Origin of the sequence: Kordiimonas sp. (assembly GCF_048264555.1) — a bacterium.
Classification (GTDB): domain Bacteria; phylum Pseudomonadota; class Alphaproteobacteria; order Sphingomonadales; family Kordiimonadaceae; genus Kordiimonas.
Genome location: NZ_JBLXCX010000004.1, coordinates 55,862 through 111,061 on the forward strand (window position 1 = coordinate 55,862; position 55,200 = coordinate 111,061).

Consider the following 55,200-nt stretch of genomic DNA (forward strand, 5'->3'; position numbering starts at 1 on the left):
GGTCGTCAAAGTCCATTTGGTATCTCCCTCCTCATGACGGCGTTTCCATGATGCCCAAGAAGCGACCCCTTGTCACGCGTGCCCTAACGCCCCACCTTGTGTGAAAGCGTGAGGAGAGACATGTGAAAGCGATTGAGATTAAAACACCCGGCGGACCTGAGGTCCTGACCCCTAGCGAACGTGACCGGCCGGAGGCTGGGCCAGATGAGGTGCTTATTCGTGTGCGCGCGGCGGGCATTAACCGGCCAGATATCGTGCAGCGTGAAGGCCGGTATCCGCCACCCCCGGGGGCGTCTGATATACCGGGCCTTGAAGTTGCGGGGGAGATTGCGGCACTTGGCGCTCAGGTCTCAGGTCTTGCCGTTGGTGACAAGGTGTGCGCGCTAGTACCCGGTGGTGGGTACGCGGAATATTGCGTTGCGCCAGCAGCCACGATCCTCCCGCTGCCGGAAGGGTTTGATTTCATCAAGGCGGCAGCTATTCCAGAAACATTTTTCACCGTGTGGTCCAACCTCTTTGACCGGGCAGGGCTGAAACCCGGGGAAAGCCTGTTGGTGCATGGTGGCTCAAGCGGTATTGGCTCAACAGCGATCCAGCTCGCGAAAGCATTTGGGGTTCAGGTTTTCACCACCGTTGGCAGTGATGAGAAAGCTAAATTCTGTATTGAGCTGGGCGCTGACTGTGCCATCAACTACCGCGCGGAAGATTTTGAGGAACGTATCCTCAAGGAGACGGACGGCGCGGGTGTGAATGTGGTGCTGGACATGGTGGGCGGTGACTATATCGCCAAAAACATCAGCTGCCTGGCGCCTGACGGGCGGCACGTGTCGATCGCGTTCCTGAACGGTCCACAGGTCAGCCTCAATATGTTGCCGGTGATGTTGAAGCGGCTGGCGCTGACGGGAAGCACCCTTCGGCCTCGCGATAATGCTTTTAAGGGGGCGATAGCAGCCGCGCTCAAGGAAAAGGTTTGGCCGATGATGGCATCTGGCGGGTTAGCACCGGTTATCAGTGCGGTCTTCCCGCTTGATAGGGCGTCGGATGCCCATGCAATGATGGAAGCGAGCACGCACATGGGCAAAATCGTTCTTGAAGTGCCGGAATCAGCATAAAAACGCCTGTTCCAGCCTGCCAGCGCGCATTATTCGCGGTGACAGGCGCAATCTGACCTGTTAAAGAGAGGTATGGGAGAAATTCCTCCCGCCCCTTTCAGGAACATTTTGATCTTTCCGGGAGGGCAGGTGAACGAGACGTTTACCTGGGCGGAGAAGAATTCTGTAATTTGTAGGGATACTGGGATGACACAACCTTTGATGCCGATGGCCACAGCCGTGTGGCTCGTAGACAATACAGCGCTGACCTTCAAGCAGATCGCCCTGTTTTGCCAGATGCATGAACTTGAAGTGCAGGGCATTGCAGATGGCACGGTTGGCACTAACATTGTTGGGCAGGACCCGACCGCAAGTGGCCAACTGACCTGGGACGAGATCAACCGCTGTCAAGCAGACCCAAGCGGTGTGCTGAAGCTGAGTGTTGATGACGTGAAAGCGATGCCGCGCACAAAAGGGCCCCGGTATACGCCGGTTTCCAAACGTCAGGACAAGCCGGACGCGATTGCATGGCTCGTGCGTCATCATCCTGAGCTGAGCGACCTGCAGATCAGCCGCCTTGTGGGCACCACAAAGCCAACGATTTCTGCTATTCGTGACCGCAGCCACTGGAACATCCAGAACATCAAGCCGCAAGACCCGGTTGGCCTTGGCCTGTGCCGTCAAACCGAGCTTGATGAAGCGGTTCGCAGCGCGGCAGAGCGCCGCCGCAAAGCTGACGAGAAAGCCGGTATCGTAACGGAAGAAGTGGCTGATGAAGCTTCTGTTGTACTGGTTGACCCACCTGCACCAGAACAGGCTGAAGACGACAAATAAACCGGGCGACAGCCCAAACAAAAAGCGCGAGGCAAATACCTCGCGCTTTTTTTGTCATCTGGAAATCCGGTTAATGCTTAATAAACCGGGACATTTCCTCTTTGATCCGGAGCTTCTGCTTTTTAAGCTCTGCTAACCGTATCGTGTCGGGACACGGTCGATGTTCTTCACGGGCGATGATCTCTTCAATTTCAGCATGTTTGGCGTTGAGTGAATTAACATGCGATTCTAGGTTCATACCCGTCACTCCTTTTCTTTGATAGTTGGACTGGATATTTCATCATTCTGTAACGCGGTTGTCACGGAAAAGATTGGCCTCATCCGACTATGCCTGTATCTTCGGGCACTTAGCAAACCCGGCTTTGAGGCCCTTTGAAGGATTATTGCGCGGAATGTCAGAGACTCGAAAAAACAGACTGGTGATTGCCATAACAGGAGCGAGCGGTGCCGCCTATGGCGTGCGGCTTTTGGAGCTTCTGGGCCCCCAGGATGTTGAGACACATCTGGTGGTCTCGAAGGCCGGGGAGCGTACGATTTCAGAAGAATTGGATAAAACCTCCAAGGAAATCAAAGCGTTGGCGGATGTGGTTTACCCTGCGGCGGATATTGGCGCCGCGATCGCGAGTGGTAGTTTCAAGACCATGGGCATGATTGTTGCGCCGTGTTCGGTCAAAACCATGGGCGAGATTCGCACCGGGATTACCTCCTCCCTCATCAGTCGCGCGGCAGATGTTATGCTGAAAGAACGCCGCAGGCTTGTGTTGATGGTGCGGGAAACTCCCTTTCATCTCGGGCACTTACGCACCATGACAAGTTTGTCTGAAATGGGCGCTGTCATCATGCCGCCCATGCCAGCCCTTTATGCCAAACCCAAAACCATTGATGAGATGGTGACCTATACGGCCGCGCGCGCGCTTGACCTGTTTGGGCTGGACGCAGGCGATATCAACCGCTGGGGTGAGGAAAAATAACGCCACACCCGCCACACATCTGTGGCGAAAGTGTGCGCTAAACTGCGGCGGGTATGAGGCGTATGTGTGGCGTAAAGTGTGGCGCAGTATGTGGCGCAGCCCGCCTCACCGGGGTTGATCTCATTTCGGCGTCAGAAGCTGCATGCAATAGTCGGGCACCTTAATCTCGTCATCACCCGTGCGGCTGAACATCAGGTCACTGAAGTGGCCCGTGTTAACCAGTTTACTGCCTTCATAAATTTCAAAGCGGTATGGCCACATCACACCGTCGATCCGGCGGTAGTCCAGCTCGCGCCCATATGACTTGCCGCCAAACCACAGCCCGCCGATCAGGCCGGTCTCCGTGTCCACACCGATGTGGAACCCCTTCCAGCCTGGGCGATAGATATTATACCACGCAAGGCCCGCATAGGGCGCAGTGGTGGGTGCACCAGGCTCTGCGGGGGCGAGGATCGTCTGGCTATCGCTGAGGAGAAACAGGAAGTTACTATAGAGCGAGCGCATCATCTTGTTTTCTTCCGCTTCGGGAAGCGGCGCACAGTGCCCGTCAATATAGCTATACCCGCGCCCGGCACCGGCGATCTTGCGCTCAAGTCCGGCCTCGCTGGTTTCTTCCTTGGCTATGGCCGTGTTGCGGAAATCATAATGCATGTCGGTCACGTGGGGCAGTTTGGCGCCCGGTTCACGGGTATAGAGCCGCATGCGTGCGGAGGTGAGGGTCATCAGGGCATCACCACCGTGTGCCGCCCGCATCTCGGCCAGCATTTCACTGGGCGTTGGAGCCGCAAATGCCAGCGGGCCGGTTAGCATGCTTGAAAGGGCCAAAAGGCCCGCAAAAATCCGAACAGAAATCATCTTCACCTCAACAAAATACCATGAGGCTTATCGAACTGCTGATCGGTGGTTGGCTCAAGTACTGTGCGACAAACGGGGGCTAGGACACGCCGGACCGCGCCACCTGTTGCGCGGCGTCCCTGAGGGGGAGGCGAATTTCGTCGGGCAACCCAAGGGCATCGGCATGGTTTATAAAGCCTGAGGTGAAAGCCTCTCTGCTTGTAGCGCCGGGGGCGCCACTCAGGCAGGCGATCAGCGCTTTTTGCGCCCGCTTTTCTATCTCAAGCTCCTGCGCCAGAAACTCCCGGTAGCCGCCGCTGTCTTTCATGCCCCGCCGTATCTCCCGCAGTGGCCCCAAAATCTCTGTTTGCCAGAGGTTTGAGGTGCCATGAAGCGCCGCTGTGGTCTCGGCAGAGAGCGCCAAAGCTTCACCGTCGCACCACAGATAAAGGAGCAGCAGGTTCACATCGGCACCAAAGCGGTCCTGCGCTTCAAGGCACGCTTCCTTGACCAGCGGTTTCCCATAAACCGCCACGGCAAAGCGCCAGAAAATATCCGGGTCATGCACCAGCTTCTGAATAATATCAGGGGCTTGCACGTCAGCCCTCTCTTCCTTGTGATGATCGGTCATGCTATAACGGCGTACTTTGGGCAAATCGGGTTTTGAGGCAGTTGATGGAAGAGGATGACATCCGGGGGCAGATGGCGGTTCTCATGCAGGAACACAGGGATCTGGACGATGCGATCACAGCGGTGACGCGCGCAGGCACCTTTGATCTGTTGCAGGTGCAGCGGCTCAAGAAGCGCAAGCTGATGCTGAAGGATGAGATCGCCAAGCTCAAGAATATGCTGGTACCGGATATCATTGCTTAAACGGGTAATTTCCAAAAGGTGCGGTGGCGTCTAGCGCACACCGTCCTCGCCCTTCTGTTCTTTTTTGTTCTCATACATGGCTTTATCAGCTTTATCGAGCGCATCATCCGGCTGGTCGCCGGAGCGGAAGGTGTAGGTGCCGTAAGCAAGGCTCATCTCGATCGTCTCACTACCAAGCGGCAGCGGATGGGACGCAATAAGCTTCGCAAGCGATGCGGCTTTTTCAGCTCCCACCGTTTCATCAGCCTGCGCGAGGATCACACCAAACTCGTCACCGCCAAGCCGGCCAATTACATCGGTGCCGCGCACATTTTCAGTGAGCAGCCGCGCCACATGAAAGAGCGCCTTGTCGCCCGCTTCGTGGCCGTAACGGTCGTTGATCTGTTTCATGTCATTGAGGTCAATGAACATGAGGGTGGACGGGGCACCGTACCGTTCCGCGAAAGAGATCATGCGGTTCAGCTCACGCACAAAAGCCCGCCTGTTGGGTACAGGCAAAAGGGCGTCTGTGTCGGCCACATCTTCCATCTCACGCAGGCGGCGCTGGGTGTGGTCAAGCTCACGCCTCAGTTTATCCACCTCTTCCATCAGGGACATGATCGCCCGCTGCACGCGCGGGGTCATTTCCTCAGGGGGGATGGTGCTTACGTTAACGGTGTCGTCAATTTGCCGTGGGGCACTGGCGCTTGTTGCGCTACCGGTCGCTGATGTCCGCCGGACCTCCCGAGTGGGTGCAGTACCTGTAACACCGGGTGTATTGGTAATCTTCATAAATAACCTGTGGTCCGTGGCAAATAATACTCTTCTAAAGCATTATGCCGCTATTGGGAATCGACTTGCAAGCTTGGGCTTGAAAATCATGGCCCAACGCCCCTTGCAATCGCAATCCGCCTGCCTATAATGCGCGCTCCGCAAGCCGGTGCCGTATAGATTGGCACAACAAGAGTGCCCGGCCCCTTGCATACTCGTGAGCGTGAGGACAGGCATGACGAGCGACAGCCCCCTTGTTGGTATCATTATGGGTAGCCAGTCTGACTGGCCGACAATGAAACACGCTGCGGAGGCGCTTGACAGCCTTGGTGTTGCGTATGAGACCAAGATTGTCTCTGCCCACCGTACGCCGGACCGCCTTGTGGAATATGCCAAAACTGCCAAGGGCCGTGGCCTTAAGTGTATTATCGCGGGCGCGGGCGGTGCGGCGCACCTGCCTGGTATGGCTGCCGCGATGACCCCACTGCCGGTTTTTGGTGTGCCTGTACAGTCCAGCATGCTTTCAGGTAAAGACAGCCTGCTTTCTATCGTGCAGATGCCCGGCGGTGTGCCGGTTGGCACCCTTGCAATTGGCAAGGCAGGGGCAAAAAACGCAGGGCTTCTTGCGGGCGCGGTTATTGCGCTGATGGATGACGCGGTTGCCGCCAAGCTGGATGACTTCCGCGCGGCGCAAACCGAGAGCGTCGCCATAGACCCGGTGGATGAGGGCTAGACGCCGCGAGCGCTAGCGATAGAGATTTAACATAGAGGCAAAGAGCGTCGACATGACCCAGATCGCACCCGGCGGTACTATTGGTATTCTAGGCGGTGGCCAGCTCGGCCGTATGCTTGCGCTTGCAGCGGCCAACTTTGGCTATCGCTGCCATATCTTTTGCCCGGATGAGCGCAGCCCGGCGTTTCAGGTTGCCCATAAGGTTACGGTGGCTGACTATGAGGATGAGGAAGCACTTGAAGCTTTCTCGCGCGATGTTGATGTGGCCACCTATGAGTTTGAAAATGTGCCTGCCGTAACGGCGGAACTGGTGGCGCGTGATACGCTCTTGCGCCCCGGTGTGAAAGCGCTCAAGACCACGCAAGACCGGTTGCTTGAGAAAGATTTCCTCAATGCGTCTGGCGTGAAAACCGCGCCCTACAAGGCGTTTGAGACCGAAGAAGAGCTCAAGCTCGCCATGAAAGAGATCGGCCGCCCGGCTGTCGCCAAAACCCGGCGGTTTGGCTATGACGGCAAAGGGCAGGTGATGATCAAGTCACGCTCTGACCTTGACCGGGTGATGGAAGTCACTGGTGGTGCACCGGCAATCCTTGAAGGGTTTGTCACCTTCGACCGGGAGGTAAGTGTTGTGGTGGCCCGCTCGGCCTCAGGTGACGTGGCCGCGTTCCCGGTGTCTGAGAATGTGCATACAAATCACATCCTCGATACAACGACCGTGCCCGCAGCTATTTCAGAAATGCTGGAAGCCAAGGCCAAGGTGATGGCAACACGGGTTGCCAATGCGCTTGAATATGTGGGTGTGATGGCGGTTGAGATGTTCATCAACGATGGCCAAGGCGATATTGTGGTGAACGAGATTGCGCCCCGCGTGCACAACAGCGGCCACTGGACGATTGAGGGGGCTGTCACCAGCCAGTTTGAGCAGCATATCCGTGCCATATGTGACCTGCCGCTTGGCCCAACCGATGCCAGAGGCAAGGTGCGGATGAAAAACCTGCTGGGGCCTGACATTCTGGATTTCGAGCCGTATCTGCAAGACCCGCTTGCCCACTTCCATCACTATGGCAAGCAGGAACCCCGCCCCGGCCGCAAGATGGGCCATGTGACATGGGTTGAGACAGACTAGAACCCAAAAAAGGAGGCTTTCGCCTCCTTTTCTTTTTGCTGCTATGGGCTGCCTGCGGTCCTATCCGTCACGCGGTTGCTGTACCTCAACTAAAGGTGTATAGTACGCAAAGCTTGGATGGCCTGATGGGGGACAAATGCGGCCCATTCTTTCTCTCTTTATATGCATGCTGGTTGCTGCCTGTGCGGCGCAGCGAACGGATATGGGCCCATGGCCCGACCGGGCGCATGAGAGGAAACTGCTGGAGCGGGTGTCACTTGGCGGGCGCATCATTGCCATTGAGCAGGTGCCGCGTTTCCTCGTTTCCACCGGCAAGGGCAGCGCGATCAATTATAGCTCATCGTTTGACCATTATATGTTCTGGGACTGGTGCCGGGGCGGTGGTTTTGAATGGCAGATGGTGACCCTGAGGCCGGACGGGCGCGCCACATCAGGCTGGTCCTACACCCACACGCTGATGACGAGGGAAACTGCCGAAGGGCGCGATATCAAGGTAACCGAAGGCTACCTGAAGGGGGTGATCATCGACTATCAGGCGCTTAAAGCGGCGGGGCTTTCGTTTTTCAAGCCCGGTGCGTTCAGGTGTGATATCAGGACAGCGGACGCGGTTGCCGCCTAGGGGCGATGAAGCACCCATGTGGCGTGGTCAGCCTCAACCGTGAAGCCGTATTTCTCAGCAAAGGCATAAACGACTTTTCGCATGGGGTAGCCCTTGGTGCGGCCCCAGTGCCAGTCATCCCCGGTGATCTGGGCATCGGGCCACAGGGCAAGGCAAACCTCAAGGTCAACCGCCTGTTTGTTCGCATCAATATAAATCAGCTCAGGCTCCAGCCCTATATCCTTCAGCCCATAAAGTGCGTCTGGTGACAGGCCACGAACGGGTACAAAGCGCCCTTCAAAGCCGCGCAGGTTAGCAAGCGCAGTGGGGAAGGGGCCCTGGCGTGCAATGTCTGCTGCGAAGCGTTCCTGCATCTCTCGCTCCGGGTAAGCGCGGGTGAGGGCCGGGCGGCCTACATAACGCGCGCACTGCTCAATCAGGCCATCATCCCATGGGTCCACACCAACAACCTTGAGGTCAGGGTCGAGCGAGAGCCAGCGTTTTGTGCTTGCGCACAGGAAACAGCCGATCTCCAGCATCAAGGCGGGTTTTTGCTCAAGGATGATCGCATCCACCAGATGCCGCCCGCCGCCGCCGAGCGTATAGTCCCACGCGGTAACGCCGGTGGTATTGGGCCAGGGGTGTTTGGCAGCCAAGGTTTCAAATGCGGTGGTCATCGGCAAAGTATTCCAGATAGAAAAAGGGCGCGAACTGCCGCCGCGCCCTAACCGTTCAAATCCTTAAAGGATCGAGAAGCCTGTTGCTGCCCAGTCTTTATCAAACGCCGCGAGACCGTTTGCAGTCAGCGGGTGGTTGAACAGCTTCCGAAGTACATCGATCGGGAAGGTGGCGACATCAGCGCCGATGCGGGCTGATTCGAGGATATGCGCCGGGTGGCGTACGGAAGCCACAAGAATCTGCGTATCGAACTGATAGTTGTCGTAGATTGTGCGGATATCGTCGATCAGTTCCATGCCGTTAAAACCAACATCGTCATGACGGCCAACAAAAGGCGAGATGAAAGTAGCGCCGGCTTTTGCTGCCAGAAGCGCCTGGTTTGCCGTGAAACAAAGCGTCACGTTTACCATGATGCCTTCTGCGCGCAGGGCTTTACATGTTTTAAGCCCTTCGATGGTGAGCGGCACTTTAACCGCAATATTGTCTGCGATCTTGGCGCACTTGAGGCCTTCCTTGAGCATGGTTTCATGGTCGTGGGCAACAGTTTCAGCCGACACGGGGCCGTCTACTTCGCTCGCGATTTCCTTGATCACTTCAAAAAACTCGCGGCCAGCTTTCTTGATGAGTGACGGGTTGGTTGTCACGCCGTCGAGAAGGCCGGTGGCATTCGCTTCGCGGATTTCGTCGATATTGGCGGTGTCGAGGAAGAATTTCATCTTATGCTCCTTGGGTCCCTGAAGGGCGCTGGGTCGTAGGCTTTGGTTGGCCGCAATTGGTTGAGAATGCTCTAGGCGGCACCATAAAACGGTTTTCCCGGCTTGCCTAATGAATGTTTGCTATCTTTGCAACCTGTCTTTTACCGTGTTTGCCGCCAGAAATGCCTCGGTTCCTAGGCTTCGACGGGATGTTCGCCCTCACTCTCACCGCTCAACTGTTTTGGTTTGACGAGAAGAGCGGCGAGCATCACCGAAGAGGCGGCGATGAGAAGCGCCATATAGGCATTATTATAGGCAATCATCGCCGCTTGCTGCGAGACTATCAGGTTGCTGATCTCAAGCTGCTGGGGTGTGCTTGAGCTCGCTGAAATAACGCCTTGGGGCGCGAATGCGCGAAGGGGTGTCAGGCGCTCAACCAGTTCCGAGTGGTTGATTTGGCTGTAGCGGCTGACAAGGGCCACAACCACAGAGATTGATGCCGCTTGCCCAAGGCCGCGGGTAAGCGAGAACACGGAGGAAGCCTCAACCTGCAAATGATTGGGGATGGTGGCATACGCGATGGTGGAGGCAAGCACGAACAGCACGCCAAGGCCAAAACCATGAAAAATGGGCGGAATGGCAAGGAGATATGCAGGGGTTTCCGTTGTAAGATGCACAAACGGATACAGGCCGCACGCGATCGCAACACCACCTGAGATCAGCAGGATACGCGGGTTAACGATCTGGGTCAGGCGGGGCGTTAACATCATGCCAGCCATAATGCCCACACCGCGCCACATCAGAAGGATGCCGGTATCCAGCACCGGGTAACCCATCAGGTTTTGCATCATGGGAGGTTGCAGCACGACGGAGGCTGTCATGTTGCCCGCTGTTATGAGCACCAAAATCATGCCGACGACAAAGTTACGGTCCCTGAACAGGGCGCCGGGTATGAAGGCTTGTCGGGAGAACCAACTGTTAACGACATAAACCCATAGAGCGATCCCGCAAATCAGGAAGTAGGCAATGATCTCATAACTTTCCAGCCAGTCTTCAGTCTCGCCGCGATCGAGTGCCAGTTGAAGCGCACCCACAACAAAGGCAAGTGAGAAAAAACCAATGCCGTTGAGTTCATGGCCTGGCGTCCTCATGCCGGGTTTCATGGTGGCAGCAATGCCGATGATAGCCAGAATGCCAACCGGCAGGTTGATAAAGAAAACCCAGCGCCATGAGGCCACATCCGTAATATACCCCCCGAGAGAGGGGCCAAGGACAGGCCCGACCATGGTCCCGAGACCAAAAAGCGCCATCATACGGGCACGTTCTTTGCTGTTTGATGATAGCCTGTTCAGGGTAGCCACTGCGAGTGGGATAAGCGGTGCGCCTGCCGCTCCCTGCAGTAGTCGGCTTGCGAGCATTGCCTCAAGCGTGAGCGAGAGCCCGCACAGTACAGATGACAGCGTGAAGAGGATCATGGAAAGCATGATCAAGCGTTTTACGCCGAAACGGCTGGCGGCCCAGCCAACGAGCGGCGTTAGCACCACGGCTGCGATAATATAGCTGGTCACAACCCAGGAGATTTGGTCAAACGTGGCCTGCAGGCTGCCTTGCATATGGGGCAAGGCCACATTGACGATGGTGGCGTCGATGGTGTGCAGCGACACGGCAAGCATCAGGCAAAACACCAGCCCGTTCCGGTGGTGTGCAATATCGGGCGCTACAGGTGTGCCTGGGCTTGGGCTCATGGCAGATTAGAGACCCACAAGGGCCTTGAGGTCCTTGAAGCTGCGCTGGTGACCCGTATCGATTGAGACTTCCACGCTCAGCCCGGAGCGGAGTGCTGACGTGTCTTGCCCATCGTTGAGCTTGATCTGAACCGGCACGCGCTGGGTCACTTTCACCCAGTTGCCCGTGGCATTCTGGGCAGGCAGCACGGCAAACTCGGCGCCTGTCGCAGGGTCAATTGATGCAACAACGCCTTGGAACTGCACCCCCGGCAGGGCATCAACCGTCACGTCAACAGGTTGTCCTACTTTCACGAATGTAAGTTCTGTTTCTTTTGGGTTGGCTTCGATGCGCAGGTCGCTATCGACAGTCATGCCATAGATTGGATATCCCGCGCTGACATACTCGCCCGGGTGCAGGTCGATCTGTGTGATCGTGCCAGCTGTCCGGCTGCGTACCTCAAGGCGTTCCAGATCAACCTTCGCTGCCTCAACGGCGGCAAGCGCCTGAAGGACAATGGGGTGCCGGTCTGCGGGTAGCAGGGCGTTGCCTCCAAGCTGGGTGAGCGCTACTTTCGTGGCCTCGTCCAGTACGGCAATTTCACGTCGGGATTCTTCAACCTTATGGCGTTGGCTATCAAGCGCTGATTCGGAGATATTGTGATCGGTCGCTAGTTGTTGTGCCCGGCTCAGTTCACGTTCTTCAAAGGCGAGGGTTTCTCTCTCCTTTTCAAGGAGCGCCAGACTTTTCCTGTAGTTTGCCTTCAACGCCTCGACGATATTTTCGGCGCGAACAACCCCAACCTTTGCTTCAGCCAGTTTGATCTTGGCTTCACTGTCATCGAGGAGGGCGATAAGCTGCCCTGCTTCAACGCGCTGATTGCGCTTGATATCAACACGGACAACTTCGCCGGACACGCGCGCAGCACCAGTGAGGATGCCGACACGCACATACGCATTGTCCGTTGTGACCATTCTGCCGCTGTTCAGATAAGCGTAGCAGACAATCAGGATGATTGCGGCGGGCACGCTGATATAGAGGGCGAGGCGTTTGATCATTGTTTCCCTCCGGCCTTGCGGTTGCTGGCGTCGGTGATAATGCGGTCAAGAAGGTTGAGGAGTGTTGAACGTTCCTCACCAGATAAAGGTGCCAGATACATCTCGGACACCTCGTGGATATGATCCATCACGCTTGAAATGATGGGGGCGGTTTTCTCTGTGACATACAGGCATTTTACGCGTCGGTCTGTCTGGCTCGCGCGACGTTCCAGCATGCCCCGTTCTTCAAGGGTATCAATCTGGCGGCAGACAGACATGGTGGCGATATCGAGCCGCTGCGCCAGTGCTTGTTGATTGATGCCAGGGGTACGCCACACGGCAATCAGCATCTTCGCCTGTGCGCGTGTGACATCGGGCCCATCTTCCGCATCAAAGGTTGCCCTGAGCAGGCGGAAGAGATCGCCGATCTGAAAAACAAAAGAATGGTCTTTGGAAGAGTTGGGCATGAAATACTCAGATTCGGGTATTTTATAAGTTATGCCTATTATAAGGTAAGCTTATTATTATGCAATATCGGAAATTGCCGTGACGTTGCGAACTGCTTATGGTGGCCTGAAGCAGACCACGCTGGTGGTTGGAAACTTCTTGAACGAGGCGCAATTTCGTGCGGCAGGCCCAACTTTTTGACATGCCAGACCCAAAACCGTCTTCCGCCGGTAAATCGGCAAAAGACGCGGGGCCAGAAGGGCCGCGCGTGCGGGTGCTGCTGCCGGTGCCTGCGCTGGGTGTGCTTGATTATGGGGTGCCGAAGCATCTTGCAGGCGAGCTTGAGCCCGGCGCGGTGGTTGAAGTGCCGCTTGCTGGGCGCACAGCAACGGGCGTGGTGTGGGACAGCGCCGAGGATGGTGGCCCTGCGGAGAGCGGTAAAAAGCTCCCTTACGCCAAACTGAAGGCTGTCGAGGCTGTCCTCGACCTGCCGCCCATGCGGCGTGACCTCCGGCGTTTCATTGACTGGGTTTCAGCTTATACGCTGTCTGCCCCCGGCCCGGTGCTGAGGATGAGCTTGCCTGCGTCTGCCGCTTTGCAGGCTGTGCCCGTTAAGCGGCACTACCGCACAACAGGCGCGACACCGGAGGGTGTGCGCATGACCCCCGCCCGGGACGCGGTACTGAAGGTGCTATCTGACGGAAAGCCAAGAATGGCACCTGAGATTGCTGCGCTTGCAGGGGTTTCTGATTCCGTGGTCCGCAGCCTTGAGAAAACAGGCTTGGTGCAAGGCATGGATATCTCTGTTGACCTTCCGTACCCGCAACCGGACACCAGCCTTGAAGGCCCGACACTGTCGGGCGAGCAGAGTGCGGCAGCCCGTGCGATCCGCGACAAGGTTTGGGAGGGTGGTTTTGCGCCTTTCCTGCTGGACGGCATCACAGGATCCGGCAAAACAGAGGTTTATTTTGAAGGTCTGGCTGAGGCTCTGAAAACAAAAGGCGCACAGGTGCTTGTTCTTGTACCTGAAATCGCGCTCACAAGCCAGTGGCTGGACCGTTTTGAAGCCCGGTTTGGAGTGGCGCCTGTGGTGTGGCACTCGGAAGTGGGGCAAGCGGAGCGGCGGCGGGCATGGCGCGCGGTGGCCTCAGGCGAGGCCCGCGTGGTGGTGGGCGCGCGCTCAGCCCTGTTTCTGCCGTTCAAGCATCTGGCTTTCATTACCGTAGATGAAGAACATGACCCATCCTTCAAGCAGGAAGAGGGGGTGATGTATCACGCGCGGGATATGGCTATTGTACGCGCCAAGCTGGCTGAATGCCCGATTGTGCTCGCGAGTGCTACGCCTTCGCTTGAGACGCTGGTGAACGCAGACGAGGGGCGTTTTGAAAAGTTGGTCTTGCGAGAGCGTCACGGCAATGCGGTTTTGCCTGAGATGCGCGCCATTGACATGCGAAGCGAACCACCTGAGGCGGGCACATGGCTTTCCCCCATATTGGTGCGCGAGATTGAGGCAGCGCTTGCGGCAGGGGAGCAGACCATGCTGTTCCTGAACCGCAGGGGCTATGCACCGCTCACACTGTGCCGCACCTGTGGTTTCAGGATTGAATGCCCAAGCTGTTCGGCATGGCTTGTTGAGCACCGGTTCCGGCGTGAGCTGCAGTGCCATCATTGCGGCCATGTTGAGCCTATCCCTGAAGCGTGCCCGGAATGTAAAAGCGAGGACAGCCTTGTGGCGTGCGGGCCCGGTGTTGAGCGGCTGTTTGAGGAAGTAAACCACAGGTTCCCGACCGCACGAACCTCTGTCATGACCTCTGACACAATGATGAGCCCAAGTGCCACGGCACAGATGGTGGGGCAGATCGCAAGCGGTCACCTTGATATCGTGATTGGCACCCAGATTGTGACCAAGGGCTATCATTTCCCGAACTTGACCCTCGTGGGTGTGGTGGATGCTGATCTGGGCTTAAGGGGCGGTGACCTACGGGCGGGGGAGCGCACCTACCAGCAGATGGTGCAGGTTGCAGGCCGGGCGGGCCGGGCGGAAAAGCCGGGCCGGGTGTTCCTGCAGTCCTATGAGCCGGAGCATCCGGTGGTGCAGGCCCTGTTGTCGGGTGACGGGGACGCCTTTATGGCGGCGGAGAAGGAGGCACGGGCACGGCATCATATGCCGCCTTTCGGCCGGCTTGTTGGGGTCATTCTTTCTGGCCCGGATATGAAAGACGTGCTGGATACGGGCCGTATGTTGGCGGCTAAAGCACCGATTGAGCATGGTGTGGCGGTTGTGGGCCCTGCGCCCGCACCAATGGCCCGCGTGAGAGGGCACCACCGTTTCCGTATGCTGGTGCATACAAAAAAAGAAGTGCGGGTACAGAAACTCATCTATGAGTGGCTGATGGCGGTAAAGCCCAAAAAGGGTGTGCGTATCAAGGTGGATATCGACCCCTATAGTTTTATGTGAGGTATCTTTTAACTGCTGCCATCTTCAGTATGGCAGATAGATGGAAATGGCAGTGTAGGTTTATATGGTCTGGATTATTTGTGGCCCCAGTTCTGGTGGAAAGAGTACATATTTTCACAGCACAGCAAAGAAACCCTTCGATAAGAATGAACCCGTGGACCTTATCTTCCCTTCCGGTGGGACAACCGGCCCTGTGGATGGGGTAATACACTATAATGTCTTGCAAAATATAAGCGTAGAAAGAGGCGAGTGCGGGAACGTTCAGGTGGTGCTGCCGCCATATGGGTCATGTGAGTTCTGGTCCAAGTTGGTTGAGGATTACGGAACCGATATCAATGCCATAGTATTGGTTTGTAGCCAGAAGGAGCTGCTAAGGCGCGTTGAAAAACGCACGGTAATTGAGCTTTACGCCGATGGCTCGAGCAAACATCCTGCCTACGATAGCGAATTCTGGGATTTTATATATAGAACGGTCGATATGAAGAGGGTCTACGACAGGTGGCTGAGGGAGTTGGAGCGCCGAGGCGTCGCGTACCGTTTGATTGACAGCAGTAATCAGTCCTACACCAACATTACATCAAAAGATGATGCGTTTGATTTGATAGATAGTGCTTGATAACCGACCTTTCTGTGATGGAGTTTGATTATGCCTATAAGCGAAGTGGGTGTTGGCCCCGTTTTTTGTTGCTACGCCGGTTGATTGCCGTCATCTCCAGCTGGGTTATCTAGCCCGATCCCAGCCTTTGATGATGCCCCGCGGCGAAGCAGCGATTCTTGTTAGCCTTGGTATTCGGCTTTCAACGCTTCCAATTCTTCCTGGTGACGCTGTTTCATTTCCTGCTTTTCATCAGCGTGGCGGTCCATCACTTCCTTCTGCTCGTCTGGTGATTTTTCACCCATCTGAGCAATCTCGGACCGTTGCTGGTCCATCAGTTGGTTCCACTCCTGATGTTGGCGGTCTTTCAACTCACGAAGTTTCTGAGCAAACTCTTTATCCTTCGCAACTTGATTTTGCACAGTGCCAGCCACAGGCGTTGTTGCTGTTGCAGAAACTGCAGGGGCAACAAAGCCTGAAAGAGCAATCGTGGCCGCGAGTACGGTTTTGGTCATCATATGTTTCATAGTTCACACTCCCTTGAATTAGCCCCCTTGAGTTAGTTTATGCTGCTGTAAATTGTAAAAAATAGGGCGGCAAGGTGCCCAAAATGAGGTCGTGTCAGATTGTCTGCCACGCGCTGGAGTGCTAAGAGCGGACAGTTATTTGGAAATCGAAGTCTGGAGGGGGTATGTCGGTAGACGTCAAAGACAAGGCTGCTGAGGTCTATAAGGACGTGACATGTTTGCCTGTTTTTTGCCCCGTGCCGCGCAGGCCAGGCAAGGGCGGCATATTTGATCGTGACAAAAAACTTATCCCCTCGACGCTCTTGTTTCGGCACAATTTCCCAGCCGGTATGACGCCGGAGGACCGGCCCGACTTGGTGACTGACCCAGCGGTGCGGACTGAAAGAATAGTGGGCGAGGGCGTTTTGGGAGAGACCAAAAATACTCTCAAGGGGCACTATATTTTTGGTGGTTATTTTTTCTATCACTATGGCCACTTCCTTTTAGAGACCTTGACCCGGCTTTGGTATTTCAAGCAGCACCCCGATGTGCCTGTAATCTGGATCACCTTTGAAGGGGACGATTTTGCTGACTGGCATATCGATCTCCTACGGCAACTCGGCGCACGGAACGAAATCATCTGCCTTAAGCAGCAAACCGAGGTTGAGAGCCTCGCTATTGCCGAGCCCGGCTATGTTATCTCCAGCCGGTACTGGGATTGTCAGGTGGATGCGCTGGCGCTCGTGCGGGGCTACACGCCTACGCCGGGTAAAAAAGTGTGGTTGTCTCGCAGCAAGCTGAAAAAGGGCGTTATTCTAAACGAGACGATACTTGAGAAGAATCTGAAAGCGTGTGGATGGACCATCTACCAACCAGAGGCACATTCCATATCGGATCAGGTTGCCATGCTGGCGGATGCAGAAGAGATCGCTGGCGTTGAAGGTTCTGCTTTGCACACGCTTGTGCTGATGCCGGACTTTCGAGGAAAAGTGACCATATTCGATAGGGTCCATGTCTCTGATTTTGAGATGATTGCAGACAAGCTTGGTGTGTCTCAACGCATGCTACAGGTGAACCGTATGTCGCTGCATTCCATCGCCAATACCTGGTCCAACGAGATAAACAGCTGGTGGAAAGACCTTGATGAGGTCTTGGCGCACCTGAATGCGAAGCGTGCGCCCGATGAGCAAACCGAGACACCTCCTCGCCTGGCCGCTATCGTCAAATCTGTGACTGATTACTTTGGGCTGAAAAATCTGATGGAGCTGTGGCCGGTCCATAATACGGTTACCTCCACCCTTGAGGGTGTGCAGCGCTATTCGGTTTCAGACAAGGCGCGATTCGATGTTCCCGCCGCCAAAAGCAATGGGGTGACCCATTTTGACATACGGCCCGATATTTTTTTCGCGACCGCATGCCTTCGTGCACCCATTGATCTCTATGTTTTCAGGGAAGCCGGGGCAGACGATAACTTTGAGCAGACTTTTTACAGCAGTCTCGATTGCAGCCAGGTCAATTCGCTCTGGATTATCGAAGTTCCTTCATCAGATAACCCTGGATACGGTGTGCTTGATGATATCCTCGAACGAAACCCTGCACTGACAGCGGTCCGCATCAGAGGCTCAAACTACGTGTTGTTGTGGCGTGCCATGCGGTCGCTGGCTGTCGCAAGCCTTGAGTGGCTAAGACGTGAAGATCTTGGGCAGAGCCGAACGTGGCAGATTGAGGAGCTTTCCCTCAATGATGCGGCCAAGCTGATTGTGGCAAACCGGAAACGCAATCGTTCCAACGCGCTGTAGATATTGATTCGACCAGAAGGGCTGGTGCGCAGCTCCGGTTTGACACCAAGAAGGTCGTTTTGTTGGAAGAGGCAAGACGATGGCAGTGTGGGCTCTTTAGCGCCTATAATATAATAGTGTTGTCACCCGGTATCAGAACGGGCGTCAAAGGTGCTTAACACCTGCATTTCGGGCGGTTATTTTGGTCCAACAACAGATAGATGGAGAATTGCTGTACTAGGCGGCTTGCAAGCACGAATTCTCTATGCTAGAGGGAGCACGCATTTCGGCTGGCCATAGCCGTGGCGGGTATGAATTTCATACCAACCAGAACAGGCCAAAATTGAGCGTAGGTGAGCCAATACTCGGCCATCTGCAAAGGTTCAACAGGTTCAGACCTAACCTAGGGGAACGTCTGACGTGACCTCGCACAAAGCGATAGTCTCTGGGATTTCCGGCCGCTATGCGGTAGCGCTTTTTGACCTCGCCATTGAGGAAAAGGCGCTCGATGCTGTCGAATCCGATCTCTCCAAGCTGAAAGCGATGATGGAAGATAGCGCTGACCTGCGTGATCTGGTGTCGTCGCCACTCTTCAGCCGGGAACAACAGTCAAAAGGCATTATTGGTGTTGCACAAGCGGCAAAACTGAATGCGATGACCGAAAAGTTCCTGGGTGTGCTCGCAGCGAATCGCCGCCTTGGCGCACTTGGTGCAACAATTTCTTCCTTCGAGAAACTTCTTGCGCATCACCGCGGCGAAGTTCGGGCAGAAGTTGTCAGCGCCCGCAAGCTCACGAAGAAGCAGCTCGGTGATCTTGAGAAAAAATTGAAACTGGCTGTCGGCCATGATGTGGCCATCGACGCTTCCGTTGATGAAACACTGCTCGGCGGTCTGACTGTACAGGTTGGCTCCCGCATGGTGGATGACAGCCTTAAGACGAAACTCGATAACCTCGCAATCGCCATGAAAGGGGTTCAGTGATGGATATCCGTGCAGCGGAAATTTCCAAGGTCCTGAAGGACCAGATCGCAAACTTTGGCAATGAAGCTGAAGTTTCTGAAGTTGGTACCGTTCTCTCAGTGGGTGACGGTATTGCTCGTGTATACGGCCTCGATCAAGTGCAAGCTGGTGAGATGGTTGAATTCCCGGGCGGCGTTAAGGGTATGGCCCTGAACCTCGAGACAGATAACGTCGGTATCGTTATTTTCGGTAACGACCGTGGCATTAAAGAAGGCGACACCGTTAAGCGGACAGGCGCCATCGTGGATGTGCCGGTTGGTAAAGGTCTGCTGGGCCGCGTTGTTGATGGTCTTGGTAACCCGATCGACGGGAAAGGCCCGCTCAAAGACGTTCAGCGTATGCGAGTGGAAACCAAGGCGCCGGGCATTATCCCACGTCAGTCGGTTTCTGAGCCAATGCAGTCTGGCCTTAAGGCTATTGACGCGCTCGTACCTGTTGGTCGTGGCCAGCGTGAGCTGATCATCGGTGACCGTCAGACCGGTAAAACCGCTGTGGCGATTGACACCTTCATCAACCAGAAAAGCATCAACGACGCCGCAAAAGACGACAGCGAGAAGCTGTTCTGTATCTATGTTGCTGTTGGTCAGAAGCGTTCAACGGTTGCACAGATTGTTAAGTCGCTCGAAGAAAACGGTGCGCTTGAATACTCCATCGTTGTTGCAGCTACGGCTTCCGAGCCTGCACCGATGCAGTTCCTGGCACCATACACCGGTACAGCGATGGGTGAGTTCTTCCGCGACAATGGCATGCACGCTGTTATCGTACACGATGACCTGACCAAACAAGCTGTTGCTTACCGTCAGATGTCCCTGCTTCTTCGTCGTCCTCCAGGGCGTGAAGCTTATCCAGGTGACGTATTCTACCTGCACTCACGCCTTCTCGAGCGTGCAGCGAAGATGTCTGACGCGCGTGGCGGTGGCTCACTGACAGCTCTGCCGGTTATTGAAACACAGGCTGGTGACGTATCTGCGTACATCCCAACCAACGTGATCTCGATCACCGACGGCCAGATCTTCCTTGAGACTGAACTGTTCTACAAAGGTATCCGTCCTGCTATTAACGTGGGTCTGTCGGTATCTCGTGTAGGTTCAGCCGCGCAGATCAAAGCCATGAAACAGGTTGCGGGTTCCATTAAGCTTGAGCTTGCTCAGTATCGTGAGATGGAAGCTTTCGCACAGTTTGGTTCTGACCTTGACGCTGCGACACAGAAACTTCTCAACCGTGGTGCGCGCCTGACCGAGCTTCTGAAGCAAGGCCAGTACAGCCCGCTGCCGGTTGAAGAGCAGGTTGTGTCCATCTTCGCAGGTGTGAACGGCTATCTCGACAAGATCGCAACAACAGACGTTACGCGCTTTGAAGAGCAGTTCCTCGCTGAGGTTCGCGCCAAGCACGCTGACGTTCTCGCGACGATCCGCAAAGAAGCTAAACTGTCTGATGATACGATTTCCAAGCTGAAATCCATCCTCGACGCTTTTGCGAAGTCTTTTAGCTAAGAACCCGGATAGGAGAGGCTGAGCAATGCCAAGCCTTAAAGATCTAAAAGTCCGCATCAACTCGGTTAAGTCGACGCAGAAGATTACCAAAGCCATGAAAATGGTTGCTGCGTCGAAACTCCGCCGTGCGCAAGAAGCTGCGGAGGCCGCCCGGCCTTATGCAGAGCGGATGGAAAAAGTGCTCACGGGCCTTGGCGTTGCCGTCAAGGACCAGCCGGGTGCTTCACCGCTTCTTGTTGGCACGGGGAAAGACGATGTGGAACTGGTGATTGTTGCAACATCTGAGCGTGGTCTCTGTGGTGGCTTCAATACCAATATCGTGAAAGCTGCGCGCATTCACATTCGTGCTCTTATTGCTGCTGGCAAGACGGTGAAAATCCTCTGCATCGGCAAAAAGGGTTATGGTGTGCTGCGCCGTGAGTTCAGCGCAAATATCATCGACGTCAAAGATATGTCAGCGGTTAAACGCCTTGGTTTTGCGGATGCACAGCCAATCGCGACCGAAGTGCTGGCCATGTTCGAGCGCGGTGAATTTGACGTAGCGACGCTGTTTTATGCGAAGTTCCAGTCTGCTCTTGTGCAGATCACAACCAAGCAACAGCTTATCCCGACCCCAATGCCGGAAGCTGCCAATGAAAATGCTGGCGGCGATGATTTGGGTGGTGCTGTGTATGAATACGAGCCGGACGAGGGCGCAATCCTTGAGGATCTGCTGCCTCGGAACGTAGCTGTACAGCTTTATCGCGGCCTTCTGGAAAACGCTGCCTCCGAGCAGGGTTCACGGATGACAGCGATGGATAACGCAACGCGTAATGCTGGCGACATGATTGATAGCCTGTCCATCACGTACAACCGTACGCGTCAGGCAAACATCACCAAAGAACTGATCGAAATTATTTCAGGCGCTGAAGCGCTTTGAGTTGGTTACACGAAGGAGTGTAAAAAATGGCTAAGAATACTGGCCGCGTAACACAGGTAATCGGTGCTGTTGTCGACGTACAGTTCGACGATGCCCTGCCGGCAATCCTGTCAGCGCTGGAAACAACAAACAACGGCGAGCGTCTGGTTCTTGAGGTTGCATCGCACCTCGGTGAGAACACCGTTCGTACAATCGCGATGGACGCAACAGACGGTCTCGTGCGCGGCGCTGAAGTGCTTGACACTGGCGCGCCTATTTCGGTGCCGGTTGGCCCTGAAACGCTTGGTCGTATCCTCAACGTGATCGGTGAGCCGATCGACGAGCGCGGCCCTGTTGGCCACAAGCAAGTTGCTCCGATCCACGCTGAAGCACCTGCGTTTGAAGATCAAAGCACGGAAGCTGAAGTTCTGGTGACCGGCATCAAGGTTGTTGACCTTCTCGCGCCTTACGCTAAAGGCGGTAAGATTGGTCTCTTCGGTGGTGCGGGCGTTGGTAAAACCGTTCTCATCATGGAGCTTATCAACAACATCGCGAAAGGCCACGGTGGTTACTCCGTATTCGCAGGTGTGGGTGAGCGTACTCGTGAAGGTAACGACCTTTACCACGAGATGATCGAATCGAAAGTTATCAACCTTGACGGCGAATCCAAAGCAGCCCTCGTATATGGTCAGATGAACGAGCCTCCAGGAGCCCGTGCACGTGTGGCTCTGACAGGTCTGACACTGGCAGAATACTTCCGTGACCAGGAAGGTCAGGACGTTCTGTTCTTCGTTGATAACATCTTCCGCTTCACGCAAGCGGGTGCTGAGGTGTCAGCGCTTCTTGGCCGTATCCCATCTGCTGTGGGTTACCAGCCTACGCTCGCAACCGACATGGGTGCGCTGCAGGAGCGTATTACATCCACGAAGAAGGGCTCGATCACGTCCGTACAAGCGGTATACGTACCTGCGGATGACTTGACTGACCCTGCACCGGCTACATCGTTCGCGCACCTTGATGCGACAACGGTTCTTAGCCGTCAGATCGCTGAGCTTGGTATTTACCCGGCTGTGGATCCGCTCGACAGTACATCGCGTATTCTTGACCCACGCGTACTTGGTGATGATCACTACGCTGTTGCGCGTTCCGTTCAGGAAGTGCTGCAGAAGTATAAGTCGCTGCAAGACATCATCGCGATCCTTGGTATGGACGAGCTTTCAGAGGACGATAAACTGGTTGTGGCACGTGCCCGTAAGATCCAGCGTTTCCTCTCACAGCCGTTCCACGTGGCAGAGATCTTCACCGGTATTGCTGGTGAGTTCGTATCTCTCGAAGACACGATCAAGGGCTTTAAAGCGATTGTTGCTGGTGAATACGACCACCTGCCTGAAGCTGCCTTCTACCTCGTAGGCAACATCGAGCAAGCTGTCGCTAAAGCAGAAAAACTGGCTGCTGAAGCCGCATAAGCAAACGGGACAAGGACATCATGACCGATACCCTTCACTATGAAATCGTCTCTCCTGAGCGCCTTCTCAAGGACGCCGAGGCAGCGATGATTGTGGTCCCAGGCGCGGACGGTGACTTCGCCGCTCTGCCTGACCACTCGCCCATGATGTCCACCATCCGTCCTGGTGTAGTTGAGATTTTTGAGAGCGAAGGCGCTACGCCTGAACGCCTTTTTGTGAAAGGCGGCCTTGCACAGATCAGCCCAGAGGGTTTGACCATCCTCGCGGAAGAGACCATTGCGCTTGATAGCGTAGACACGGGCGAGCTGACGCAGAAAATCTCCGACACCCGCGAAGACATCGAAGACGCAAAAGACGATGTTGAGCGTGCCCGCCTTGAAAAAGAGCTGGCCTGGATGGTGGCGCTTGCGGATGTTGTTGCCGCCTAATAAGGCAGCACTCTAACGAATGAGAAAAGGCAGCTGTTTAGCTGCCTTTTTTATTTGATCTGGGATGGGTCATCATGGGCCCTCAACCAAACCTTCATTTTGGGGAATACGCACTCATCGCTGTTGGTGTTCTGCCCCGGCACAGCCGTGAGGCCATACCACGCGAGCAGAGGCAGGCCCGCGAAACACTCATCACTTTCATAGTGCTCCTTGAGCCACGTGGCCGCACCTTTGTAACCGTTGGAATGAAAAACAACTTCAGCAGGGATGCCACAGGTCAACGCCGCCGCATAAGACCAGGCGTGAGCGGCAATCTCTTCGCCCATATCATCCCCGGCGTTGTCGAAAGCTTTAGCCCTGATTGAGGGCGCCATTGCTGCAATATGTCCCGCTTCATGCAGCATGTCACCGGGATATGCGAGCTTGTCTGGGTCTATGGCGAGGCTGCCGTACTCAATTCGAACGCCGGGAAGGAAGGTATTATCCGGTAACGGTTTCTCATGCACGGGAATGCCGATAGACGTTAGAAAAGCGCTAATGCGCTGCGTGATTTCTGCTTCGGTCATATCGGCCTCGAATATATCTATACAGAGTAGTATTTAATATATTTATGAGGGTATTGGTTGCCGTTGACAAGAAGCTAGTCTCGATGGGGTAAAAGTTCCGCTAAAACCTTTCGGTAAACCGGGCGCTTAAACGGCACGATCTCGGTCAGGATGTTTGCGTGGTCTGTCCATTTCCAGCGCGCAAACTCAGGGTGCTCGGTGGCGATATTGATCGCGGTATCGGCGCTTTTGAGGCGCATCAGGAACCACTTTTGCTTCTGACCGCGATACTTGCCACCCCATACCTTGCCAAGGAGATGTTGGGGCAGGTCATAGGTCACCCAGTCTTCCGTGCAACTAAGTACATCGACATGTCTGGGCCTCAGGCCAATTTCTTCCTCCAATTCCCTGAGAGCGGCTTCTTCATGGCCCTCTCCGTCATCAATGCCGCCTTGTGGCATTTGCCATGCCCCCGGCATGTCGATGCGTTCACCCACGAAGATAAGCCCATCTTTATTGATGAGGAGAATACCGGCACAGGGCCGGTAGGGCAGGTCACTTTTGTTTGCCACGATTATGTCTCTTCAGGCTCAGCGAGGAGCAGGTTGCCGGTCCGCAACAGCGGTGATGGGCACGAGGATAAAACCACGTGCTTCAAGGCCCGCGGCCCAGCGATTGATAGCGTTGATCGTTACCGGATAGTTGTGTGCAACACCGACTGCCGACCCCACTGTCTGCGCATATTGCTCAAGCTCGGCCAATTCGGCGTTGATGGCGTCGGGTGCGAGATTGTCGTCTACATAGCGGTTGTTGTAGGCGGAAGGCAGCCCTATGGCGCGCGACATATTAACGGCACGGCTATATTGGGAGGCGCGACTATCCACCATCATCAGGCCACGGCGTTGAAGCTCATCCAGCACAGGCCGCAGGCTGTCTGCGGCAGCCGTGAAACGTGACCCCATATGGTTGATGATGCCCACATAGCCCGTGAGCCTACCTAAGGACGACTTCAAGAGGTTCACATTCTCCCGCGTGGAATAGCTCGCGAGCAGCGAAAGCGGCCCAGGGTCGTTCTGTGGGTAGTTCTGCGGCTCCATTGGGACCATCAACAGCACCTCATGCCCGGTGCGGCGTGCCTCTTCACCCCATTCCATAAGGTTGGACGCATAAGGCGAGAAAGCGAAGGTCACCTCAGAGGGTAGTTCGGCAATGGCCCGCCGTGTGTTGCGTGCCATCATGCCCATGTCGGTCACCACTATGGCAATCCGGTGTTTGGTGTCATTACGCGGCGCGGGGGCAGCATAAACATTAAAGGGTTTGCGGCCGTCATCCGCTATTTTCGGGAGCGGACCCTGATTTGACTGCTCAAGAAGCGCAGGGTCGGCCTCAACCCGCAATGTGCCTGAAATGGCGATCTGGGGCGCAGACGCGGGGGCGGATTGCGCCGGTGTGCTGAGCCCTGTTTCAGGGTCTTGCTGATGAGATTGTTGCTCAGGTTCTGCTGTTGGTTGGCTCAAAGGCATGTCTGCCGCAGGTGTATCTTCATCACCTGAAGCCGTGTGACCATCGTCTTCATTATCCGCCGTGCCAGCATCTGCGGGCGCGGGCTGCTGCTGAGGGGTAGTGTTTTCAGCAACCTCTTGGCGCGGCTGTTCAGGCTCAGCCTGATGCGAGGCCGGGTCATAGGTGAATTCGAAGAAGAGACCGCCGCCGATCACGATGATCAGGCTAACGGCCCACGCAATGAACAAAGCATTCCAATTGGACGGCACTGTCGACAGTTCCCTTTGATCTGTTAGTCAGTCCCGCCCAAGATGCGCATGTGCGCTTAATCCTGTCCGGCAGGTTGACGAACTTCCGCAACCTGAGACTTGGGTAGACTGGACATATCTTTCAACAGCTTAATCGCATACCTGAGCTGTACGTCAACAGGTTGTTTACCAGATTCTACATCTTCAAGCACTTGGGCGTCTGTTACCTCGGCTTCAAGAGCGATATCTTCCTCGCCCGTCATGTCGAGGCTGTCCTGATCATTCTGGATATGCCCTGTAAGGTCGGCTTCACGGCGCGGGTTGCCTGTCTGGCCTTTCGGGCGCGGGAACAGGACCTGAATATCAGGCTCAACACCACGCTCCTGAATGGAGCGACCACTTGGCGTGAAATAGCGGGCTGTGGTCAGGCGAATAGCACGGTCACCGCTGCGGCCGAGGCGAATTTCGCTTTGTACAGTGCCTTTACCGAAGGTTTTGTCACCCACAACAACGGCGCGGCGATGGTCCTGCAGTGCACCTGCTACAATCTCTGACGCTGACGCCGAATAGGCATTGGTGAGCACAACAACAGGCACGCCGTCCAGAAGGTCACCGGTTGTGGCGTACCAACGGTTGTTGTTCTGGCGGCGGCGACCACGCGTGGAAACAATCTCGCCCCGGTCAAGGAACGCATCGGAAACCCGGATAGCTTCATCAAGAAGGCCGCCGGGATTGTTGCGGAGGTCGAGGATCACACCGTCAAGCGATGGGCCCAGCTCATCCACAATGCTTGCGATGGCATCTTCAACACCTTCGCCGGTTTGCATGTTGAAGGTGGTGACGCGAATATAACCGATTGTCTGGTCTTCGATACGGTGGCGAACAGAGCGCACCATGATCTTCTCGCGCACAATTTCCACATCAAAGGGTGCGTCAGCGCCCTCGCGCACAACGGTAACAACAATAGGCGAGCCAACAGGGCCACGCATTGTTTTCACGGCTTCGGTAAGCGTTTTGCCCATAACGGCGTTGCCGTCAATGTGCGTGATGAAATCGCCACCCTGGATACCGGCTTTGTCTGCTGGCGTATCATCAATAGGCGAAACTACTTTCACGACGCCGTTTTCCATCTGCACTTCGATGCCCAGGCCGCCGTATTCACCTTCCATCTGCACACGTACCTGCTGGTAAACGTCCGGGTTAAGGTAGGTTGAGTGTGGGTCAAGCGAGCGCAACATGCCCTGGATGGCAGCCTCAATAACTTCCTTGTCGTCAACTTCATCAACATACTCAGACCGCACACGTTCAAAAATACGCATGAGAAGATCAAGCTGCTCGTAGAAGTCGTCCTGATTGGTTTGCTTGTCGGCATGTACCGGCAGCGCCATCATCAGGGCCATTAAGGTTCCCGTCACCAATTTCCGCATGTTGTTGCCACCTTTCTTAAGTATCACTCGCTACTACTATCACTCTGCGCTCGTTTTCGAGCTTGCGTCCGCGCTGGCCATTTTTCGGTTTAACCATGGTGCCGGATCGACAGTGTCGCCCTTATGGCGCAATTCCACATATAACTCTGTCTGGCTCTCGTTTGTTGCCATCGTTCCTACAGGCTCGCCAGTCAGGACCCATTGTCCCACGATACTGTTGAGCTCCGCAAGGCCTGCAAGCAGGCTGTGGTATCCGTTTCCGTGCGATATGATCAGTAACTGTCCATATCCCCGGAAGGGCCCGGCAAATACAATCTGGCCATCATAGGGGGACACAATCTGTGCCCCTGTTCGGGCCTTGATCTTGATGCCGCGCGCATGCCCTGCACCTTCTTTCGCACCGTACCGCCCAACAATGGGGCCAATCGCCGGATAGGGCAGAAGCCCCTTCATCTCACCCATAGGCTTGCCAATGGGGGCGATTGAGCGTTCATCTCGTCTGGGGGTAACATGGACCGGCGCCATCTGGGCACGTTTTGCGGCCTGTTGTTCCAGTTTGTCGATCAACTCCCTCAGCGACGCTGCCTTGCGGGCAAATCCCGCCAGTTCACGGCTTGCACGCTCAGCATCGGTACGGGCAGAAGCAGCTTCTGCCTTTCGCCTTTCCAGCAGTGAAGCAAGGTTTAGTTGATGTTGGGTTAATTTCGCCAAAGTATTTTTGAGACTGAAGCGTTCGGCAGATAATTTGTTCTGAATATCAGCAAGCACACCAAGCTCGGTCCGCAACGCTGCGGCACGGGCATCTATCGTGGGCACAAGGTTGCCCATCAGGCTCGCGCTACGCGCTGTCTTGAGCGCTTCTTCGGGCTGCAGGAAGGTGAAAACAGCCGGGCGGGCAGAAAGGCGTTCAAGTGCTGAGAGTAGCTTCAGAAGCTCATCCCGCCGTATTTCAAGCGTCGCTTTTTTCTCGGCTGATTCGGTCTCAAGGTCGGCAATTTTCTGTTCGAGCCGCGTAGCGTTCTCTTCAGCCAGCCGGATATCGCGAGCGGCAGTGACCAGATTTTCGGACAGGCTGCGGGCCTCCGTCGCGGCTTGCTCAGCCGCTTCTTCAAGCGCCTGTTTTTGCCGTTCCCGTGCGTCCATCTGTTCTTCGAGACGGTCGAGGTTGCTCTCGGCCGCCTCTTTGCGTTCCTGCGGCATTGCGGGCGCTGTGAGAGCAAAGACAAGTGCCACGCCACCTAAAAGGCGCAGGCTACGTGTTTGCACCCACAGGCGTTCTTGTGTCCTAGGCGCTCGCACGGGCCTCATGCGTCCCTTGCGCTTTCTTATCTCCCAGCAGGCTGTGGCCGGTCATCTCAGCAGGCTGTTTGATGCCCATCAAAGCCAGCATGGTTGGGGCAACATCCGCCAGGCGGCCATCTTTCATGGCACAGTCAGTGCCGATCAACAGGGCAGGCACATCAAAGCTTGTGTGTGCGGTGTGGGGTTGGCCGGTGCTCTCGTCCTTCATCATCTCCACATTGCCGTGGTCCGCTGTCACAATCAGCGCGCCACCTGCTTTCAGCACAGCGTCTTCCAGCCGACCGATGCAGGTATCGATGGTTTCAACTGCCTTGATCGCGGCGGAAAGCACACCTGTGTGCCCCACCATGTCCGGGTTGGCATAGTTGACAATAATGGCGCCGTATTTGCCGCTGGCGACAGCCTCAACGATCTTGTCGGTCACTTCCGGGGCTGACATCTCGGGCTTGAGGTCATAGGTGGCAACATCGGGGGAGGGGATCAAAATCCGATCCTCACCTTCATACACTTCCTCAGACCCGCCGTTGAAGAAGAAGGTGACATGTGCGTATTTCTCGGTTTCTGCGATGCGGAGCTGGCTGATACCTTCGCGCGCGAGCACTTCGCCGAGCGAGTTTTTGATTTCCTCCGCAGGGAAAAGCGTGGGCAGAAACTCGGAAAGCGCTACCGAATATTCAACCATGCCAACCTGAGCGGCGAACTTGACCACACGACCACGGTCAAAGCCGTCGAACTCGCGGTCCACGAGCGCGGTTAGAAGCTGACGGGCGCGGTCCGCGCGGAAGTTGGCCATCAGGAGGCCATCTCCGTCCGCCATGCCGGCATAGTCACTAATCACGGTGGCTGCGACAAACTCGTCGTTCTCGTCTCTTTCATAGGCCGCGTTAATCGCCTCAACAGCATCCTTGGCAGCCGTTTCGCCAGTCCCTTTGACCATTGCGTTATAGGCCTTGGATACCCGGTCCCAGCGTTTGTCCCGGTCCATCGCCCAGTAGCGGCCGGTTACGGTGGCGATATGAGCGTCATACCCTTCGATGTCTTTCTCGAACTTTTCCACATATGGCAGCGCAGAACGAGGCGGCGTGTCCCGTCCGTCCAGGAAGGCATGAATGGCAACCGGCACATCGGCGTCGCTGATGGCTTTTACAAGTGCAGCCATATGGTCCTGATGGCTATGCACCCCGCCGGGCGACAGGAGGCCCATAATGTGTGCTGTTCCACCTGTTTTTTTGAGTTTCTCGATGAAGGTGACAAGTTCAGGATTGCTGTTCAGCGCGCCTGTCGCTGCTGCTTCATCAATGCGGGGCAGGTCTTGCAGCACCACACGGCCACCTCCGAGGTTCATGTGGCCGACCTCTGAGTTGCCCATCTGCCCTTCGGGCAAACCAACAGCCAGCCCACTGGTTTTGAGCCACGCACGAGACGCGCTATCCCACAGGCGGCTGTAGTTGGGTGTTTTGGCGAGCTTGATAGCGTTATCCGCCGTGTCTTCACGGTAACCCCAGCCGTCAAGGATACACAGCACAACAGGTTTTGGCGTTTGGGTTTTCTGCTCACTCATGGCGTAATCTGTTCCACACATTAAATTCTGGCGCCTTAGAGGGTAGCGCCCTATTAGTCCCGGTGATAGGGGTGCCCGGCGTTAATGGACCAGGCGCGATAAATCTGTTCTGCCAGCATAGCGCGGACCAGCATATGGGGCCATGTTAACGCCCCGAATGCGAGCTTCAAGTCAGCACGCTTATAAACACTGGCATCAAGGCCATCTGCGCCACCAATCACGATAGCGAGATTATTGAAACCGGTGCTTTGCCAGTCGTCAATCTGTTTTGCGAATGCGCGGGAATTTAATGTTTTCCCGCGTTCATCAAGCACAATAACGGCAGCACCGTCGGGGATGGCGGCCAACAATCTCTCCGCTTCCCGTGCTTTGCGTTCGTCGGCGTTGGCGGCCTGTTTTTTGATGTCGATCTCAACGATCGCTGATTTCCACGGCAGGCGGCGCAGGTATTCATCCACGAGCTCTTGCTCGGGGCCCCGCTGCATTCGTCCTATGGCGATGATGGAAAGCTGCACAGCACTCTCTTCAAAGCCCGTCTCTTCGGGCTTTGTCTACAGGTTGTGGCGGCGCAAAAAGATGCGCGCTCAATGATCCGGTGGTTAGTTCACCGTCTCATTGTCTTCAAGGGCGGTGCCCCACATCTTGTCCAAGTTATAGAAGCTGCGCACTTCCGGGCGGAAGATATGGATAACGACATCAGCCGCATCAATCAACACCCAGTCAGCTTGCTCCAGGCCCTGTACAACAATGTCCTTGTGGCCAGCTTGTTTTAGCCCTTTGATGACATAGTCAGCCAGCGCGGATACCTGGCGCTGCGAACGGCCGCTCGCAATAACCATATAATCAGCGATGCTGGATTTACCTGCCAAATTGATGGAAACGATTTCTTCAGCCTTGTTGTCGTCAAGGCAAGAAACTGCTGTTTTTAAGATGTCCTCGGGCGCGAGGCCCTGGAGAGGTTCAGTGACGCTCAGCGTCTCCGATGATGCCTGCAACTAATTTTCCTTTCTCTCGATGCCAGACAGCCATTTTTCACCCAAAAGCTGACGGGCCTGTGTGGCTGAGGCGGGATGACGTGGCATTGTCACAAACGCCCAAGCCGGTGATTGGGAGGCCTTAAGTCTTTGTGGTGCCATGCGAAAACGCCTGAAACACCGCGCAAAGGGACTGGCCAGCCCTGTAAGAGCATACCCCGGACGGTCAAAAACCGCAATGGGAAGCGCCTGAGCGATCTCTCGCCATCTGCGCCATGTGTGGAAGCTCGCTAAATTATCTGCCCCCATAACCCAAATGAAGTTGGTAAAGGGCATGGCCTTCTTCAAGGCTGAAACCGTATCGGCGCTATAGCGCGTACCGAGCCGTTTCTCAATATCGGTTGCCATCATGCGGGGGTGGTGGTGTGTGAGTTGCTCTACACTTGCGACCCGCTGGTTAAAAGCTGCCATGCTGCCATCAGCCTTTTGCGGGTTGCCGGGGCTTATGAGAAACCACACTGCATCGGCATGAAGCTGTTTGAGGCATTCCCGCGCCACACGCCTGTGGCCCTTATGGGCTGGGTTGAAGCTGCCGCCATAGAGCGCGACCGTGCGGCCACGCCATAGCGCGGCCTCCCGCAGCAAGCTATGGGGCGAGGCGGTCACGCCTACGGCCTTGTCTGGCCGCTGCCGCGAACCTGATATTTAAAGCTGGTAAGCTGCTCGAGCCCCACGGGACCACGGGCGTGGATACGGCCCGTTGCAATGCCAATCTCGGCACCCATGCCAAATTCGCCGCCGTCCGCGAACTGTGTGGAGGCATTATGCATGACAATCGCGCTATCCACTTCGTTCAGGAACTTCGTGGCCGCCACGGCATCTTCGGTGATAATGCTTTCGGTATGGCCGGATGAATGCTCCGCGATATGGGTGATCGCGCCCTCCACGCCGCCAACAAAACGCGCAGAGATAATGGCGTCCAGATATTCAGTGTTCCAGTCTTCCTCTGACGCCGGTTTTACCCGGTCGTCAAGGAATTGCATTTTCTCGTCACCGCGCACCTCACAGCCAGCATCCAGCAGTGCCCCGATGACAAAGATCGCGAGCGCTTCGGCGTTTTCGTCCACCAGAAGGGTTTCCGCGGCACCGCAAATGCCGGTTCGGCGCATCTTGGCGTTGAGGGTGATATCAAGCGCTTTCTGCGGGTCTGCTGCCGCGTCGACATAAACGTGGCAGATACCCTCGAGATGGGCAAAGACAGGCACGCGGCTCTCGTTCTGCACACGTTCCACCAGCGAGCGACCACCACGCGGCACGATGATATCGATTACCCCTGTCATGGTGAGCATTTCACCAACGGCGGCGCGGTCACGCGTGGGGACAAGCTGGATAGAGTCTTCAGGCAGTCCCGCTTCCGATAGGCCGTGAACAAGGCATTCATGGATGGCGCGGCTTGAGTTCAGACTTTCGCTGCCACCACGCAAAATAACGGCATTCCCCGCTTTCAGGCACAGGGCGCCAGCGTCGGCCGTCACATTCGGGCGGCTTTCGTAAATCACACCGATGACACCGAGCGGTACACGAACGCGGGAGATATTCAGCCCATTGGGGCGATCCCAGGACGTCATCACATCACCAACTGGGTCTTTGAGGTCAGCGATAGCCTCAAGCCCATCCGCGATGGCACGGATGCGTTTTTTATCAAGAAGGAGGCGGTCAATCATCGCGTCAGACAGGCCTTTTTCACCTGCAAAAGCGATATCCTCCGCGTTTGCGGCTAGGACTTCCTTGGTGCTGGTTTTTAGTTTTTGAGCAGCAGACCGGAGCGCGTTATTTTTGGCCTCAGTGCTGGCGAGCGCCAGTTTTTTAGCGGCAACCTTCGCGCGTGCGCCCATCTCGGCCATCAATTGGGGGATATTATCCTGAGCATTCATGATGGCTTCCTAAAATAAGACCAGATCGTCGCGGTGAATAAGAGCGGACCGACCGACATGCCCCAGAACAGCTTGGGCATCCTGCATCCTTCGCCCCTGCATCAAGGTAGCATGGTCGGAGCTGTAGGACGTCAGGCCTTGCCCAACAAGATGACCGTTTGGTGCCATAACCGCAACAAGATCGCCACGGTCAAAACCACCGTCTACCTCTGTAACGCCTGCGGGCAGCAGGCTCGCGCCGCTTTCAAGGGCTTTCACGGCACCAGCATCGATATGAATGTATCCCTTGGGCGCCATCAGTGAGCGTATCCACTGCTTTCGTACCGTCAGCGCGTCTGTGTTGGCCGGGAACAGCGTGGCGCGCTCACCCGCTTCAAGGCGAGCAAGAGGGGAATTTGCGTGGCCATTCATGATGATCATTGAGCAGCCGCCCGCGAGTGCAATTTTCGCGGCTTTTAACTTCGTGATCATGCCGCCAGTGCCAGGTGTCGTTTTGCTGGGCGGGCCCGCCATGGCTTCGACGCCAGCATCCACATTCTCGACGACCTCAAGGAAGCGGGCCTCCGGGTTGCTTCTGGGGTCGCTGTCATAAAGGCCGTCAATATCGCTCAACAGTACGAGAGTATCAGCACCCGCCATTTGGGCCACCCGCGCGGCCAACTGATCATTGTCACCAAAACGCAGTTCGGCAGTGGCAACCGTATCATTCTCGTTGATCACAGGTACAACACCGCGCGCCAAAAGCTCCTCAACCGTGTTGCGGGCGTTCAGGTAGCTTGGGCGATTTTCAAGGTCATGGATAGTGAGCAGGATCTGCCCGATCACCACATTCTCAAAGGCAAAAAGGGTTTGATAAGCCTGCGCGAGACGAATTTGGCCAACAGACGCGGCGGCCTGCGCTTCTTCAAGGCGGCTCGGGCGGCCTTTAAAGCCCAAGGGCTCCAGCCCCATGGCAACAGCGCCAGAAGAGACAAGAATGACATCACACCCGCGCGCTTTGAGCGCCAGCACGTCTTTCGCAAGCGCCTCCAGCCAGCTTTTCCGGAGCGAGCCGTCCTCACCGTTTACCAGAAGAGCAGAGCCGATCTTGATGACGAGGCGATTGGCCTTCTGGATATAGTTGAAGGGGGAGGGCGCTGGCATGGGCGTTGACCTTAAATGGGGGACCACTCACCGCCTGTGGATGAGCTGTCCTGATCGGCGCCGGCGGAGCCTTCTTCCTCGATCGCCCGTTTGGCCTGGTCTTCCTTGACCACATCCCAAAGGGCCGCGAGAACGTCCTTCACACCTTCCTTGGTGGCGCCCGACAGGGTCATGACCGGCTGGCCAGAGACATCCTGCAGCGCGAGACGTTTCTCTTCGAGTTCCTCCGCTTCAATCGCGTCAGACTTGTTGAGGCCAATGATCATCGGTTTGCCGATGAGATCACCACCATATTGCTCAAGCTCGCCCATGATGGTCTCAAAGGCGTCCACAACATCTTCCTGAGTGCCGTCGATCAGATGCAGGAGCACGCCGCAGCGTTCAACATGGCCAAGGAAGCGAGTGCCAAGCCCGACGCCCTCACTCGCCCCTTCAATCAGGCCGGGAATGTCGGCGAGCACAAACTCATTCTCCCCCATGCCAACCACACCAAGCTGAGGCGCGATTGTTGTGAAGGGATAATCTGCAATTTTTGGTTTCGCACGCGAAACAACACTTAGGAATGTTGACTTTCCAGCGTTCGGGAGGCCCAGAAGGCCCGCGTCGGCGATCAGCTTCAAGCGGAATACAACATTCATTTCCTCAGCTTCACCACCGGGTGTGGTGCGGCGAGGTGCCTGGTTGGTGGAGGATTTGAAGTGGGTATTGCCGAGGCCACCGTGGCCACCTTTGGCCAGAATAACCCGGTCCCCAACCTTGGTGAGGTCAGCGATCTGGAATTCCATGTCCTCATCGAATACCTGCGTGCCTACAGGGACCTTGAGGACAAGATCCTGACCGTTGGCGCCGGTCATGTTTTTGCCCATGCCGTGCTGGCCCTTTTGGGCCTTGTGGTGACGCTTGTAGCGGTAGTCAACGAGGGTATTGAGGCCAGACACGGCTTCAACCACAACGTCGCCGCCTTTGCCGCCGTCGCCCCCGTTAGGGCCGCCGAACTCGACAAATTTTTCGCGCCGGAAGGAAACACAGCCGTTTCCGCCCTTGCCGCTTTGGATGTAAATTCTTGTCTGGTCTACAAATTTCATGGGCTTTTTTTAACAGATCATCGTTGGTGCGGAAAGCGCCATAGAGGCGTGGTTCCGCAATATTTTCTTCAGCCATACATCACCGAAAGCCATTTGGGGCCTTTGGTGATGTACGCGATACAGAAAAAGGCGGGCATGAAAGCCCGCCTTCCCGAAAACTTTAGGCGTGAAACTGGGAATTAACCCTCAACAGAAACGAACGAACGCCCGCCTTTGCCTTTGGAGAATTTCACGTGGCCTTCAGTGAGTGCGAACAGGGTGTGGTCTTTGCCCATGCCTACGTTCTCACCCGGGTAAACCTTGGTGCCGCGCTGACGAATAATAATGTTGCCTGCGAGAACCGCTTCACCACCGAATTTTTTTACACCCAAACGGCGACCAGCACTGTCGCGACCGTTACGGGAACTACCACCAGCTTTTTTATGAGCCATTAGAGTACTCCTTTATCTTGTAAGGGCCGCTTATTCAGCCGCTGCTTCTGTCTTCTTAGGCGCTGCTTTCTTAGCTGCTGCACCAGCGATCTTCGACACACGTAGAACCGTAACTTCCTGGCGATGGCCTTTCTTACGGCGATAGTTGTGACGGCGCTTCTTTTTGAAGACGATGATTTTTTTGTCTTTCTTTTGCTCAAGTACCTCGAAGGTAACTTTAGCGCCCTTTACGAGAGGCTCACCAACTTTGACGCCTTTGTCGTCGCCAACCATGAGCACTTCTTCGAGCACTACGTTTTTGCCAACTTCGCCATCAAGTTTTTCAACTTTGATAACGTCGCCTTCGGCAACGCGGTATTGCTTACCGCCTGTCTTTACGACTGCGAACATAACTGTTCCTTTCTAATGTGCGCCGCAGACAACCGGGTGGACCAAACCCTTTGAAACGTCCCACACTTTGGGCGGTTTCCGCTGGCTTTTCTTCAAAGCAAAAGTAGCAGCACGGGCCATAGGCCTGCCGCCAACTCGCGCGCAATATACGGATAGCTGTGGATGAGTCAACTCAAAACATGTGTTTGAGCGCAGTTTTCTGCGCACTTCAGGATTGTTGGCCCCAAGTTTACCCGATGATTTCCTGAAACAGGCGAAACCAGTTCTGGCCCAGCAATTTCTCCATATCGCCGGTCGAATAACCGCGCTGGTCAAGTATGGGCAGAAGATTGCGGAAACGGTCGGGGCTATCAAGCTCGGGAATCCATGAAGGCCATTGCACATCATAGACCGGTTTGAAGCTTTTTAGCCGAGGTTCATACCAATTCTCCCGTGTTGCCCAACTGGCGATGCCGCGCACCGGGAAATCAGTCGCCAACCCAACATGGTCGATCCCCATCACTTTGACAGCATGATCGATATGATCAGCGTAGGTCTCGATCGTGGTTTCAACGCCCGGTTTTTTGCCGAGGAAGTACCCGAGGGCCGCAATACCTGCAACGCCGCCCTTGTCCGCGAGTGCCTTGAGGGCAGCATCTTCTTTCGCGCGGGGGTGACCGGGACGTAGGCTTTCGCACATGGTATGGGTGAAAGCGATCGGCTTCTTGGAGAAGTGAATTGCATCCAGCGTGGTTTGTTTGCCGGAGTGCGAGACGTCAACAATGATGCCCAGACCGTTCATGCGTTCCACAACAGCGAGGCCGAAATCCGACAGGCCCGCGTTTGTGCGTTCCGTACTGCCATCCCCAACCAGATTGCGGCTATTGTAGGTTAGCTGGAAACAGCGCATGCCCATCTCGTAAAGCACATCGATATTGTCGACGTCCCCTTCCAGCATGGATGAGTTCTGGAAGTTGAGCATCACGGCCATGCGGCCGCTTTGTTTTGCTGCGAGAAAATCGTCTGCCTTCAATGCAAGCAGGAAGCGTTCAGGTTCCTCGTCCACCCTGCGGTGCCATTCCAGAAGTTCATCAAGCGCGACCTTGAGGGAGCTACGGTTGAGGCTCGTGATAATGCCGGTATAGCCTGATTGCTCAACGGCTTTATATTCCTCTTCGTCCCATTTTCGTGCGAAGGCGAGGGTGTCTATGACAAGGGCGCGATCATAAAGCGCAGTGAGTTCTTCCTTGCTGGCGGCAAAAAGCTTGGGGCTAATCCCCATCGCTGCAACCGCGGCCGCTGTGGTGGTGATAAAATCGCGTCTGCTTGGTTTCATGTCAGCCCCCTTGTGCCCATGTATGTCGTAGGGCAGCAGTTTAGGCGGGGAATGCGGCATACATCAATGCCAATAAAAAAGGGCAGCTTATGCCGCCCTTTTTGAGAGATCAGGAAAGCAGTTTTCAGGCTTTATTCTGCGGCTTTGGCATACCCGGCGATACGGTCTTTCGCAGCGAAATATTCGCGAGCGAGACGGTCTACCATATCTGCGGCGGGCACGATTTCTTTCACCGCACCAATGCCTTGGCCACAACCCCAGATATCTTTCCACGCCTTTTTGGCTGAATTGCCGCCGGAGCCAAAGTTCATTTTGGTCGGGTCGCTTTCAGGCAGGTTTTTGGGGTCAAGGCCCGCGGCCTCAATAGACGGTGCCAGATAGTTGCCGTGCACACCGGTGAAGAGGTTGGTGTAAACGATGTCTTCCGCACCATTATCAACAATAGCCTGCTTGTAACGCTCGTCAGCGTTCGCTTCGTTCGTGGCAATAAAGGCAGAGCCGATGTAGGCAAAATCAGCGCCCATGGCCTCGGCCGCCAGCACCGCATTCCCGGTACCGATGGAGCCTGAAAGCGCGATCGGCCCGTCAAACCATTCTCTCAGTTCCTGTACAAGCGCGAAGGGAGAGAGCGTGCCTGCGTGGCCGCCCGCACCCGCCGCCACAGCAATAAGGCCATCAGCACCCTTTTCAATCGCCTTGCGGGCAAAACGGTTGTTGATGATGTCATGCATCACGATACCGCCATAGGAATGAGCGGCGTCATTCACTTCCTTCACGGCGCCAAGCGAGGTGATCATCATCGGCACCTTATATTTTACGCACATCTCAACGTCGTGCATTAGCCGCTCGTTGGACTTGTGGACGATCTGATTAACCGCGAAAGGTGCCGCAGGATTATCGGGGTTGGCTTGGTTGTGGGCGTCCAGTTCTTCCGTGATGCGTTTCAGCCATTCTTCAAGCACATGGGCCGGCCGCGCGTTCAGAGCCGGGAAAGAGCCGACGATACCCGCTTTACACTGCGCGATCACGAGGTCCGGATTTGAGATGATGAAGAGCGGCGAGCCGATTACCGGAATCCGCAATTTAGAAAGTTGTTGGGGTATCGCCATGTCTGCCAATCCTGATTGGGGTCACTATTCTCGTTTGGTGTGACGGTAGGGTGAAAGCGCCGTCCGTCAAACTCTCTCTTTTTGTGTCTAGGGGAAGATAGTTTATTGGACTTCATAGTCCAGTAAATAATGAAGTTGGGGCGGCTTGGCAATAAGCCGTGGCCCGTGCTACTCCAGTATGGATAACCGCCTGAAGGGGCAAGGCAAAGGTCAACCATCATGTGGACAGGTTTTCAAACGCGCTTATTCCAGCCGGTAGACGGCGCGTCCCTTGCTGTGTTTCGCATCCTGTTTGGCGCCGTCATTATCTATGAAGCCTGGCGCTATGACAGCCGAAACTGGGTTGAAGCCAAGTTTCTCTTCCCCTCTTTCCGGTTCAGCTATCAGGGGTTTGAGTGGGTAGAGCCCTTGCCGCCCTACGCCATGGTGTGGCTCGTTAAACTGCTGGCCATATTCGCCTTTCTGGTGATGGTGGGCTTGTTTTATCGGGTGGCGATCATCGGTCTCTTCACCCTGTTCAGCTATATTTTCCTGCTCGATAAAGCCCAGTACCTCAACCACTTCTATTTCACGATTTTGCTGGCGTTCCTGATGGTGTTTGTACCGGCGAACAGGGTCTGGTCGTTTGACCAAATGCGTGCGCGAAGCGCGGTGCATGATCATGTGCCTGCATGGTCGATGTGGTTGATGCGTGGGCAGATGGAAGTGATGCTCATATGGGCGGGAATAGTGAAACTGAATGCGGATTGGCTCGCGGGCCTGCCGCTGCATGATTGGCTCTCAAGCTCCGCAGATGATTTCCCTGCCTTTATCGAGCGTTTCTTTCTTGACGCAGATTTTGGTGTTTTTGCCGCTTGGGCAGTGGCGATCCTGCATGTTGCAGGCGCGCCCCTTCTCCTTGTGCCAAGGTTGCGCCTGTTTGTTTTTATAGTCTACACCACCTTCCATCTGTTCAATCATTTCCTCTGGAGCATCGGCATATTCCCGTGGCTGACCATTGCGGGCACGCTGCTTTTCTTCGATTTTTCATGGCCGCGACAGTTGCTGGCAGGGTTTAGAAGGGACGCGGCACCTGTGATCCCGGAGGGGCAGCCATATAAGGTCAACAGCGCTATTGCGGTCCTGGTGGTTGCCTGGCTGGCATCGCAAGCGGCGCTCCCGCTCAGGCCCTATATATATGACGGCAATGTCGCATGGAACGAGCAGGGGCACCGTTTCTCGTGGCGGATGAAGCTGCGCGACAAGGAAGGTACGGTAAAATTTCGGATTGTTGACCCTGATACTGGTAAAAGCTGGGCTGTGCATACGCGGGACTTCCTGACATATAGGCAGGAACGCAAGATGGTGGCGCGGCCGGATATGATCCTTGAGTTCGCGCACCATCTGCGCGATCACTGGAAGAGGGTCTATTCCCTTCGTGCGCCGCAGGTTTTTGTTCGTTCATTTGTGTCGGTCAATGGCCGCCCCTATGAGCGGTTTATCGATGAGACGACGGACTTGGCTACGGTAGAGCGTACGTTCATCGCACAGGACGGTTGGATCAGGCCTTATTCTGAAGATAAACCGCAGACGCGCATAATAGCGGAGGGTGAGCCGTGAGCGACAACCCTGTGATGCTGTATGACGGTGTTTGCAACCTCTGTAATGAGAGCGTTCGTTTTGTCCTCAAGCGCGACAAGAAACACAGGTTTCGTTTTGCCGCGCTGCAATCAAGAGCGGCACAGGAACTTTTGGCCACGCATAGCGTCACCGCGCAGATGGATACGATCTATCTGTTGATGAATGGCCAGCTTTATGACCGCTCATCCGCCGCGCTCCGCATCATGGGGCGGCTTTCTGCGCTCTGGCCGCTTATGGCAGTTTTTCTCATCATCCCCAAACCGGTGCGGGACTGGGTGTATAACAAGATAGGGACGAACAGATATCGGCTATTTGGCCGAACGGACGAATGCCAGATACCGGATAAATCGGTGCGGCGATATTTCCTTGATCTTGACCAAGATTAGCGCTTGAACGCCAATTGGGCTTGGAGTAGGGTGCGCGCCGCTGCCGCACCATAGCCTGTGCGGCCTTGCCCCGATGCGGAGAGTTGCCAGAGCGGTCGAATGGGGCGGTCTCGAAAACCGTTGTGCGTGCAAGCGTACCGAGGGTTCGAATCCCTCACTCTCCGCCAATTTCTTAGCTAAGAAATTCTAAGAATGCCCAGAAGTCGCAGAATTCTGCGGCCTATTTTTTGACGTTCGCCCAAGACACTTCAAGATACCTTACTCAGTCCCACACATTTGTGGGCCTAAATGTGGGACTGGAAAATGCTAATTTTATGGTCCATGCATCACATTGGGAGAGGCATAGGGCGTGTTTCGATCCGTGAATAGAAGGCTAGTTTAGGAATCTCATTGCACTTAGTATAAACGTTATATGAAGCACCATTTTGTACCTAAATTTCTACTGCGCGCGTGGGTCGGCGAAGCCGCCGACAGCAAGCTTGAAGTGTTCAGGCTGGACTTGCCTCATTATCCTTCGAAACGAAGCGGCCCGAAATATACAGGATACGAAGACGATCTTTACGCTCTATCTGAGAGTGAAGTTGTGGGAATGCAAAAGCAGGATGTTGAAACACGCTTTCATATGTCGATTGACGATAAAGCCGCAAAAGTTCACCAGAAACTAATTCAGCAAGGCTTCAAAGCGCTTTCGCCTGAAGAAAGAATAGATTGGGTCCGTTTTCTTACCTGCCTATTGGTGCGGCAACCAGATGTTGTACGCGACCTAAAGGCAGAGGCCGCGGATGTGTTGATCGCGTCATTGCAAGATGCGCCCGAAGAATACGAGGAGCTAGCACTGGAGAACGCCCCGTCCTGCTTGCTGGATTTCACCGAGCAAACCTTTCCGGGTCTAATTGAGAACTTTGGGCTTTCCTTTTATCATGAAATCGCAGGTAGCGTGGAAGCAGGGCAGGCGATCTGCGACATGAAATGGTGGCTGTGGGATTTTTCGGGAGTAGGTTTTGATCTCGTTCTATCGGACCGGCCTTGTATTCTTACAAAAGGTATTTGGGAGCCTGACACCATTCTCGCGCTTCCCATTTCTCCTGAGAAAGCCTTCATTGCAGCGAAGTCTGGGAAAGTTGCTGAGTTATTGAGGAAACAGGACCCCAAAAGATTGGCTTTGCGTCTAAATGAGTCCTCTTTCTATCAGGCTAGGAAAAGGGTTTACGCGAGAAATGAGCAGCCGCGCCGCTTTTTGCTAAACCGGTCATATATACGCACAGCTTTGGGCAATAGCTAAGAAGGTGAATGTGGATCCCCATTTAGTGCGACTTCTCAAATGGAGCTCGAAAGGGCTTTAATATCAAAGTGTTATAATGCGGCTAATGCTCGGTCGGGTTGTGGGTCTAAATGTGGGGCTAAAAATCTATGTCATTGATAATACTTGATGTCCCAGAAGCTCACTCTCCGCCATTCATTCATGTTACCCTAAGTGGGCAGTCCTTCTTTTGTGACAGAAGTCTCAGGCTAACAGGATACGGGCCATGGGCCTCATTGTGTGGTGTTTCCGTCGCTCAGTGCTTGTGATTTCTTAGGTGTTGTCCCAGCAAATCCTTACCGTAGTCGTTGCCGTTCGGTGTGCGGATAACAGTATGAATATGATCGCGAACTGGCCGATTGGTGTTGTGCAGCACTGCTGTGCCGACGGGTATTTGATGGTCAAATTCTATGAGAATAACTGGGCTGTGAATCCGATAGTAGAAAACACCGTTGTCAGCGACTGATCCTACCCAGGCGAACCATGTGTTGTTGAGATTATCACGCACTTCCTGCATGCGTACCTCAGCATGTCCTTCCCTCATGTTGGAAACATACAGGTCGATCAGGTTAAGGATAGCCTGCTTCTTGTCATCCGCCAGGTCTTCAACCTTCAGCCCGGCATAATCCAGTATAAGGTTGTCCTTATGGGCTGCTGCCTGCATGTCGTCGTGGTGCTTGCGGTTCGCAAGTGTCGCCCTTTCCTGCTGTTCGGTGGTCAGCGACTGCATGAATGCCAGCCCCATATCCTGCTCGGCCTGCAAGACCTCATTGCCTGCATAGTGGCCGCTGGTTGTTACTGCGGGTTCCGCGCCAAGAAATGTTGGCGTCATGACAACTTGATCACCCATCACAAAATAGTTGATTACCAGATGATGGCCATCCAACTGCCATCCCCAGGGCTCAGTTGCATCAGGTGTTCCCATGATGGTCAGGAAATAAAGATCTTCGTCGAGGAAACCATTGCCGTTCAGTTCCGACAGGGTACGGTCGGTTTTCATAATGCTCTTGCTAAGGTCCAGTCCCTTTGCGCTCAAAGAAGCCTCAAGTATCTTCCATGCTGCGGTACGTTGATCCTCTGACATTTCCTTTAGGCTCAGTCCCTGCCGAACATATATGCCGTTGTCGACATTGAACCAGCGTCGCCACTCGGGATCATCAATGGCGAACTGGGAGCGGATCAACTCAGGGGTGGACAATAGTTCCAGATATTGTTTTGCGGCAGACACAATCGGTGCTGTCGTAACGCCGGTGCTGCGGATTGGAAACAGTCCTTTCTGCAAGCCATCGCCTGTACGAACTCCCTTGAAGGCTTCGGCCAGTGCTGCGGCTTCGATATCAGAAAATCGTTTCTTCACAGAAAGGAGGCCATCTGAATACTGGTCCTGTCCGGTAGCCACACACGACATGCTGGCCAGCATGAATAATAGCCCGCCCAACTTTTTGATTGGTTTTCTCCCCTTGAGTAGAAGGGGAAGTTAACACAAACGTGCGATCGGTTGGAGAGAAACATGGCAGGAAACTCGATTTTATGACCTGTTTTGTGGCCTCCGTGCGATAGACATGAGTTGGCGTCAATTGGCGCCGTGAAACGAAGAAAATACCCTTGTTCTGCCCCCATGTTTCCCTTTTCTCGCCATGATTGAAGTGGCGGGCCATGATTCTCGTTAAATCTTTATAATTCCTTTGCATTCAGTGGGTTGTATTAGCATCGAAACCTGACGCAGGCGTTGATAGCTAGGAGGTGTAGCGCTGGTTCGAGCCCAATTTTGAATGGGTCGGCCACACTCAACAAAGGAGAGAGAGAATGCTTATTAAATCAACAACTGCGCTTGTAACCGCTGGTTTCATGATGGCTGTTTCTTCTGTGGCGTCCGCTGACGACCAGAGCAAAGAATATGCGAGCATCGCACAGCTGCCAGAAGCTGGCTCGGTGACCCTTACGGGTACTGTTGAAGGTATTTCCAGCAACAAGGAATTTACCCTTCGTGATGCCAATGGCAAAACCATCGAGATCGATTCCAAGTTCCAGCTTACCCTTCATGAGGGTGACCGCGTAAAAGTGGTTGGTGTTCTTGATGACAAAGCACTTGGTCTTGGTAAAGAGATCGACGCGACAAGCGTAACTGTGATCGACGCTGCGGACGAAGAAGCGCGCCCTGAAACACAGGAAGCTGAAGAGCCTGCGCCCACTGAACCTTCAGTTAAAGGCGGCTCAGATGACGACGAAATGAAAAAAGTCGACGCTCTGCCTGATGAAGGCCCTGTAACAATCACAGGTACGATTGAAGCTGTGGCCGATGACAAAATGTCATTCACGCTGAAAGGTGAAAGCGGCGAGACAATCGACGTGCACACCAAAGAAGCTGTAACCCTTACAGCAGGCCAGAAGGTCAAGGTTACTGGTGTGATGGATAAAGAAGCCATGGGCCTTGGTGAGCAGATCGTATCTGCGAAGGTTGTAATGGTCAGCTAATCCAAGAGAGCTATTAGGCTGTATCAACAGATGCCGGAGAGTGGCGGAAGCTGCCCTCCGGCATCTTTATATGAGGTGAGGGAAGGAGATAAACCCGCGAAGTATTTTACAGCATCGCCTTGATCATGGATGATGCAGTTAACCGATAGGGGGCTTGAATGACATTCTCAACGCACACGAGCGGCAGGGCGGGTGCTGCCTACAAGATACTGGCGCCCGCGTTCCTGGTTTTTATCGTCGCCTTCTTTTTCTTTAAGGTGGACTTGGAGCCAAAAATCACGCCGGACTTTTTCTTCTCATCCGACAGCGAGATTTACCGAAAAAACCAGCAGATCGTGGATGAGTTTCCGTCCCAGCAGCAAATACTCCTGAATGTGACGACAGCAGGCAGCTTTGAGGACCCAAACTTTATTGAGAAGATTGATACGCTCACGAAGCGTATCCAGCAGGTGGAAGGCGTCACAGATGTGCAAAGCATCACCAACGGCCCCGACGATCTGGATGCCGCGCGTGAAAACCCGCTCTGGCGGCGGTTGCTGGTCGGCAATAACGAGCAATCAAGTTTCATCATCGCTTTTATTGATACTGACGCTTTCACCGAACTGGTGGAAAGCATTGAGACGATAGCGGCTGAGGAAGAAAACAAGTGGTTCGCCATTCGCATCTCCGGCTTGCCTTACATTGTTGAGCAAATTCGCCGCAACTTAACGTCTGATATGAAAACATTCTCGCTCGGCGCCATGCTGCTGAGCGCTATTGTGCTGTTCTTGGTGTTCCGCTCACCACTGATTGTGCTGGGGGCGATGGCAACCTGTATTGCTGCCGCTATGTTAACGCTTGCGGTGCAGAGCCTTTTCGGCATTCCCATCGGTATCCTTACCGCCAATTTGGGTGCGATTGTATTTGTGTTGACGCTCTCGCATGTCATCTTTCTGACCTCCAACCGGCAAAATGATACGGGTGAGGATGAAGCCGCTCCCTTGATGGCCACGGTGATGCATACGTTTCCCGCGTCCTCCTGGGCGGCGCTCACCACTCTTTTAGGTTTCGCGAGCCTTATTTTTGTGGATGCCAAACCCCTAAACCAACTGGGGGTGGGCGGCACGGTGGGCACCGCATGCGCGTTGGTGTGTGCTTACGGCATCTTCCCAGCTTTCCTTGGGTTCGCGCGTTTAAAGGCGTCATCAGCGTCCGGCTCTGCGGGCCGTTTTTCGCTCGCGCTGCACGGCAGGGCGAAAGTTATTACCGTCACTTTGCTCGTGCTTACGCTCGGCGTTGCGATCGTTGGCTTGCCCCGGTTGAATACAGACCCCAGTTTGTTGTCCTACTTCAAGGAAGAATCCGAGCTGCATAACGGCATTTATTATGTCGACGAAAACGGCGGCAGTAATCCGCTCCTTCTGGTGGTGCGGCGCGAGAATCTTGAAAAGCTTGATAACAGCGAATCTTACGAAAAAATGTGGGATATGCAGCAGGCCTTAAGTGAGCATGAAGCGGTTGGCTCGGTCATCTCATTGCCGGTGATTATGGCGGAAGGGGACGAGCATTGGCTGGGGCAATTGCTGCCCTGGAACCTGCTTCTGGATATCCTCTCTGACCCTGACTATGGCGCCGTTGCAAAAAGCTTCGTCACTGAAGACCGCACCCATGCGCTTTTTATGTTGCGGATGCGGGAAAGCGGGCGGGAGCGTGACCGGCTTGATATCATCAGCGAGGTTGAGAAAATCCCCGCCCTGCATGGGTTTGAGATTACCCTAACCGGCGGCACCTATTATCTACAGGGTGAGCTTGCGGCCTCTGTTGCGAGGAGCATGACCACAGGTGTGATTACGCTCATCATCATGTTTGGTGTGATCGCTTTTCTGGTGTCCGGCGCGGTTATGGTCGCGGTTGCTGTAATGGTGTGCGCTGGGGTCATTTCGGCGCTACTGCTGGGTGGTCTTGGTGCGCTCGGTATGCCGGTTGATATTATCTCATCCCCGGCCATTAACATCTGCCTTGGGCTTATTGTGGACGATATGATCCACATTACCGTGACGGCCAAACGCAGCCTGAAAGCCAAATCCCAGAAAGCCAAAACACTGTCGTTTAAAGACTGGCAGGTTTGGAAGGCAGCGCTTGAGACACAAAGCTGGCCAGCGTTTGTGTCCACGCTGGCCATCATGATCGGCTTTTCTGTATTTGCCTTGTCGGACTTTCCGCCATCCCAGCGGTTTGGCGTTGAGATCGCCATTGGTGCCGGGATAGCGGTATTTCTGGCCTTGATAATCTTTCCCTATATCGCCTCAAAAGGTGGGAGGAAGACTTAAGGAAGCGGTTTGATCTTGATGTTGCGGAAGGCGATTTTGTCGCCGTGATCCTGCAGGGCGATGTGCCCACTGCGTGCTTTCGCAAAATCTTTCATCACGGCTGCATTGCGGCCAGTGGGTGAGAATTTTGATGCGGCGACACGGGCTTTGAAGTTGTCTGAGCTCATATCATATTCAACCACCTTCACGCCGTTGAGCCAATGCTCCACCTGTTCGCCGATCACAACAAGCTTGCTGGTGTTCCAACTATCGGCTGCGTGGCTCACGTCACGTGATGGCGCATAGAGAGCAAAAAGGGCCGCAGCCTGCTCAAGCGGCGGCTCATCCCGCCCTGCATTATCAAGCAGCTGATACTCGGGGCCGGTCATATAGGCGTATGATGGGCCTTCCACCACATGGAAGAATATACCACTATTGCCACCTACCGATATCTTCCAATCAATACTTAACTCAAAGCTCGTGAATGTCCCCTCGGTGATGATGTCGCCCGCCTTCCCTGGCGTGAAGGTAAGGGTTCCGTCTTCCACATGCCACTCGGCGGACAGCTCAGGCTTGCCATAACTGCGCCAGCCGTCCGTCGTTTTACCATCAAACAACAGCTGCCATCCGGCGGCCTTCTCATGCTCGCTCAGCGTGTTGGGGGTGTCTGCAAGTATTGCCGTATTCAGGGCCAGTGCCATCACAATACCAAATAGGCTTTTTTTCATGGCGGCCTCCTTATATGCCCAGCTTTTTAAATTGCTCTTCAAGCGCTTTTTTCACCGATGGTGACGGCCCAGGGAAGGTCTCAAGCGGTATATTGCCGATGTAGCCGATATCGTGGAAGCCTTCCTGCGTCGTATAATAGCCGCCAGCTACCAGGGCCCTCAGGCGTACAAAAAAGTCATGTGGGCCAGGGTTATCCGGGTCGTTAGCGGTTGCGGCAGCTTTGAGAATAGTGTCGCGGTTCTTGTTGCTTGTGGACAGAAAATCAGCGCCAAAACGGGTTGTGGCTTCAGTATCCAGCCACGTGAGACCGTCGAGGATCGTTGTACGGTCTTTCACTTGTTCCGGATAGGGTGCGCTGATCCATTCGTTGATGAAGTCATGAATGCCAAGCGCGCTGGCAGAAGGGGCGCGACCTTCCGCGGGCAGTATGAAATCCGCAAAATAGGCAACCATCTGCAGCTGTTTTTCGCTCATGATACCGGACCATGGCACAACAGGGTCAATCAGGTTCGGGTCGGTGCCGTATCCCTCAGGGTAGGGGTGCAGTATCTGCTCGATCGCCCGTGCGCCGGTCAGCGGAATGCTCGCGGCCGCGCCCAAAAGAGCCAACGCGGTTCGGCGGGTCATGGTCGGGAATTTGGGGTGTCTCATAGCGCGCCCTTTCTTGCTTGCTCGGCCAGATAGTCGCTCGTGCGCCAACTTAGCGCGAGGATACTGAGGGTTGGGTTTTTGTCAGGGCTGGAGGCCAGTACGGCTCCATCGGCTACAAACAGGTTTTTCACCGCCCAGCTTTGCCCATATTCATTCACGACAGAATCTTTGGCGGAATGACCCATGCGGACGGTTCCCACTTCGTGAATGATCTCACCCCCTTTTGAAATTGCCGTCTGGCCATCTGTATCCGTGCCCCAAAGCGGTTTGCCACCAAGCCGGTCAATCACCTCAAGGAAGGTTTGCCGCATGTGCGAGGCCTGCTTCAGCTCATGCTCGCTCCATTTCCAGTGGAAGCGAAGCACAGGGATACCCCATTTGTCCGTCACATCCGGGTCCAGGTCGCAATAGCAATCATCATTGGGGATCATCTCACCGCGGCCTGCAAAGCCGATGTGGCTGCCGTATTTCTCCCGCAGACTTTGGCGGAAGGCGCTGCCATATAGTGTCTCGTCGTCAGCAAGCGCGCCTGTGCGCACGGATGGCATCCGTCTACCGCCGCCCATCTCGATATGATAGCCGCGAGGGAAATCCATCTCCTTGCGGGCTTGTTTCTGGTAGCCCCACCAAGGCACATAAATATGCCCAACACCCATGCCGTCATCATTGGTTGGCGGTAGGTTTTCAAGTGCCGGGAACTGGCCTCCTGTGCTGGAGCCGACCGTATCCATCAGGTAGCGCCCCACAAACCCCTCATCGTTGCATAAACCGTCCGGGAACTTCGCGCTTTTGGAGTTGAGGAGGATGCGCGCGCTTTCACATGCACCCGCTGCGAGGACAATGGATTTTGCTTTTGCGTTATGGTGCTCGCCCGTCACGCGGTCCACAAAACTCACGCCTGAGGCATTGCCGTCTTTGTCCAGGTCAACCTGATAAACAAGGGCATTGACCATGATGGTGAGGTTGCCTGTCTCAAGCGCGGGTGGGATGAGCACCGTGGTGCTTTGGAAGTTAGCACGAATGGAACACCCACGCCCGCAGGGTGTGGCGTAAAAACAGGCGTGGCGACCATTGATCGGCTGCGTGAGAACAGCCGCGTGCATCGCGGCCACTGGTATGTCCATGCTTTTGAAGCCGCGCTCGAGAAACATCTCAAACGCCCGTGGTGATGGGGGTGGTTGCAGGATGCCTGCGGGCGAATCCGGTGTGTTTTCAAGGCCGTGGGCCAGCCCGGTTACGCCTATCAGTTTTTCAACTTTGTCGTACCATGGGGCGAGATCGTCGTACGTGATGGGCCAATCGAAGCCAAGGCCGTCCCGGCTGTAAGGTTTGAAATCATAGGGCCCAAAACGCAGCGAGATGCGACCCCAATGGTTGGTACGACCACCCAGCATGCGCGGCCGCCACCACATAAATTCCTCTGACCCTTCGGCAATTGTATAGGGCTCATTGGGCACCTTCCAGCCGCCATCGATTGTGGCATCATAAAAACCGAAAGGTTTGTCTGGCGTGCTTGTGCCTCTGAGTGGGGCGTCAGCCGGGATGTTGAACATGGGGGTTTCAGTGAGAGGGTCATAGTCGCGGCCCGCCTCCAGCATCAGCACTTTCATGCCCGCGTGGGTGAGTGAATAGGCGCTCATGCCGCCACCGGCGCCAGAGCCTACGATGATGACGTCATAAGGTTCACTGTTGGATGCTGTCACATGTTCCTCCCCGAATTATGCAGTGTGCACGGCCACAGGCCCTGACGGCACTTTGGCCATGGGTGAGGACCTGACAGATGACCACCAGCTTTTTCTAGAACTCAAAACGAAAACCTCGGCTACATTCTTCCCCAGTGAAATAGTTTGATACCTATCGCACATGTAACCGATTACATATGCAACCATTGCACTGGTTATTTTTCATGTCAAGCAACTGGGTGGCTCTCATTTAAATCGTGAAGAGTTTGTTCCATGAGCTCTGTTTCAACAGCAAGGAACGGAGTGCGCTCAAACAAGCGAAGGCTCATAACCTCTCACACAAATACGGTGATGAGGAAATAGTATGACTTTTGTAGTGACAGGGTTGGATGCTGGCCAGTTTGAATGCCTATATGGCCTGAGTGATGATGAGCTTTTGGCTAAGGGCGCCCGCGCCTATGTCTCTGATGCGCACCCCGGCTTTCCGTGCCGCGTGCAACTGAAGGATATGGAGCCGGGCAGCCGCGTCATACTGCTCAATTATGCCCATCTGGATGTGCCGACACCCTATAACGCCAAACACGCGATTTTTGTAACTGACGGCGCTGTGACGCAGACACCCGAACCAGGGCAGGTGCCAGAGATACTCAAAATTCGCCAGCTTATCTCGCTGCGGGCCTTTGATGCCGCGCATATGATGGTTGAGGCCCGTGTGGTTGCCGGAGAGGAGACTGCAGATACGGTTCGCTCCTTATTTGCGGACCAGCAGGTGTCCTATATCCATGCGCATACCGCTGGCCGGGGGTGTTATCTCGCCCGTATTGACCGTGCCTGAAGGTGAGAGTTTTTTAAAAACTTCATCTTCATTACCTCTCCGGTAGTTGCTGTGCCGCCTGATTTACAAGAATGATGGCTGAAAGGGAGGAACTGGCCTCCCCTCTGAACGGAGGTTCATATGCGTAGACGTGATTTTTTCTCTTTTGGTGCCGCCGCAGCGGGTGCTGTCGCGCTCGGTGCAATGTCACCTGCGGCAAGTGGCGCTCAAGATGTAGCAACAGCACATACGGCACGGAAAAGCAAAGTCGTAACCCCGGACGGTGTTACCCTGCGGGTGCGTGACTGGGGTATGGGGAAACCCATCGTGTTTCTCTCCGGTTGGGGTCTGCCATCAGACTTCTGGCAGTATAATTTTGCCGACCTGATGGACGCTGGCGTGCACTGCATTTCATATGACAGGCGCGGGCACGGCCGTTCAGATGATCCGGGCACGGGTTATGATTATGACACCCTCGCGCGGGACCTAGGCGCCGTTCTCGATCAGCTTGACCTCAGGGACGTGACCTTGGTGGCATACTCCATGTCGGGTGGTGAGGCTGTGCGCTACCTAGGCACCGAGGGTCGTGCGCGTGTGAGCCGTGTTGTATTTCTCTCAAGCACAGCACCGTGCCTGATGCTAAGTGATACCAACACCATGGGGGTGCCCGGGGCGATGCTTGAAGGCGCAAAGGCCATGATGGCGCAAGACTTCCCCAAGTGGCTGAAGGATGGCGAGGGCGCATTCTGGCTCAGTGCAGTGAGTGAGGGCATGCAGGAATGGGGGCGCGAGTTGATGCTGCAAACGTCGCTGCCCGCTCTTCTCAAATGTTACGACAGCATGATCCATGCTGATCTTCGGGATGAATTGAAAGCGCTTGATTTGCCCGTGTTGGTTATCCATGGGGACAAGGATGCGTCAGCCCCGTTGCCGCTCTCCGGTGCACGTATTGCGGAGCTGGTGCCGGGTGCCAGCTTGAGGGTCTATGCCGGGGCGCCACATGGTTTGCCAATCACACATCGCAAGCAGTTTAATGCGGACCTTCTCGCATTTGTGCGAGGCTAGAAATTGAAACACCGGCTCTGACTATGTCAGGGCCGGTGTTGTTTTCGCTGTCGTAGGCTGCTTCATGCCGCGCTTTGTGTTTTGCTTAGGAGCCTGTCGTGCTGTTCGGCCACCTCTGGTGTGACGGCATCGCCAAAATCTTCCATCTCATAAAGTGGGCGAATTTCCAGCTCGGCCTGGTCTTCAAGTGGAAACGGGCATTTTTTCACCCACGCAATGGCGTCATCAAGCGAGTCCACGGTCCAGAGCCAGAAGCCACAAATCAGCTGTCCAGGCTCAGGGAAGGGGCCTTTTTCCACCGTGTGGCCGTCTTTGGTGAAATGAACCCGTGCGCCTTGAGAGGTAGGCGTCAGACCGTCGCCGTTTTGCATAACACCGGCGCTTACCAGTTCTTCGTTAAAGTTCATCATGTCTGTGAGCAGTTGTTCTGATGGCGGAACGCCCGCTTCAGTGTTTTTGTCTGCTTTAATAAGAATCATCACACGCATTTTGTGTCTCCTTGGGTCTGGTTTTGGCTGTTAGCCTTCTGTGTTGCCCATAGGACGTGTGAGTTCGGTCTATCCCGACAGGAGGGGTGATTTTTTTGAGAAAAAAATCAGATAATCTCTCAATACATTGATTTATTTCGATAAATTATCAAGTTCGTGCCGTATGTGTGCGGCTTCACTGGCGGATTGTGCGAGTGAAATGGCCTCGGTGTACGCGGCCCGTGCTTCATCAAGCCTTCCAAGTTTGGCGAGCAAATGGCCACGAACACCGTGGAAGTAAAAATACCCGGCCAGATGAGGTTCAAGGGGTTCAACCACCTCAAGCGCCGCCGCAAAGCTTTCCGCTTTTGAGATGGCGACAGCCTTGTTGAGCGTTATCACGGGCGATGGGGTCATGCGCTCCAGCGCATCATATAGCTGGACGATACCTGCCCAGTTTGTCTCAGTCGCCCGGTTCGCGCGTGTGTGTGTCGCCGCAATGGCTGCCTGTATCTGGTAGGGGCCGGGGCGTTTTAGCGCCATCGCGTTGTCGAGAAGGGTAAGCCCTTCCTCAATCATGCTTTTGTTCCAGAGGGTGCGGTCCTGATCTTCAAGGAGGATGATGTCACCATCTTTGGTGAACCGCGCCGCCGTGCGGGAGTATTGCAGCAGCATGAGCGCAAGAAGGCCTGCCATCTCTGCATCACGGGGGAACAGCTCACAAATAAGCCGCCCGAGCCGGATCGCTTCTTCACAGAGCGGCACCTTGGGTGCGCGGGTTTCTCCCGCAGCGGTATAGCCCTCGTTGAAGACAAGATAGATCATGGCGGATACCGTGTGCAGCCGCTCAGCGCGCGCGTCCGCATCCGGTGTTTCAAAGTCTACTTCCGCTTGCTTGACCTTGCGTTTGGCGCGGGTGATGCGTTGTTCCATGGCACGCTCCCCCACCAGAAACGCTTTGGCAATTTGCCCGACACTGAGGCCGGAGACGACCCTGAGTGCAAGTGCAATTTGCTGGGTGTTCGGCAGGTCCGGGTGGCAGCAAATGAACAGAAGACGCAGGATGTCATCCCGAAAGTGGGCGTCGTCCAGCCGCTCCGCCATGGGGGTTTCTACGTCACTGAGGTCCGAGATTTTTGCCTCATCCGGTAGGGCCTGCAGTTTGTTTTGCTTCCGGATGCCATCAAGCGCCGCGTTGCGGCCAACAAATATCAACCATGCGGCCGGGTCTTTTGGTGGGCCGTTGAGCGGCCACTTGCCAAGGGCGCGCAGGCAGGCTTCCTGAAAGGCTTCCTCAGCCGTGTCTAGGTCACGAAAATATCGCAGCAGGGCGGCGACTGCTTTAGGGCGGGCCGCCTTCAGTGATTTTTCGATCCAGGCGATATCGTTCACGTGGTTATCTCTCCGGGGTTAAGGCTCAGAAGCGGGCGTATTTCAAAGGCGCCGCCCGGGTTTGCACGCCCCAGGTCTTTTGCGACGCCAAGGGCCTCTTCTTTGGAGGTGCAATCCACAATATAGAAACCAAGAAGCTGTTCTTTGGTCTCTGCGAAGGGGCCATCGATCACGAGGGGCGGGTCTTGGTCTTTCCTGAGGGTCGTTGCGGTTGATGTGGGCATAAGCCGCGCCACAGGACCCAGACGTCCCGCCTCACGCAGGCCAACCTGCACGGCTTCAAGGCGCTCCATGCAGGCGTTTTCTTCTTCCGCGCTCCAGCTGCCGATAGTGGCCTCGTCGTTATAACAAAGAATGGCATATTGCATCTTGTTGTTTCCCTCTCGTTTATAAGAACGATCCAGCCTTACGTGTCCCGACATGGTTGGCAAATTACTTTATTGTGCAGTGGAACTGGGGGCGCCCACGACGGCCAGCTAAAAAAATCCCTGCCGATACTGGCCCGGCAGGGATGTTTAAGGTGGGGAAGATGATGGGGTATCTATGCCGCGATAAACTCCGCGTCGTTTTTTTGCTGTTTGAGGCCGATGGTTTGGGCAATCGCGAAAGCGAGCACCACAACAGCCTGAAAGACGATGAAGATCACCCCGAAGAGGGTGGGCGCAGGTTCGAGCGTCAGAAGAAGAGCAACGCTGTCGATAACCCACAGAAGGTTGAGGATCACGATGGGCCACACGGCGCGGCGATTAATGACCTTGCGCGTGCCAACAAAGGCGACCGCCGCTGCATATGGCAGAAGGAAAAGGCCCGCATATGTCAGAAGGGATGCAGATAGCCCCAGCATATCGCTCAGGATTGAAGCGCCAGCAGCCATCATCAGCCCGGTCGCGCCACTTGCGAGTGCATCGCCGATCAGGGCGTATTTCAGAAGGGGAAAAGTTTGGTCTGTCTTGCTCATGGTAACCTCCGTTATTGGGGTGGTATGATTAAGGTCCGGTTGTTGTCTGACACCAAGATCGGCAATTGCGTGGCGCTTGCCAATTAACTCAGAGGTAATTGAACTCAACTTTTTTCAAGAGTAGGACGGAGAGACGGCACAGGCCGGGTCATAAGAGCGAGGAAACCAATATGACAAATGAGAGAAGCGCACAGGTTTTTGGTGGGCAGCTTAAGGAATGGCGCAACAGGCGCCGCATGAGCCAGCTGGATTTCTCCCTTGAGGCCGAGATTTCACAAAAACACCTGAGTTTTATCGAGACCGGCAGATCAGCGCCTAGCCGCGATATGGTCATTCATTTGACCGAATGCCTCGATGTGCCATTGAGGGAGCGGAACTCCCTGCTGCTTGCGGCTGGGTACGCGCCCCTTTATCTGGCACGTGATCTGGATGATCCGTCGCTTGCTTCGGCCCGCGCGGCCATTGATCTGCTTCTCAAGGGGCATGAACCCTATCCGGCGATCGCCATTGACCGGCACTGGAACATGCTGGCGGCAAACGCCGCCGTGCCGCCCATGCTGGCGGGGGTGAAAGAACAAAGCCTGCTTGAGCAACCGATCAACGTGCTGCGCTTGTCGTTGCATCCGGGCGGGCTCGCGCCGCAAATTGCCAATCTGTCAGAATGGAAAAAACATCTGCTCGAGCGGTTGCGACATCAGATCAATGTGACAGCAGACGCGGCGCTTATGGACCTGATGGAGGAACTGAAGTCCTATCCGTGCCCGGAAAGCGATGCCGACATGCCCGATGCAGGATATGGGGAGGTTTTTGTACCGTTTGAATTTCTGGTGCCAAACGGCAAGCTGTCTTTCTTCTCAACCACAACGGTTTTTGGCACGCCTGTTGACGTGACATTGTCAGAAATAGCGATCGAATCCTTCTTTCCGGCGAATGAAGAAACCCGGCAGGCCCTCTCGGCATAGTTTTTTGAACAATGGTTCAATAAACATGGGTGGTGCCAAAAAACTTTCATGAGGAAGGCGCACAGTCCCGTCTGGAAAACTTTAACCTATCCGATAGGGTAGCAGGGTCAGATCAAGGGAGAGAGAACCGTGCGCATTATCCTCGCGTCACTACTGTGTATGTTTGCTGGCATCGCAGCTGAAGCTCGTGAAACCAAAACGGAGACGGTGATCCTTATCACCATTGATGGCTTGCGCTGGCAGGAAGTGTTCAGGGGCGCTGATCAAGCTTTCTTTGATCAGGAAGGTTATATCGCACACAAGAAAACCCACGATGCGTTTAAGGCAGCCTATGGACTTGAAACACCTGAGGCGTCCCGCAGCGCCCTCATGCCGTTCTTTTGGGGCACCATTGCAAAACGGGGTCAGCT

59 protein-coding genes and 1 tRNA gene (2 of these 60 only partly in view) are annotated in these 55,200 nt (G+C 55.0%); 25 read left to right on the plus strand and 35 right to left on the minus strand.

The window, feature by feature from the left end; genetic code table 11:
- Positions 1-16, minus strand: partial view of a DUF1192 domain-containing protein gene (locus ACN0XZ_RS12215; protein WP_417458054.1) — the 5' end (the start) only. Its footprint begins 179 nt before the window's first position; only the first 16 of its 195 coding nucleotides appear in the window; its start codon is at positions 14-16; its stop codon lies beyond the left edge, outside the window.
- Between the two features lie 106 nt (positions 17-122).
- On the opposite strand from ACN0XZ_RS12215, the gene ACN0XZ_RS12220 reads away from it, so the two are divergent.
- Positions 123-1,112, plus strand: coding sequence for an NAD(P)H-quinone oxidoreductase (locus ACN0XZ_RS12220; RefSeq protein WP_417458055.1), 990 nt, complete (start codon positions 123-125; stop codon positions 1,110-1,112).
- Positions 1,113-1,298: 186 nt separating this feature from the next.
- A complete protein-coding gene (locus ACN0XZ_RS12225) occupies positions 1,299-1,925 on the plus strand; it encodes a DUF1013 domain-containing protein (protein ID WP_417458056.1) in 627 nt (208 codons plus the stop codon).
- A 70-nt stretch (positions 1,926-1,995) separates the two neighbouring features.
- On the opposite strand, the gene ACN0XZ_RS12230 is transcribed toward ACN0XZ_RS12225, so the two are convergent.
- On the minus strand, positions 1,996-2,163 hold the full coding sequence (locus ACN0XZ_RS12230; RefSeq protein WP_417458057.1) for a YdcH family protein: 168 nt from the start codon (positions 2,161-2,163) through the stop codon (positions 1,996-1,998).
- Between the two features lie 154 nt (positions 2,164-2,317).
- On the opposite strand from ACN0XZ_RS12230, the gene ACN0XZ_RS12235 reads away from it, so the two are divergent.
- Positions 2,318-2,896 (plus strand): UbiX family flavin prenyltransferase, encoded by a 579-nt coding sequence (locus ACN0XZ_RS12235; protein ID WP_417458058.1) that lies wholly within the window; start codon positions 2,318-2,320, stop codon positions 2,894-2,896.
- A gap of 120 nt (positions 2,897-3,016) precedes the next feature.
- Here the strand turns inward: ACN0XZ_RS12235 and ACN0XZ_RS12240 are convergent, their stop codons facing one another.
- Both ACN0XZ_RS12240 and ACN0XZ_RS12245 read right to left on the minus strand, forming a co-directional pair.
- Positions 3,017-3,751 (minus strand): hypothetical protein, encoded by a 735-nt coding sequence (locus tag ACN0XZ_RS12240; RefSeq protein ID WP_417458059.1) that lies wholly within the window; start codon positions 3,749-3,751, stop codon positions 3,017-3,019.
- A gap of 79 nt (positions 3,752-3,830) precedes the next feature.
- Positions 3,831-4,361, minus strand: a complete 531-nt coding sequence (locus ACN0XZ_RS12245; protein ID WP_417458060.1) for a TIGR02444 family protein — start codon at positions 4,359-4,361, stop codon at positions 3,831-3,833.
- A 44-nt stretch (positions 4,362-4,405) separates the two neighbouring features.
- On the opposite strand from ACN0XZ_RS12245, the gene ACN0XZ_RS12250 reads away from it, so the two are divergent.
- Positions 4,406-4,603, plus strand: a complete 198-nt coding sequence (locus ACN0XZ_RS12250; RefSeq protein WP_417458061.1) for a YdcH family protein — start codon at positions 4,406-4,408, stop codon at positions 4,601-4,603.
- A 30-nt stretch (positions 4,604-4,633) separates the two neighbouring features.
- Here the strand turns inward: ACN0XZ_RS12250 and ACN0XZ_RS12255 are convergent, their stop codons facing one another.
- Entirely contained in the window at positions 4,634-5,374 is a 741-nt protein-coding gene (locus tag ACN0XZ_RS12255; protein ID WP_417458062.1) for a GGDEF domain-containing protein, read from the minus strand.
- Between the two features lie 214 nt (positions 5,375-5,588).
- Between ACN0XZ_RS12255 and purE the strand changes: the two genes are divergently transcribed.
- From purE to ACN0XZ_RS12270, 3 genes are all read left to right on the plus strand, one after another.
- Positions 5,589-6,086, plus strand: a complete 498-nt coding sequence (gene purE, locus ACN0XZ_RS12260) for a 5-(carboxyamino)imidazole ribonucleotide mutase (RefSeq protein ID WP_417458063.1) — start codon at positions 5,589-5,591, stop codon at positions 6,084-6,086.
- Positions 6,087-6,138: 52 nt separating this feature from the next.
- Complete coding sequence (locus ACN0XZ_RS12265; RefSeq protein ID WP_417458064.1) at positions 6,139-7,212, plus strand: 5-(carboxyamino)imidazole ribonucleotide synthase; 1,074 nt, start codon at positions 6,139-6,141, stop codon at positions 7,210-7,212.
- A gap of 136 nt (positions 7,213-7,348) precedes the next feature.
- On the plus strand, positions 7,349-7,831 hold the full coding sequence (locus ACN0XZ_RS12270; protein WP_417458065.1) for a hypothetical protein: 483 nt from the start codon (positions 7,349-7,351) through the stop codon (positions 7,829-7,831).
- Here ACN0XZ_RS12270 and ACN0XZ_RS12275 read toward each other — a convergent pair.
- From ACN0XZ_RS12275 to ACN0XZ_RS12295, 5 genes are all read right to left on the minus strand, one after another.
- A complete protein-coding gene (locus ACN0XZ_RS12275; protein ID WP_417458066.1) occupies positions 7,828-8,487 on the minus strand; it encodes a hypothetical protein in 660 nt (219 codons plus the stop codon). The two genes, ACN0XZ_RS12270 and ACN0XZ_RS12275, sit on opposite strands and share 4 nt — an antisense overlap.
- A gap of 63 nt (positions 8,488-8,550) precedes the next feature.
- Positions 8,551-9,204 (minus strand): fructose-6-phosphate aldolase, encoded by a 654-nt coding sequence (fsa, locus tag ACN0XZ_RS12280; protein ID WP_417458067.1) that lies wholly within the window; start codon positions 9,202-9,204, stop codon positions 8,551-8,553.
- Positions 9,205-9,377: 173 nt separating this feature from the next.
- Positions 9,378-10,928 (minus strand): DHA2 family efflux MFS transporter permease subunit, encoded by a 1,551-nt coding sequence (locus ACN0XZ_RS12285; protein ID WP_417458068.1) that lies wholly within the window; start codon positions 10,926-10,928, stop codon positions 9,378-9,380.
- A 6-nt stretch (positions 10,929-10,934) separates the two neighbouring features.
- Positions 10,935-11,966, minus strand: a complete 1,032-nt coding sequence (locus ACN0XZ_RS12290) for an HlyD family secretion protein (RefSeq protein WP_417458069.1) — start codon at positions 11,964-11,966, stop codon at positions 10,935-10,937.
- Positions 11,963-12,412 (minus strand): MarR family winged helix-turn-helix transcriptional regulator, encoded by a 450-nt coding sequence (locus tag ACN0XZ_RS12295; protein ID WP_417458070.1) that lies wholly within the window; start codon positions 12,410-12,412, stop codon positions 11,963-11,965. The genes ACN0XZ_RS12290 and ACN0XZ_RS12295 overlap by 4 nt, the downstream gene beginning before the upstream one ends.
- Before the next feature lie 158 nt (positions 12,413-12,570).
- On the opposite strand from ACN0XZ_RS12295, the gene ACN0XZ_RS12300 reads away from it, so the two are divergent.
- Together ACN0XZ_RS12300 and ACN0XZ_RS12305 are read left to right on the plus strand one after the other, a co-directional pair.
- Positions 12,571-14,850, plus strand: a complete 2,280-nt coding sequence (locus ACN0XZ_RS12300; RefSeq protein ID WP_417458071.1) for a primosomal protein N' — start codon at positions 12,571-12,573, stop codon at positions 14,848-14,850.
- A 64-nt stretch (positions 14,851-14,914) separates the two neighbouring features.
- Positions 14,915-15,466, plus strand: coding sequence for a hypothetical protein (locus ACN0XZ_RS12305; RefSeq protein ID WP_417458072.1), 552 nt, complete (start codon positions 14,915-14,917; stop codon positions 15,464-15,466).
- 161 nt (positions 15,467-15,627) lie between these two features.
- On the opposite strand, the gene ACN0XZ_RS12310 is transcribed toward ACN0XZ_RS12305, so the two are convergent.
- Positions 15,628-15,972: a hypothetical protein gene (locus ACN0XZ_RS12310; RefSeq protein ID WP_417458073.1), complete on the minus strand. Its 345-nt coding sequence runs from the start codon at positions 15,970-15,972 to the stop codon at positions 15,628-15,630.
- Positions 15,973-16,136: 164 nt separating this feature from the next.
- On the opposite strand from ACN0XZ_RS12310, the gene ACN0XZ_RS12315 reads away from it, so the two are divergent.
- The 6 genes from ACN0XZ_RS12315 (at position 16,137) to ACN0XZ_RS12340 (ending at position 23,034) form a co-directional block, all read left to right on the plus strand.
- A complete protein-coding gene (locus tag ACN0XZ_RS12315) occupies positions 16,137-17,750 on the plus strand; it encodes a glycosyltransferase family 61 protein (protein ID WP_417458074.1) in 1,614 nt (537 codons plus the stop codon).
- A gap of 399 nt (positions 17,751-18,149) precedes the next feature.
- The gene (locus tag ACN0XZ_RS12320) at positions 18,150-18,710 is read left to right on the plus strand and encodes a F0F1 ATP synthase subunit delta (RefSeq protein WP_417458075.1); all 561 of its coding nucleotides are present in this window, start codon (positions 18,150-18,152) and stop codon (positions 18,708-18,710) included.
- The gene (atpA, locus tag ACN0XZ_RS12325; RefSeq protein ID WP_417458076.1) at positions 18,710-20,242 is read left to right on the plus strand and encodes a F0F1 ATP synthase subunit alpha; all 1,533 of its coding nucleotides are present in this window, start codon (positions 18,710-18,712) and stop codon (positions 20,240-20,242) included. The genes ACN0XZ_RS12320 and atpA overlap by 1 nt, the downstream gene beginning before the upstream one ends.
- Positions 20,243-20,267: 25 nt before the next feature.
- Positions 20,268-21,161, plus strand: coding sequence for a F0F1 ATP synthase subunit gamma (locus ACN0XZ_RS12330; RefSeq protein WP_417458077.1), 894 nt, complete (start codon positions 20,268-20,270; stop codon positions 21,159-21,161).
- A gap of 26 nt (positions 21,162-21,187) precedes the next feature.
- Positions 21,188-22,606 carry a F0F1 ATP synthase subunit beta gene (gene atpD, locus ACN0XZ_RS12335; protein ID WP_417458078.1) on the plus strand — a complete coding sequence of 473 codons (1,419 nt, stop codon included), beginning with the start codon at positions 21,188-21,190 and terminating at the stop codon, positions 22,604-22,606.
- Between the two features lie 20 nt (positions 22,607-22,626).
- Positions 22,627-23,034: a F0F1 ATP synthase subunit epsilon gene (locus ACN0XZ_RS12340; protein ID WP_417458079.1), complete on the plus strand. Its 408-nt coding sequence runs from the start codon at positions 22,627-22,629 to the stop codon at positions 23,032-23,034.
- A 50-nt stretch (positions 23,035-23,084) separates the two neighbouring features.
- Here ACN0XZ_RS12340 and ACN0XZ_RS12345 read toward each other — a convergent pair whose 3' ends face one another.
- From ACN0XZ_RS12345 to ACN0XZ_RS12420, 16 genes are all read right to left on the minus strand, one after another.
- On the minus strand, positions 23,085-23,600 hold the full coding sequence (locus tag ACN0XZ_RS12345; RefSeq protein ID WP_417458080.1) for a hypothetical protein: 516 nt from the start codon (positions 23,598-23,600) through the stop codon (positions 23,085-23,087).
- A gap of 74 nt (positions 23,601-23,674) precedes the next feature.
- The gene (locus ACN0XZ_RS12350) at positions 23,675-24,154 is read right to left on the minus strand and encodes an RNA pyrophosphohydrolase (protein ID WP_417458379.1); all 480 of its coding nucleotides are present in this window, start codon (positions 24,152-24,154) and stop codon (positions 23,675-23,677) included.
- Between the two features lie 15 nt (positions 24,155-24,169).
- Positions 24,170-25,351: a divergent polysaccharide deacetylase family protein gene (locus ACN0XZ_RS12355; RefSeq protein WP_417458081.1), complete on the minus strand. Its 1,182-nt coding sequence runs from the start codon at positions 25,349-25,351 to the stop codon at positions 24,170-24,172.
- 56 nt (positions 25,352-25,407) lie between these two features.
- Positions 25,408-26,757: a S41 family peptidase gene (locus tag ACN0XZ_RS12360; RefSeq protein WP_417458380.1), complete on the minus strand. Its 1,350-nt coding sequence runs from the start codon at positions 26,755-26,757 to the stop codon at positions 25,408-25,410.
- Between the two features lie 39 nt (positions 26,758-26,796).
- Positions 26,797-28,023 (minus strand): murein hydrolase activator EnvC family protein, encoded by a 1,227-nt coding sequence (locus tag ACN0XZ_RS12365; RefSeq protein ID WP_417458082.1) that lies wholly within the window; start codon positions 28,021-28,023, stop codon positions 26,797-26,799.
- Between the two features lie 19 nt (positions 28,024-28,042).
- On the minus strand, positions 28,043-29,620 hold the full coding sequence (gene gpmI, locus ACN0XZ_RS12370) for a 2,3-bisphosphoglycerate-independent phosphoglycerate mutase (protein WP_417458083.1): 1,578 nt from the start codon (positions 29,618-29,620) through the stop codon (positions 28,043-28,045).
- Positions 29,621-29,673: 53 nt separating this feature from the next.
- The gene (gene rlmH / locus ACN0XZ_RS12375) at positions 29,674-30,135 is read right to left on the minus strand and encodes a 23S rRNA (pseudouridine(1915)-N(3))-methyltransferase RlmH (protein WP_417458084.1); all 462 of its coding nucleotides are present in this window, start codon (positions 30,133-30,135) and stop codon (positions 29,674-29,676) included.
- A gap of 84 nt (positions 30,136-30,219) precedes the next feature.
- Positions 30,220-30,615, minus strand: coding sequence for a ribosome silencing factor (gene rsfS / locus ACN0XZ_RS12380; RefSeq protein WP_417458085.1), 396 nt, complete (start codon positions 30,613-30,615; stop codon positions 30,220-30,222).
- Complete coding sequence (gene nadD, locus ACN0XZ_RS12385; protein WP_417458086.1) at positions 30,616-31,260, minus strand: nicotinate (nicotinamide) nucleotide adenylyltransferase; 645 nt, start codon at positions 31,258-31,260, stop codon at positions 30,616-30,618.
- Between the two features lie 2 nt (positions 31,261-31,262).
- Positions 31,263-32,528 carry a glutamate-5-semialdehyde dehydrogenase gene (locus tag ACN0XZ_RS12390; RefSeq protein WP_417458087.1) on the minus strand — a complete coding sequence of 422 codons (1,266 nt, stop codon included), beginning with the start codon at positions 32,526-32,528 and terminating at the stop codon, positions 31,263-31,265.
- A gap of 9 nt (positions 32,529-32,537) precedes the next feature.
- Positions 32,538-33,671 (minus strand): glutamate 5-kinase, encoded by a 1,134-nt coding sequence (gene proB / locus ACN0XZ_RS12395; protein ID WP_417458088.1) that lies wholly within the window; start codon positions 33,669-33,671, stop codon positions 32,538-32,540.
- Between the two features lie 11 nt (positions 33,672-33,682).
- On the minus strand, positions 33,683-34,756 hold the full coding sequence (gene obgE / locus ACN0XZ_RS12400; protein ID WP_417458089.1) for a GTPase ObgE: 1,074 nt from the start codon (positions 34,754-34,756) through the stop codon (positions 33,683-33,685).
- Between the two features lie 179 nt (positions 34,757-34,935).
- Entirely contained in the window at positions 34,936-35,187 is a 252-nt protein-coding gene (rpmA, locus tag ACN0XZ_RS12405; RefSeq protein ID WP_417458090.1) for a 50S ribosomal protein L27, read from the minus strand.
- Positions 35,188-35,217: 30 nt separating this feature from the next.
- The gene (gene rplU / locus ACN0XZ_RS12410; protein WP_417458091.1) at positions 35,218-35,577 is read right to left on the minus strand and encodes a 50S ribosomal protein L21; all 360 of its coding nucleotides are present in this window, start codon (positions 35,575-35,577) and stop codon (positions 35,218-35,220) included.
- Between the two features lie 229 nt (positions 35,578-35,806).
- Entirely contained in the window at positions 35,807-36,892 is a 1,086-nt protein-coding gene (locus tag ACN0XZ_RS12415; RefSeq protein WP_417458092.1) for a dipeptidase, read from the minus strand.
- A 131-nt stretch (positions 36,893-37,023) separates the two neighbouring features.
- Positions 37,024-38,001: an NAD(P)H-dependent flavin oxidoreductase gene (locus tag ACN0XZ_RS12420; protein WP_417458093.1), complete on the minus strand. Its 978-nt coding sequence runs from the start codon at positions 37,999-38,001 to the stop codon at positions 37,024-37,026.
- Between the two features lie 219 nt (positions 38,002-38,220).
- On the opposite strand from ACN0XZ_RS12420, the gene ACN0XZ_RS12425 reads away from it, so the two are divergent.
- The 4 genes from ACN0XZ_RS12425 to ACN0XZ_RS12440 all read left to right on the plus strand — a co-directional run bounded on the left by ACN0XZ_RS12425 (position 38,221) and on the right by ACN0XZ_RS12440 (position 41,289).
- On the plus strand, positions 38,221-39,600 hold the full coding sequence (locus ACN0XZ_RS12425; RefSeq protein WP_417458094.1) for an HTTM domain-containing protein: 1,380 nt from the start codon (positions 38,221-38,223) through the stop codon (positions 39,598-39,600).
- A complete protein-coding gene (locus ACN0XZ_RS12430; protein WP_417458096.1) occupies positions 39,597-40,007 on the plus strand; it encodes a thiol-disulfide oxidoreductase DCC family protein in 411 nt (136 codons plus the stop codon). Before ACN0XZ_RS12425 ends, ACN0XZ_RS12430 begins: the two co-directional genes overlap by 4 nt.
- Positions 40,008-40,084: 77 nt before the next feature.
- Positions 40,085-40,174, plus strand: a tRNA-Ser gene (locus tag ACN0XZ_RS12435).
- Positions 40,175-40,419: 245 nt separating this feature from the next.
- A complete protein-coding gene (locus ACN0XZ_RS12440) occupies positions 40,420-41,289 on the plus strand; it encodes a DUF4238 domain-containing protein (RefSeq protein WP_417458097.1) in 870 nt (289 codons plus the stop codon).
- 274 nt (positions 41,290-41,563) lie between these two features.
- On the opposite strand, the gene ACN0XZ_RS12445 is transcribed toward ACN0XZ_RS12440, so the two are convergent.
- Complete coding sequence (locus tag ACN0XZ_RS12445) at positions 41,564-42,715, minus strand: DUF3500 domain-containing protein (protein ID WP_417458381.1); 1,152 nt, start codon at positions 42,713-42,715, stop codon at positions 41,564-41,566.
- Between the two features lie 398 nt (positions 42,716-43,113).
- Between ACN0XZ_RS12445 and ACN0XZ_RS12450 the strand changes: the two genes are divergently transcribed.
- Together ACN0XZ_RS12450 and ACN0XZ_RS12455 are read left to right on the plus strand one after the other, a co-directional pair.
- The gene (locus ACN0XZ_RS12450) at positions 43,114-43,782 is read left to right on the plus strand and encodes a DUF5666 domain-containing protein (RefSeq protein WP_417458098.1); all 669 of its coding nucleotides are present in this window, start codon (positions 43,114-43,116) and stop codon (positions 43,780-43,782) included.
- Positions 43,783-43,940: 158 nt separating this feature from the next.
- Positions 43,941-46,091, plus strand: coding sequence for an efflux RND transporter permease subunit (locus ACN0XZ_RS12455; RefSeq protein ID WP_417458099.1), 2,151 nt, complete (start codon positions 43,941-43,943; stop codon positions 46,089-46,091).
- Here the strand turns inward: ACN0XZ_RS12455 and ACN0XZ_RS12460 are convergent.
- Genes ACN0XZ_RS12460 through ACN0XZ_RS12470 form a run of 3 tightly spaced genes read right to left on the minus strand, consistent with a single transcriptional unit; the run spans position 46,088 to position 49,153 of the window.
- Positions 46,088-46,798 carry a 3-keto-disaccharide hydrolase gene (locus ACN0XZ_RS12460; protein WP_417458100.1) on the minus strand — a complete coding sequence of 237 codons (711 nt, stop codon included), beginning with the start codon at positions 46,796-46,798 and terminating at the stop codon, positions 46,088-46,090. The genes ACN0XZ_RS12455 and ACN0XZ_RS12460 overlap by 4 nt on opposite strands.
- Before the next feature lie 10 nt (positions 46,799-46,808).
- Positions 46,809-47,450, minus strand: a complete 642-nt coding sequence (locus tag ACN0XZ_RS12465) for a gluconate 2-dehydrogenase subunit 3 family protein (RefSeq protein ID WP_417458101.1) — start codon at positions 47,448-47,450, stop codon at positions 46,809-46,811.
- Positions 47,447-49,153: a GMC family oxidoreductase gene (locus ACN0XZ_RS12470; protein ID WP_417458102.1), complete on the minus strand. Its 1,707-nt coding sequence runs from the start codon at positions 49,151-49,153 to the stop codon at positions 47,447-47,449. The genes ACN0XZ_RS12465 and ACN0XZ_RS12470 overlap by 4 nt, the downstream gene beginning before the upstream one ends.
- 343 nt (positions 49,154-49,496) lie before the next feature.
- Here ACN0XZ_RS12470 and ACN0XZ_RS12475 point away from each other — a divergent pair, with 343 nt between their 5' ends.
- Positions 49,497-49,967 (plus strand): DUF1203 domain-containing protein, encoded by a 471-nt coding sequence (locus tag ACN0XZ_RS12475; protein WP_417458103.1) that lies wholly within the window; start codon positions 49,497-49,499, stop codon positions 49,965-49,967.
- A gap of 120 nt (positions 49,968-50,087) precedes the next feature.
- Complete coding sequence (locus tag ACN0XZ_RS12480) at positions 50,088-51,011, plus strand: alpha/beta fold hydrolase (RefSeq protein ID WP_417458104.1); 924 nt, start codon at positions 50,088-50,090, stop codon at positions 51,009-51,011.
- 62 nt (positions 51,012-51,073) lie between these two features.
- Here the strand turns inward: ACN0XZ_RS12480 and ACN0XZ_RS12485 are convergent, their stop codons facing one another.
- From ACN0XZ_RS12485 to ACN0XZ_RS12500, 4 genes are all read right to left on the minus strand, one after another.
- A complete protein-coding gene (locus ACN0XZ_RS12485; RefSeq protein ID WP_417458105.1) occupies positions 51,074-51,499 on the minus strand; it encodes a YciI family protein in 426 nt (141 codons plus the stop codon).
- 132 nt (positions 51,500-51,631) lie between these two features.
- Complete coding sequence (locus ACN0XZ_RS12490; protein WP_417458107.1) at positions 51,632-52,870, minus strand: RNA polymerase sigma factor; 1,239 nt, start codon at positions 52,868-52,870, stop codon at positions 51,632-51,634.
- Complete coding sequence (locus ACN0XZ_RS12495) at positions 52,867-53,238, minus strand: YciI family protein (protein ID WP_417458108.1); 372 nt, start codon at positions 53,236-53,238, stop codon at positions 52,867-52,869. The genes ACN0XZ_RS12490 and ACN0XZ_RS12495 overlap by 4 nt, the downstream gene beginning before the upstream one ends.
- A 173-nt stretch (positions 53,239-53,411) precedes the next feature.
- Entirely contained in the window at positions 53,412-53,828 is a 417-nt protein-coding gene (locus tag ACN0XZ_RS12500; RefSeq protein WP_417458109.1) for a hypothetical protein, read from the minus strand.
- 170 nt (positions 53,829-53,998) lie between these two features.
- Here ACN0XZ_RS12500 and ACN0XZ_RS12505 point away from each other — a divergent pair, with 170 nt between their 5' ends.
- Together ACN0XZ_RS12505 and ACN0XZ_RS12510 are read left to right on the plus strand one after the other, a co-directional pair.
- Positions 53,999-54,790, plus strand: a complete 792-nt coding sequence (locus ACN0XZ_RS12505) for a helix-turn-helix domain-containing protein (protein WP_417458110.1) — start codon at positions 53,999-54,001, stop codon at positions 54,788-54,790.
- Between the two features lie 129 nt (positions 54,791-54,919).
- Positions 54,920-55,200 carry the 5' end (the start) of an alkaline phosphatase family protein gene (locus tag ACN0XZ_RS12510; RefSeq protein ID WP_417458111.1) on the plus strand. The gene runs 865 nt beyond the window's last position, so only the first 281 of its 1,146 coding nucleotides appear in the window; it begins with the start codon at positions 54,920-54,922; the stop codon falls past the right edge of the window.

Coding starts and splice junctions, on each gene's coding strand:
- ACN0XZ_RS12225 (WP_417458056.1), top strand. CDS start 1,299: ATGACACAACCTTTGATGCCGATGGCCACAGCCGTGTGGCTCGTAGAC.
- ACN0XZ_RS12230 (WP_417458057.1), bottom strand. CDS start 2,163: ATGAACCTAGAATCGCATGTTAATTCACTCAACGCCAAACATGCTGAA.
- ACN0XZ_RS12235 (WP_417458058.1), top strand. CDS start 2,318: ATGTCAGAGACTCGAAAAAACAGACTGGTGATTGCCATAACAGGAGCG.
- ACN0XZ_RS12240 (WP_417458059.1), bottom strand. CDS start 3,751: ATGATTTCTGTTCGGATTTTTGCGGGCCTTTTGGCCCTTTCAAGCATG.
- ACN0XZ_RS12245 (WP_417458060.1), bottom strand. CDS start 4,361: ATGACCGATCATCACAAGGAAGAGAGGGCTGACGTGCAAGCCCCTGAT.
- ACN0XZ_RS12250 (WP_417458061.1), top strand. CDS start 4,406: ATGGAAGAGGATGACATCCGGGGGCAGATGGCGGTTCTCATGCAGGAA.
- ACN0XZ_RS12255 (WP_417458062.1), bottom strand. CDS start 5,374: ATGAAGATTACCAATACACCCGGTGTTACAGGTACTGCACCCACTCGG.
- purE (WP_417458063.1), top strand. CDS start 5,589: ATGACGAGCGACAGCCCCCTTGTTGGTATCATTATGGGTAGCCAGTCT.
- ACN0XZ_RS12265 (WP_417458064.1), top strand. CDS start 6,139: ATGACCCAGATCGCACCCGGCGGTACTATTGGTATTCTAGGCGGTGGC.
- ACN0XZ_RS12270 (WP_417458065.1), top strand. CDS start 7,349: ATGCGGCCCATTCTTTCTCTCTTTATATGCATGCTGGTTGCTGCCTGT.
- ACN0XZ_RS12275 (WP_417458066.1), bottom strand. CDS start 8,487: ATGACCACCGCATTTGAAACCTTGGCTGCCAAACACCCCTGGCCCAAT.
- fsa (WP_417458067.1), bottom strand. CDS start 9,204: ATGAAATTCTTCCTCGACACCGCCAATATCGACGAAATCCGCGAAGCG.
- ACN0XZ_RS12285 (WP_417458068.1), bottom strand. CDS start 10,928: ATGAGCCCAAGCCCAGGCACACCTGTAGCGCCCGATATTGCACACCAC.
- ACN0XZ_RS12290 (WP_417458069.1), bottom strand. CDS start 11,966: ATGATCAAACGCCTCGCCCTCTATATCAGCGTGCCCGCCGCAATCATC.
- ACN0XZ_RS12295 (WP_417458070.1), bottom strand. CDS start 12,412: ATGCCCAACTCTTCCAAAGACCATTCTTTTGTTTTTCAGATCGGCGAT.
- ACN0XZ_RS12305 (WP_417458072.1), top strand. CDS start 14,915: ATGGTCTGGATTATTTGTGGCCCCAGTTCTGGTGGAAAGAGTACATAT.
- ACN0XZ_RS12310 (WP_417458073.1), bottom strand. CDS start 15,972: ATGAAACATATGATGACCAAAACCGTACTCGCGGCCACGATTGCTCTT.
- ACN0XZ_RS12315 (WP_417458074.1), top strand. CDS start 16,137: ATGTCGGTAGACGTCAAAGACAAGGCTGCTGAGGTCTATAAGGACGTG.
- atpA (WP_417458076.1), top strand. CDS start 18,710: ATGGATATCCGTGCAGCGGAAATTTCCAAGGTCCTGAAGGACCAGATC.
- ACN0XZ_RS12330 (WP_417458077.1), top strand. CDS start 20,268: ATGCCAAGCCTTAAAGATCTAAAAGTCCGCATCAACTCGGTTAAGTCG.
- atpD (WP_417458078.1), top strand. CDS start 21,188: ATGGCTAAGAATACTGGCCGCGTAACACAGGTAATCGGTGCTGTTGTC.
- ACN0XZ_RS12340 (WP_417458079.1), top strand. CDS start 22,627: ATGACCGATACCCTTCACTATGAAATCGTCTCTCCTGAGCGCCTTCTC.
- ACN0XZ_RS12345 (WP_417458080.1), bottom strand. CDS start 23,600: ATGACCGAAGCAGAAATCACGCAGCGCATTAGCGCTTTTCTAACGTCT.
- ACN0XZ_RS12360 (WP_417458380.1), bottom strand. CDS start 26,757: ATGCGGAAATTGGTGACGGGAACCTTAATGGCCCTGATGATGGCGCTG.
- gpmI (WP_417458083.1), bottom strand. CDS start 29,620: ATGAGTGAGCAGAAAACCCAAACGCCAAAACCTGTTGTGCTGTGTATC.
- ACN0XZ_RS12390 (WP_417458087.1), bottom strand. CDS start 32,528: ATGAATGCTCAGGATAATATCCCCCAATTGATGGCCGAGATGGGCGCA.
- proB (WP_417458088.1), bottom strand. CDS start 33,671: ATGCCAGCGCCCTCCCCCTTCAACTATATCCAGAAGGCCAATCGCCTC.
- obgE (WP_417458089.1), bottom strand. CDS start 34,756: ATGAAATTTGTAGACCAGACAAGAATTTACATCCAAAGCGGCAAGGGC.
- rpmA (WP_417458090.1), bottom strand. CDS start 35,187: ATGGCTCATAAAAAAGCTGGTGGTAGTTCCCGTAACGGTCGCGACAGT.
- rplU (WP_417458091.1), bottom strand. CDS start 35,577: ATGTTCGCAGTCGTAAAGACAGGCGGTAAGCAATACCGCGTTGCCGAA.
- ACN0XZ_RS12415 (WP_417458092.1), bottom strand. CDS start 36,892: ATGAAACCAAGCAGACGCGATTTTATCACCACCACAGCGGCCGCGGTT.
- ACN0XZ_RS12420 (WP_417458093.1), bottom strand. CDS start 38,001: ATGGCGATACCCCAACAACTTTCTAAATTGCGGATTCCGGTAATCGGC.
- ACN0XZ_RS12425 (WP_417458094.1), top strand. CDS start 38,221: ATGTGGACAGGTTTTCAAACGCGCTTATTCCAGCCGGTAGACGGCGCG.
- ACN0XZ_RS12440 (WP_417458097.1), top strand. CDS start 40,420: ATGAAGCACCATTTTGTACCTAAATTTCTACTGCGCGCGTGGGTCGGC.
- ACN0XZ_RS12445 (WP_417458381.1), bottom strand. CDS start 42,715: ATGTCGTGTGTGGCTACCGGACAGGACCAGTATTCAGATGGCCTCCTT.
- ACN0XZ_RS12450 (WP_417458098.1), top strand. CDS start 43,114: ATGCTTATTAAATCAACAACTGCGCTTGTAACCGCTGGTTTCATGATG.
- ACN0XZ_RS12455 (WP_417458099.1), top strand. CDS start 43,941: ATGACATTCTCAACGCACACGAGCGGCAGGGCGGGTGCTGCCTACAAG.
- ACN0XZ_RS12460 (WP_417458100.1), bottom strand. CDS start 46,798: ATGAAAAAAAGCCTATTTGGTATTGTGATGGCACTGGCCCTGAATACG.
- ACN0XZ_RS12465 (WP_417458101.1), bottom strand. CDS start 47,450: ATGAGACACCCCAAATTCCCGACCATGACCCGCCGAACCGCGTTGGCT.
- ACN0XZ_RS12475 (WP_417458103.1), top strand. CDS start 49,497: ATGACTTTTGTAGTGACAGGGTTGGATGCTGGCCAGTTTGAATGCCTA.
- ACN0XZ_RS12480 (WP_417458104.1), top strand. CDS start 50,088: ATGCGTAGACGTGATTTTTTCTCTTTTGGTGCCGCCGCAGCGGGTGCT.
- ACN0XZ_RS12485 (WP_417458105.1), bottom strand. CDS start 51,499: ATGCGTGTGATGATTCTTATTAAAGCAGACAAAAACACTGAAGCGGGC.
- ACN0XZ_RS12495 (WP_417458108.1), bottom strand. CDS start 53,238: ATGCAATATGCCATTCTTTGTTATAACGACGAGGCCACTATCGGCAGC.
- ACN0XZ_RS12500 (WP_417458109.1), bottom strand. CDS start 53,828: ATGAGCAAGACAGACCAAACTTTTCCCCTTCTGAAATACGCCCTGATC.
- ACN0XZ_RS12505 (WP_417458110.1), top strand. CDS start 53,999: ATGACAAATGAGAGAAGCGCACAGGTTTTTGGTGGGCAGCTTAAGGAA.